This window comes from Cerasicoccus frondis (genome assembly GCA_031296915.1).
Lineage (GTDB): Bacteria > Verrucomicrobiota > Verrucomicrobiia > Opitutales > Cerasicoccaceae > Cerasicoccus > Cerasicoccus frondis.
The window spans coordinates 1-56832 of the sequence record JAVDPC010000016.1 but is presented as its reverse complement, the minus strand read 5'-3'; the positions used below and the strand labels follow the sequence as shown (position 1 = coordinate 56832).

Annotated in this window: 53 protein-coding genes and 1 tRNA gene (1 of these 54 only partly in view); 28 read left to right on the top strand and 26 right to left on the bottom strand. The window is 57.7% G+C overall.

Annotated features, from left to right (window positions below; genetic code table 11):
* Both atpD and atpC read left to right on the top strand, forming a co-directional pair.
* A protein-coding gene (atpD, locus tag RBB63_RS12920; RefSeq protein WP_309384870.1) for a F0F1 ATP synthase subunit beta crosses the window boundary here: on the top strand, positions 1-262 show its final stretch. Its footprint begins 1157 nt before the window's first position; only the last 262 of its 1419 coding nucleotides appear in the window; the start codon falls outside the window, past its left edge; it ends in the stop codon at positions 260-262.
* 6 nt (positions 263-268) lie between these two features.
* Positions 269-676: an ATP synthase F1 subunit epsilon gene (gene atpC, locus RBB63_RS12915; RefSeq protein WP_309384868.1), complete on the top strand. Its 408-nt coding sequence runs from the start codon at positions 269-271 to the stop codon at positions 674-676.
* Positions 677-746: 70 nt separating this feature from the next.
* Here atpC and RBB63_RS12910 read toward each other — a convergent pair whose 3' ends face one another.
* Positions 747-1445, bottom strand: coding sequence for a hypothetical protein (locus RBB63_RS12910; RefSeq protein WP_309384866.1), 699 nt, complete (start codon positions 1443-1445; stop codon positions 747-749).
* Between the two features lie 221 nt (positions 1446-1666).
* On the opposite strand from RBB63_RS12910, the gene RBB63_RS12905 reads away from it, so the two are divergent.
* Together RBB63_RS12905 and RBB63_RS12900 are read left to right on the top strand one after the other, a co-directional pair.
* Positions 1667-2527 (top strand): PstS family phosphate ABC transporter substrate-binding protein, encoded by an 861-nt coding sequence (locus RBB63_RS12905; RefSeq protein ID WP_309384864.1) that lies wholly within the window; start codon positions 1667-1669, stop codon positions 2525-2527.
* 28 nt (positions 2528-2555) lie between these two features.
* Positions 2556-2631: transfer RNA gene (locus tag RBB63_RS12900), tRNA-Gly, on the top strand.
* Positions 2632-3038: 407 nt separating this feature from the next.
* Here the strand turns inward: RBB63_RS12900 and gcvPB are convergent.
* Complete coding sequence (gene gcvPB / locus RBB63_RS12895; RefSeq protein WP_309384862.1) at positions 3039-5984, bottom strand: aminomethyl-transferring glycine dehydrogenase subunit GcvPB; 2946 nt, start codon at positions 5982-5984, stop codon at positions 3039-3041.
* A gap of 188 nt (positions 5985-6172) precedes the next feature.
* Here gcvPB and RBB63_RS12890 point away from each other — a divergent pair, with 188 nt between their 5' ends.
* Genes RBB63_RS12890 through RBB63_RS12880 form a run of 3 tightly spaced genes read left to right on the top strand, consistent with a single transcriptional unit; the run spans position 6173 to position 9387 of the window.
* Positions 6173-6850, top strand: coding sequence for a GntR family transcriptional regulator (locus RBB63_RS12890; protein ID WP_309384860.1), 678 nt, complete (start codon positions 6173-6175; stop codon positions 6848-6850).
* Positions 6851-6891: 41 nt separating this feature from the next.
* On the top strand, positions 6892-8184 hold the full coding sequence (locus RBB63_RS12885; protein ID WP_309384858.1) for a mechanosensitive ion channel domain-containing protein: 1293 nt from the start codon (positions 6892-6894) through the stop codon (positions 8182-8184).
* 3 nt (positions 8185-8187) lie between these two features.
* Positions 8188-9387, top strand: a complete 1200-nt coding sequence (locus RBB63_RS12880) for a helix-turn-helix domain-containing protein (protein ID WP_309384856.1) — start codon at positions 8188-8190, stop codon at positions 9385-9387.
* Here the strand turns inward: RBB63_RS12880 and RBB63_RS12875 are convergent, their stop codons facing one another.
* On the bottom strand, positions 9388-10473 hold the full coding sequence (locus RBB63_RS12875) for a transporter substrate-binding domain-containing protein (protein WP_309384854.1): 1086 nt from the start codon (positions 10471-10473) through the stop codon (positions 9388-9390).
* 102 nt (positions 10474-10575) lie between these two features.
* On the opposite strand from RBB63_RS12875, the gene RBB63_RS12870 reads away from it, so the two are divergent.
* A complete protein-coding gene (locus RBB63_RS12870; RefSeq protein WP_309384852.1) occupies positions 10576-11265 on the top strand; it encodes a VIT1/CCC1 transporter family protein in 690 nt (229 codons plus the stop codon).
* Here the strand turns inward: RBB63_RS12870 and RBB63_RS12865 are convergent.
* Positions 11255-13006, bottom strand: coding sequence for an ABC transporter ATP-binding protein (locus RBB63_RS12865; RefSeq protein WP_309384850.1), 1752 nt, complete (start codon positions 13004-13006; stop codon positions 11255-11257). The two genes, RBB63_RS12870 and RBB63_RS12865, sit on opposite strands and share 11 nt — an antisense overlap.
* A 185-nt stretch (positions 13007-13191) precedes the next feature.
* Between RBB63_RS12865 and abc-f the strand changes: the two genes are divergently transcribed.
* Positions 13192-15171: a ribosomal protection-like ABC-F family protein gene (gene abc-f, locus RBB63_RS12860; protein ID WP_309384848.1), complete on the top strand. Its 1980-nt coding sequence runs from the start codon at positions 13192-13194 to the stop codon at positions 15169-15171.
* Positions 15172-15441: 270 nt separating this feature from the next.
* On the opposite strand, the gene RBB63_RS12855 is transcribed toward abc-f, so the two are convergent.
* The 3 genes from RBB63_RS12855 to RBB63_RS12845 all read right to left on the bottom strand — a co-directional run bounded on the left by RBB63_RS12855 (position 15442) and on the right by RBB63_RS12845 (position 16750).
* Positions 15442-15882 carry a hypothetical protein gene (locus tag RBB63_RS12855; RefSeq protein WP_309384846.1) on the bottom strand — a complete coding sequence of 147 codons (441 nt, stop codon included), beginning with the start codon at positions 15880-15882 and terminating at the stop codon, positions 15442-15444.
* A 3-nt stretch (positions 15883-15885) separates the two neighbouring features.
* Positions 15886-16338 (bottom strand): hypothetical protein, encoded by a 453-nt coding sequence (locus RBB63_RS12850; protein WP_309384844.1) that lies wholly within the window; start codon positions 16336-16338, stop codon positions 15886-15888.
* Positions 16339-16462: 124 nt separating this feature from the next.
* Positions 16463-16750, bottom strand: a complete 288-nt coding sequence (locus RBB63_RS12845; protein WP_309384842.1) for a hypothetical protein — start codon at positions 16748-16750, stop codon at positions 16463-16465.
* Between the two features lie 198 nt (positions 16751-16948).
* Here RBB63_RS12845 and RBB63_RS12840 point away from each other — a divergent pair, with 198 nt between their 5' ends.
* Entirely contained in the window at positions 16949-17419 is a 471-nt protein-coding gene (locus tag RBB63_RS12840; protein ID WP_309384840.1) for a DUF2262 domain-containing protein, read from the top strand.
* 146 nt (positions 17420-17565) lie between these two features.
* Here RBB63_RS12840 and RBB63_RS12835 read toward each other — a convergent pair whose 3' ends face one another.
* Positions 17566-17790: a hypothetical protein gene (locus RBB63_RS12835; RefSeq protein ID WP_309384839.1), complete on the bottom strand. Its 225-nt coding sequence runs from the start codon at positions 17788-17790 to the stop codon at positions 17566-17568.
* A gap of 102 nt (positions 17791-17892) precedes the next feature.
* Here RBB63_RS12835 and RBB63_RS12830 point away from each other — a divergent pair, with 102 nt between their 5' ends.
* The 6 genes from RBB63_RS12830 to RBB63_RS12805 all read left to right on the top strand — a co-directional run bounded on the left by RBB63_RS12830 (position 17893) and on the right by RBB63_RS12805 (position 22293).
* Positions 17893-18687 (top strand): thiazole synthase, encoded by a 795-nt coding sequence (locus RBB63_RS12830; protein ID WP_309384837.1) that lies wholly within the window; start codon positions 17893-17895, stop codon positions 18685-18687.
* Between the two features lie 333 nt (positions 18688-19020).
* Positions 19021-20241 (top strand): 2-iminoacetate synthase ThiH, encoded by a 1221-nt coding sequence (thiH, locus tag RBB63_RS12825; protein ID WP_309384835.1) that lies wholly within the window; start codon positions 19021-19023, stop codon positions 20239-20241.
* On the top strand, positions 20238-20762 hold the full coding sequence (locus RBB63_RS12820) for a hypothetical protein (protein WP_309384833.1): 525 nt from the start codon (positions 20238-20240) through the stop codon (positions 20760-20762). Before thiH ends, RBB63_RS12820 begins: the two co-directional genes overlap by 4 nt.
* An 18-nt stretch (positions 20763-20780) precedes the next feature.
* A complete protein-coding gene (gene thiS / locus RBB63_RS12815; protein ID WP_309384831.1) occupies positions 20781-21002 on the top strand; it encodes a sulfur carrier protein ThiS in 222 nt (73 codons plus the stop codon).
* Between the two features lie 4 nt (positions 21003-21006).
* The gene (locus RBB63_RS12810; RefSeq protein ID WP_309384829.1) at positions 21007-21705 is read left to right on the top strand and encodes a phospholipase D-like domain-containing protein; all 699 of its coding nucleotides are present in this window, start codon (positions 21007-21009) and stop codon (positions 21703-21705) included.
* Positions 21706-21708: 3 nt separating this feature from the next.
* Complete coding sequence (locus tag RBB63_RS12805; protein ID WP_309384827.1) at positions 21709-22293, top strand: alpha-ketoglutarate-dependent dioxygenase AlkB; 585 nt, start codon at positions 21709-21711, stop codon at positions 22291-22293.
* Positions 22294-22305: 12 nt separating this feature from the next.
* Here the strand turns inward: RBB63_RS12805 and RBB63_RS12800 are convergent, their stop codons facing one another.
* Both RBB63_RS12800 and RBB63_RS12795 read right to left on the bottom strand, forming a co-directional pair.
* The gene (locus RBB63_RS12800) at positions 22306-23235 is read right to left on the bottom strand and encodes a tetratricopeptide repeat protein (protein ID WP_309384825.1); all 930 of its coding nucleotides are present in this window, start codon (positions 23233-23235) and stop codon (positions 22306-22308) included.
* 58 nt (positions 23236-23293) lie between these two features.
* A complete protein-coding gene (locus RBB63_RS12795) occupies positions 23294-23494 on the bottom strand; it encodes an FmdB family zinc ribbon protein (RefSeq protein ID WP_309384823.1) in 201 nt (66 codons plus the stop codon).
* Between the two features lie 155 nt (positions 23495-23649).
* On the opposite strand from RBB63_RS12795, the gene RBB63_RS12790 reads away from it, so the two are divergent.
* The gene (locus RBB63_RS12790) at positions 23650-24093 is read left to right on the top strand and encodes a hypothetical protein (protein ID WP_309384821.1); all 444 of its coding nucleotides are present in this window, start codon (positions 23650-23652) and stop codon (positions 24091-24093) included.
* A gap of 291 nt (positions 24094-24384) precedes the next feature.
* Here the strand turns inward: RBB63_RS12790 and RBB63_RS12785 are convergent, their stop codons facing one another.
* The 6 genes from RBB63_RS12785 to RBB63_RS12760 form a co-directional block, all read right to left on the bottom strand.
* Positions 24385-25782, bottom strand: coding sequence for a sugar transferase (locus RBB63_RS12785; protein WP_309384818.1), 1398 nt, complete (start codon positions 25780-25782; stop codon positions 24385-24387).
* A gap of 75 nt (positions 25783-25857) precedes the next feature.
* Complete coding sequence (locus RBB63_RS12780) at positions 25858-26235, bottom strand: HesB/IscA family protein (RefSeq protein WP_309384816.1); 378 nt, start codon at positions 26233-26235, stop codon at positions 25858-25860.
* Positions 26236-26284: 49 nt separating this feature from the next.
* Entirely contained in the window at positions 26285-27040 is a 756-nt protein-coding gene (locus RBB63_RS12775) for a hypothetical protein (RefSeq protein WP_309384813.1), read from the bottom strand.
* A complete protein-coding gene (locus RBB63_RS12770; RefSeq protein WP_309384811.1) occupies positions 27016-29922 on the bottom strand; it encodes a pilus assembly PilX family protein in 2907 nt (968 codons plus the stop codon). The genes RBB63_RS12775 and RBB63_RS12770 overlap by 25 nt, the downstream gene beginning before the upstream one ends.
* Positions 29923-30065: 143 nt before the next feature.
* The gene (locus RBB63_RS12765) at positions 30066-32627 is read right to left on the bottom strand and encodes a M16 family metallopeptidase (protein WP_309384808.1); all 2562 of its coding nucleotides are present in this window, start codon (positions 32625-32627) and stop codon (positions 30066-30068) included.
* Between the two features lie 54 nt (positions 32628-32681).
* Positions 32682-33119 (bottom strand): S24/S26 family peptidase, encoded by a 438-nt coding sequence (locus tag RBB63_RS12760; protein WP_309384806.1) that lies wholly within the window; start codon positions 33117-33119, stop codon positions 32682-32684.
* A 308-nt stretch (positions 33120-33427) separates the two neighbouring features.
* Here RBB63_RS12760 and RBB63_RS12755 point away from each other — a divergent pair, with 308 nt between their 5' ends.
* Positions 33428-33871, top strand: a complete 444-nt coding sequence (locus tag RBB63_RS12755; protein WP_309384804.1) for a S24/S26 family peptidase — start codon at positions 33428-33430, stop codon at positions 33869-33871.
* Between the two features lie 76 nt (positions 33872-33947).
* Here the strand turns inward: RBB63_RS12755 and RBB63_RS12750 are convergent, their stop codons facing one another.
* Entirely contained in the window at positions 33948-34592 is a 645-nt protein-coding gene (locus RBB63_RS12750) for a response regulator (protein ID WP_309384802.1), read from the bottom strand.
* Between the two features lie 1093 nt (positions 34593-35685).
* On the opposite strand from RBB63_RS12750, the gene RBB63_RS12745 reads away from it, so the two are divergent.
* The 8 genes from RBB63_RS12745 (at position 35686) to RBB63_RS12710 (ending at position 45490) form a co-directional block, all read left to right on the top strand.
* Positions 35686-36183: an HIT family protein gene (locus RBB63_RS12745; RefSeq protein WP_309384800.1), complete on the top strand. Its 498-nt coding sequence runs from the start codon at positions 35686-35688 to the stop codon at positions 36181-36183.
* 8 nt (positions 36184-36191) lie between these two features.
* Positions 36192-37160: a PhoH family protein gene (locus RBB63_RS12740; RefSeq protein ID WP_309384798.1), complete on the top strand. Its 969-nt coding sequence runs from the start codon at positions 36192-36194 to the stop codon at positions 37158-37160.
* Between the two features lie 30 nt (positions 37161-37190).
* Positions 37191-39632, top strand: coding sequence for an HD family phosphohydrolase (locus tag RBB63_RS12735; protein WP_309384796.1), 2442 nt, complete (start codon positions 37191-37193; stop codon positions 39630-39632).
* Positions 39595-40059 (top strand): rRNA maturation RNase YbeY, encoded by a 465-nt coding sequence (gene ybeY / locus RBB63_RS12730; protein WP_309384794.1) that lies wholly within the window; start codon positions 39595-39597, stop codon positions 40057-40059. Before RBB63_RS12735 ends, ybeY begins: the two co-directional genes overlap by 38 nt.
* Before the next feature lie 79 nt (positions 40060-40138).
* Positions 40139-41434, top strand: coding sequence for a response regulator (locus RBB63_RS12725; RefSeq protein ID WP_309384792.1), 1296 nt, complete (start codon positions 40139-40141; stop codon positions 41432-41434).
* Positions 41435-41458: 24 nt separating this feature from the next.
* A complete protein-coding gene (locus RBB63_RS12720) occupies positions 41459-42115 on the top strand; it encodes a hypothetical protein (RefSeq protein ID WP_309384790.1) in 657 nt (218 codons plus the stop codon).
* A gap of 126 nt (positions 42116-42241) precedes the next feature.
* Positions 42242-43579 (top strand): response regulator, encoded by a 1338-nt coding sequence (locus RBB63_RS12715; RefSeq protein ID WP_309384788.1) that lies wholly within the window; start codon positions 42242-42244, stop codon positions 43577-43579.
* Between the two features lie 21 nt (positions 43580-43600).
* Entirely contained in the window at positions 43601-45490 is a 1890-nt protein-coding gene (locus RBB63_RS12710; RefSeq protein WP_309384786.1) for a GspE/PulE family protein, read from the top strand.
* A gap of 411 nt (positions 45491-45901) precedes the next feature.
* On the opposite strand, the gene RBB63_RS12705 is transcribed toward RBB63_RS12710, so the two are convergent.
* From RBB63_RS12705 to RBB63_RS12665, 9 genes are all read right to left on the bottom strand, one after another.
* On the bottom strand, positions 45902-47290 hold the full coding sequence (locus RBB63_RS12705; protein WP_309384784.1) for a glutamate--tRNA ligase: 1389 nt from the start codon (positions 47288-47290) through the stop codon (positions 45902-45904).
* Between the two features lie 45 nt (positions 47291-47335).
* Positions 47336-47902: a DUF4136 domain-containing protein gene (locus tag RBB63_RS12700; RefSeq protein ID WP_309384782.1), complete on the bottom strand. Its 567-nt coding sequence runs from the start codon at positions 47900-47902 to the stop codon at positions 47336-47338.
* A 37-nt stretch (positions 47903-47939) separates the two neighbouring features.
* Positions 47940-48623 carry a DUF6901 family protein gene (locus RBB63_RS12695; RefSeq protein WP_309384780.1) on the bottom strand — a complete coding sequence of 228 codons (684 nt, stop codon included), beginning with the start codon at positions 48621-48623 and terminating at the stop codon, positions 47940-47942.
* A 43-nt stretch (positions 48624-48666) separates the two neighbouring features.
* On the bottom strand, positions 48667-49185 hold the full coding sequence (locus RBB63_RS12690; protein WP_309384778.1) for a hypothetical protein: 519 nt from the start codon (positions 49183-49185) through the stop codon (positions 48667-48669).
* An 88-nt stretch (positions 49186-49273) separates the two neighbouring features.
* The gene (locus RBB63_RS12685; RefSeq protein ID WP_309384777.1) at positions 49274-50068 is read right to left on the bottom strand and encodes an RluA family pseudouridine synthase; all 795 of its coding nucleotides are present in this window, start codon (positions 50066-50068) and stop codon (positions 49274-49276) included.
* Between the two features lie 9 nt (positions 50069-50077).
* Positions 50078-50449, bottom strand: coding sequence for a hypothetical protein (locus RBB63_RS12680; RefSeq protein WP_309384775.1), 372 nt, complete (start codon positions 50447-50449; stop codon positions 50078-50080).
* 84 nt (positions 50450-50533) lie between these two features.
* Positions 50534-53125: a DNA mismatch repair protein MutS gene (mutS, locus tag RBB63_RS12675; protein ID WP_309384773.1), complete on the bottom strand. Its 2592-nt coding sequence runs from the start codon at positions 53123-53125 to the stop codon at positions 50534-50536.
* A gap of 86 nt (positions 53126-53211) precedes the next feature.
* Positions 53212-53712, bottom strand: a complete 501-nt coding sequence (locus RBB63_RS12670; protein WP_309384771.1) for a hypothetical protein — start codon at positions 53710-53712, stop codon at positions 53212-53214.
* Between the two features lie 44 nt (positions 53713-53756).
* A complete protein-coding gene (locus RBB63_RS12665; RefSeq protein WP_309384769.1) occupies positions 53757-54344 on the bottom strand; it encodes a hypothetical protein in 588 nt (195 codons plus the stop codon).
* A 179-nt stretch (positions 54345-54523) separates the two neighbouring features.
* On the opposite strand from RBB63_RS12665, the gene RBB63_RS12660 reads away from it, so the two are divergent.
* A complete protein-coding gene (locus RBB63_RS12660) occupies positions 54524-55702 on the top strand; it encodes an APC family permease (RefSeq protein ID WP_309384767.1) in 1179 nt (392 codons plus the stop codon).
* 112 nt (positions 55703-55814) lie between these two features.
* Positions 55815-56747, top strand: a complete 933-nt coding sequence (locus tag RBB63_RS12655; protein WP_309384766.1) for a hypothetical protein — start codon at positions 55815-55817, stop codon at positions 56745-56747.
* Positions 56748-56832: the final 85 nt, after the last annotated feature.

Sequence of the window (56832 nt, the reverse complement as noted above, 5' to 3'; positions counted from 1 at the left end):
CATCATCGCGATTCTCGGTCTCGACGAACTTTCCGAAGAGGACAAGCAAGTCGTTTTCCGTGCTCGTAAGATCCAGAAGTTCCTGTCCCAGCCGTTCCACGTGGCGGAAATTTTCACCGGCTTCCCTGGCGTTTACGTTCCGGTTGCCGAGACTATCAAGGGCTTCAAGATGATCCTCGATGGCGAACTCGACCACGTGAACGAAAACGACTTCTACATGAAGGCCGGCATCGACTCCGTTCTCGAAAAGGCGAAGGCGTAAGCTCTCATGGCTCTCAAACTTGAAATCGTCACCCCTGAAAAAATCGTCTACAGCCAGACGGTTGAGGAAGTGGTGCTACCCACCAAGCAGGGAGAAATTGATATTCTGCCTGGCCACCAGCCGCTGCTGACGATTGTTGAAGGCGGCGAAGTGACGGCCAAAGGCAGCAAGACTGAGCACTTGGCCATCGACCAAGGATTCGCCCGCGTGCAAAATGACACGATCTCCATTCTGACCGAAGCTGCGATCGATATCGAAAAGATCGACGTTGGCTTAGTTGAGGAGGCGCAAAAGCGCGCTGAAGCAGCCCTGCAGAAGGCAATTGACGAGAATGTCGACCCAGCGCAAATCGAAGAGCTGGAACGTGTGGTGCGTTTCGCGGTCATCCAAAAGTTGGCCAAGAAAAAGCACTAAATCAGCGCCGAACCAATTTTCGAAAAGCGATCCCAGTCGGGGTCGCTTTTTTTTGGGGGCGGGGGGGCGCCTATGGTTGATACAGCTTGCTGCTGGAGTCTCGTTGTCGGCGCTCCATGTCGAGCAGGCGTCCGGCTTCGCCCAGCATCGGCTCAAGTCCGTCAAGCAGCTCATTCACTACGCCCTCTTGTTGCTTAGTCATGACAGTGCTGCCGTTAAGCGCTTCCACGAGCTTGCGGGCGCCGCCGAGTGGATCGGTGCTGCTGAATTCCTCGATGGCTTGGTGGATGGGCTTAGGGCGCTTGGAGCCAAAGGTGTCGGCGAGAATGGAGGCTGTGCTGATTGAGACGATATCGCGGAGGTCCACCTGATTTAATCCGACGGTATTCGTCTGTAGAGCCAGTTGCTCAATGAAGTCCAGTGACTGGGTGACATCGCCATTGGTCAGCACTGTTTTCAGCGTTTCGATGCCGTCTGCAGTCAGATCGCTGCGATCCGTTTGTCGCTCCATTGACGTCATGGCGCTTTGTAGTTTGTGAGCGGCTTTGGCGCCGAGTTGGAGGGTGATCGTGCGCTCAAAACGGGACATGCTGCTGTAGACTTCATCATCGTATGCTGGCGCAATGACGAGCGTGGTCTTGGCGGCGTCTTTATTGATGTCAGCTTGGGCGTTTTCGGCGGAGGGAGATTTGCCTTCTCCACAGGCGCACAGCAGTAGGCTGACTACGGCGGCTATGGCTGCATTTGAGAGCGGAGCAGTGTGTCGCATGGAGATTGGACGTGTTAAATTTGGGTGTCACAAGGTGGTGCAAAAGTCACTGAAGCTCAAGCGAGTCGGCTATTTTAGCCAAACTGAAGCTTTTGGTTGCTCCATGGAGGGCTTCAACCGCTTGCTTGGGGAACATTTCCACTCGGATATGGTCCAGCTGTTTGAATTAGACGTTGAATGGCAGGCCTCATCTCCTTTGACTGCTGGTCAAACTACAGATTATGCGACACTTTATCCCATTGCTTTCGCTCTTAGCTCCCCTGTATTCCTTCGGACAATGGACGGTCGTGGGTTCGGACCTCTTGGCCCCTGCGGTCAAGCCAGTGGTGGAGGGCTACGCGGAACACAATGATGTGAACATCCAGATGGAGTTCATTGGCAGTGTTCCGGGAAAGGAAGACCTGAAGGCGGGGAAGGCGGATTTGGCAATATTGGCGGCGCCTAACGACTCCCATCTGCCAAGTGGCAATTTCAAGGTGCTGCCCGTTGCTTATGAGGTGGCCTACATCGTCGTCGAAAAACTCAACCCGCTTACCGAAATTTCCGTGGAGCAGTTGGGGGGCATCTTTGGCAACTCATCGGTCCAGAAGTTTGACCGCTGGGGCGAACTGAATTTGCAGGGACCGATGGCGCAGCGCTCCATTCTTCCTCTTGCCCTTTACAATGACGGGACGGTTGTGCTGGAGCTTTTCAAATACGAGGTGCTCGATAGCGGTTCGTTGAAGCCCAATGTTAATCGCGTTAACAGTAATTTACAGTTGATGGAGATGATCGCCAGCGACAGTGGGGCGATTGGAATCTCCAATCAAGTATTGCTGAAGGAGAAAGTGCGCCCTCTGGCGGTATCCGGAGATGATGAGTTTGCCTTCGGCCCGACTCCGGAAAATGTGCACTACGGAGAGTATCCGTTGCGACTTTCGTATTACATTGTGTTCCCCCGGGAAAAACAAACGGAACTTAAGCCATTAATCCGTGCTCTTTTGGGCGAAGATATGGCGGAACGCCTTGAACATGAGGGGTTTGTGCCGCTTCCAGAAAATGTTCGAAAAAGAATGTTGGTAGAGCTTGACAAAGGCGCCTAATGCTCCACTATCTTGCACTTTCTCAAATGCGAGCGTAGCTCAGTTGGTAGAGCACCACCTTGCCAAGGTGGATGTCGAGAGTTCGAACCTCTTCGCTCGCTCCAATTTCTAAAGCCTCCGGTGGACAATTCCCCGGAGGCTTATTTTTGGCCTGGGAGAAGGTGTTGTCCATTCAGGGTGGATTAGAGCACTTTTCATCTAGATTGGCCTAGTCAGGTGGGGTAGAGATTGGATGCAGCGCAAGGCGGCTTTGATTGAGCGGGCTGGAAGCCCGTGATTGAAATGCCAACGCCGCGAACTTCCAATCTGTCCCCAAGCCCAAAACCGAGTGCTTTTCCGCGCCAGCGTTGTTGGCTTTTCGCTCACAGGCGGAAGCCTGCGACGCTCAAGCCGCCTTGCTGGACACGAAAAATCACTGCGGCCTGATCGGCCAATCTAGATGAAAAGTGCTCTAGAAAAAAGTCCCACCGTGTAGGTGAGACTTTTAGGAAAGCTATGGTTTATGAGTGATCTACACTGTAGCGCAGCAGCCGGTGACGCGCTCGAAAATCTCGTCCACTGGCATCTCGGCGATGGCGCGCGGGGAGAGGCGGTTTTCGTGGATTTCGGGCAGGCCGGTCAGCGGCGCGGAGAGCGTGAGCTGGCGGTTGGCCGACACTTCGTCCACGCGGTCCACGGGTGTAAAGCGCGGGGCGGCGTTGAGCGCGTCCGGGAATTGCTCGATGACGTCCTTGATGCGGATCACGGCGTCGGCAAAGCGGTCGAGCTCGTCCTTGGTGTAGCTTTCGGTCGGCTCGATCATCAGGCCAAACTGCTCCGGCCAGGCAACGGTCGGCGCGTGGAACCCGAAGTCGAGGAAGAGCTTGCCCACGCGGGTGATCGCCAACGCGCGCGGCACGCCGGCGGCTTCGATGGCCTTGAAATCGTCTTCGCTGAGCGTGAGGATAAACTCGTGCATGCGGGGCGCGTCCGGGGCGCCGGCGGGCAGCGTCGGGTAGCGCTCGCCGAGGCGGCTGAGCAGGTAACGCGCGGCCAGCACGGACATGGCAGACATGCGGCGCACGCCGTCTTTGCCGAGGCGGAGCAGGTAAGTGTAGGCGCGGATCTTGTGCGCGAAGTTGCCCCAGTGGCGGTGGAATGAACCAATGCTGTGCTTGGGCTTCACGGGGACGAATTCTTCGCCCTGCTTTTCGATCTGGTAGCCGGGCAGGAAGTCGATCAGGCGCTCGGACACAGCAACCATCGCGTCGCCGGGGCCACCACCGCCGTGCGGGATGGTCCAGGTCTTGTGGAGGTTGTTGTGGACTGCGTCAACGCCGAGCGCATTGAGGTCGAGCCAGCCGGCGATGGCGTTCATGTTCGCGCCATCCATGTAAACGAGGCCGCCCGCAGCGTGGACCTTGTCGGCGATGAGCTTGAAGTCGGTTTCGAAGAGGCCGCAAGTGTTTGGGTTGGTGATCATCACTCCGCAGAGGCGGTCGCCAAACTCGGCCAGTTTCTTTTCAAAGACTTCCATGTCGATGCGGCCGTCTTCGCCGTCTTCGAGCAGGACGATGCCGCGCACCTTGCCGTCGATCTTGCCCGTGGCGAGGCCCGCCATCGAGGCGGTGGCGAAATTCGTGCCGTGGGCGCTGCGGGGGATGAAGATCACGTCGCGGTGCGCCTCGCCGTTGTGGCGGTGGTAGGCTTGGAAAAGCTTGAGGCCCACGAGCTCACCTTGCGCGCCAGCCAGCGGCTGCGTGGTGACGGCGGGCAGGCCGGTGATGGCCTTGAACCACTCCTGCACATCGTAGAGCACCTCGAGGCAGCCCTGCACGTCGGCAAACGGCGCTTGCGGGTGCGTGTCGGTGAAGCCGGGCAGGCCCGCGGCCCATTCGTTGAGCGCGGGGTTGTATTTCATGGTGCAGGAGCCGAGCGGGTAGCAGGCGTCGTCCGGGGAGACGTTCAGCTCGCCGAGCTTGTTGTAGTAAGCCTGCAATTCTTCCTGTGAGAACGCCGGGATGCCGGGCGCTTCAACGCGCAAATACTCAGCCGGAACTGCGCGCAGGGCGTCGCCCGCGGTTCCGCCGACGATGGCGGCGAGCTTGGCAACGTCGTCCTCGGTCTGGCGGTCGGTGAAGGCGATCTTGACCAACTGGCGGTCGCCTTCGATGCGCTCGCTGACGTCCACCCCGGCCCAGAGGCCTTGTTCGCGACCGGCTTCCAGGAACTTGCTCGCGTCTTCCACGACTATGGTTACTTCGTTGAAGCAAGCGGCGGTCGGGTAGGCGAGCTGCACGCCGCAGGAGGCGACAAACTTTTCGGCCAACGCGCGGCCCTTGGCGATCATCGAGCCGAGACCGGCGTCACCGCGCGCAATCATCGCCGCGCCGGCGATGGTCGAAATAAACGCCTGGTTTGAGCAAATGTTGGACGTGGCCTTGTCCTTGCGGATGTGTTGCTCGCGGGTGGACATGACCATCACGCAGCACTCGCGGCCAGCGTTGTCCACGGCCTTGCCGACGAAGCGGCCCGGCGTCGCGCGGACGTTGTTCTTCGCCTTTTCATTGTGGCGCACGCCAAAGAGGCCGAGGCCCGGCCCGCCGAAGTTCGGCCCGATGGCTAGGTGCTGCGCTTCGCCAACGAGGATGTCCGCGCCGGTTTCGCCATATTGGCTCGGCGGCTTGAGTCCGCCTTGGGCCAGTAAAATGGGATCGACGACCGCAATGGCGAGCGTACCAGCGGCGTGCACGGCGTCGGTCAGCGCATCAACTTCTTCCAGGAGGCCGAGGTTGTTGACCTGCGGGAAGGCGACGGCGGCCAGGGATTTGCCCAGCGACTCCGCCTTGGCCTGAACGGCGGCTGGGTTGAGGCGGCCCGTGGCGGCGTCCGGCTGGATGTATTCCACCTTGATGTCGGTCTCGGCAATCAGGGTTTCGAGGACTTCGAGGTCGCCGGGGTAAAGGTTGCCCGCGACGAGGGCGGTGTCGGCCTTTTTGCCGAGGCGGATCGAGCAGCAAATGGCTTCGAAGAGCGCGGTGGCGCGGTCGTAAAGGGAGGAGTTGATCGCCTCAAAGCCGGTCAGCTGCGTCATGGCGCATTGGTAGATCCAGTGCGTAATGAGCGTGCCCTGCGAGCGCTCGGGCTGGTAGGGGGTGTAGGCCGTGGCGAGGTTGCGAATCGTGCAAACGTAGGGCGCAATCGGGTCGACCGAGTAGTCTGGCAAGCCGTCGCCAATGAAATTCGTGCGGACGTTGTTCTTGTCGGCAAAGGCCTGCATTTTGTCCATCGTCTCGGTGTAGCCGAGCTCTTCGGGCAGCTTGAGCTCACCGGCATGGAAGGCGGCCTCGGGAATGTGGTTGTAGAGGTCGCGGAGCGTGCTGAGGCCGAGCTTGTCCAGCATGGCGCTGGTGTCGGCGTCCCCGGCGGGGATGTAGTGGCGGGCGGATTCGCGCGGATTTTCGCTCAAAAAAGACATGATTTAGCTTGTTCGGAAGATTGTCGGATCGTCAGACAATCTTACAATATTGACTATTCCCTCTTTTCAAGAGGAAATGCGTTCGTAAGGTTCAAAAGTTCGTATGTGCGTAGAGTTTGGTCGGCATTTTCCGAAGCTACGTTCAAGCCAACTTTCGAACTTACTGACTTTCGAACATACGAACTTTTATGTCCTTCAAGCCCGCAGCATTGTCCGATCAGCTCTACGCCGAGCTCAAGCGCCGCATTCTCCATTGTGAGTTGCCGCCGGGCGCGCGTTTAATCGAGAAAACGCTTTGCGAGGAGCTGGAGGTGTCGCGGACTTCATTGCGCGAAGCGCTCAATCGCTTGTCGGGTGAGCGTTTGGTGATGTTGAAAACGAATTGCGGGTTCAGCGTGGCGCCATTGACCGAGGAGTCCTTCCGCAACATTTGCGAGTTGCGTCGCGTGTTGGAGAGCCAGGCTGCGGCTCTGGCCGCCGAGCGCGCTTCGGCCCAGGATGTCGATGATATGCGTCGCGCGGCAACTGTGCCTGCTGAGTTGGACGATCCCGACGGCCACCGTATTTATTGTGAGGCCAATCGCGCCTTTCACGCATCGGTCGCGGCGAGCATTGACAATCTCCTGCTCGAGGAGGCGATTCTTTCCGCGCTCGATAAAGACCAGCAGCCGATTTATTACGGAATCGATCTGGGGGTTTGCACGAGTCCGGCGGAAGTGTCGGCCGAGCACTTGGCGATCGTCGAGGCGATTGCCGACCGCAACGTGGCGCAGGCGCGCCAGCTTATGTGGAATCACATCGGGTTGAAGGAAGACCGCATTTTGGAAGCGCTGCGCAGTGGACGTCGCGAAGTGCTAACTGTGTAAGCGGCTTGACGGCGCGGGCGATCCTGATTCAGTGGTGATCGATGACGTATCGTCGCATCATACTACTTGGCTGGCTAATATTTTGTGTGACTTTCAGTGGCCCAATCTTTGCGGCTGGTAAAGACACGAGCGGCGGCAGTGAGTCCAACAATTCACTGGTGTTAAAGGCGGTTCGTGATAAAGCCAGCAGCGGTGATGAGCAAGAGCCCGCTGCGGATTCGGTCAAGGCAACGAGCGATGTTGATGCGACGCCAAGTAGCGATTCAGCCACCCCCACCTCAGACGCAGCATCCCCTGCCGCAGGTGACTCAAGTGCTCCGGCCAGTGACGTAGCCAAGCAGGGGGATACCCCATCGGCAACTTCCAGCGCCACGGATTCCGCTGCGAATGCTGCTAGCAGCAGCGCGAGCAAATCGACTGCCGCCAAGCCAGCGACTACTGCCGATAAACCAGATGCGATAGATAATGTCGCCAGTGACGCCGCAAAGGTTGTCACGGGTCAGGAAAGCGTCGCGCACGAGGCGAACAAATACGAGACGCTGACCAAGCAGGCATTTGAAAAGTATGGACCGGGCTCGATCGAGGCGCTCGTTATTTTCATCTGCGGTTATCTGGTGGCGAAGTTGCTGCGTTCCTTGTTCGTGCGTTTCGGCTCCGCGCAAAAATGGGATGAAGCCATAACGGAATATTTGGGGCTCGTTATTTTTATCAGCGTGCTCGTGATGTTCACGATCTCGGCGCTGAAGGCGTTGGGCTTTCCGGTGAACTCCATGCTGGCCTCTTTTGGCATCACGGGCGTCATCATTGGCTTGGGCGTGCGCGCGCAGCTTAACAACTATTTTGCCGGTGTGGCGATGCTGGCGGCGCGGCCATTTCACAAGGGCGACTTGATCGAGTTTGGGCCGCCGTTTCAGATCGGCGTGGTGCAGAATGTTTACATGTCGAGCACCGTGCTCGATACTTTGGACAACGTGCGCATCGTAGTGCCCAACGGCGTGTTGTGGCGCAACATGATCAAGAACTACTCCAGCAACCAGGAGCGCACGATCCGCTTCGACCTGACGATCAATCCTGCATTGGAGCTGGCTTACGTGCGTGATCTGGCCTCGCAGGTGTTGCTCTCGAACGAACACATTTTAAAGAATCCTGCGCCGGAGCTCGACGTGGCGGAGGTCACGCCGGATGGGGTGCGCGCCGTGCTCAAGGCGAAATGCCGCGCGAATGCGGTGCAGGTTTTTACGCAGCTCGTGGAAGACTTGCGCAGCGCATTTGAAGAGGCGGGCATGCAGGTGAAGCTGCCGGCCAAGGGCGTTAAACTGAAGGTGGAGGAGTAGACGATGTCGCAAGCCAATTTAGATGATCCGCAAGCCTTCACCACCGCTGAAGCAGCCCAGCGATTGGGGATCAGCATTGCGGCGCTCTACCGGTTTATCACCGATGGCAAAATAACGCCCCAGGTGAAGCGTGACGAGGTGCTCATCAGCGCCGAGCAGATAGATGGCCTCTTCGATGAACTTGCACGTAACCATACGACCTACGTCGGCGCGTTAGAAGCTTTGCGGGACAAAGTATGCGTCGGCCTCCATTCGGTGAGTCACACAGATGACGCCGTCGTCGAAGTCAGTTCGTTGGTGAACGACTTCTTCCGGCGTATGGCCAAGGACCAATGGGATAGCCTTACTTTACGCATTGATCTGGAGCTTGGGAACGCAGAGCTGAATTACCGAACCGACGGAAGCACAAATCTCCTGGCGACCCTGGAGCTAAAATTGGCGCGAGAGATAGCCGCCAGTCTATGCGCCACAGCCCAACTCGACGCGAGCATGCCAGCTGCGCGCTCCGCCTTTACCTACGCAGCAGATGACGAGCAGACGCGTTTCCATGCGGCGCATGCCGTGGCGGTTGATAGCGAGCATGTGCACGTTATCCGCTTCGAGCAGGATCATCCCGACTTTGAGCGCATCTGGAAATTAACGGATGCGCAGCGCCCTTTGTTGGAGTCTGCTTTGGAGCAGCCAGGCGGGCTTTATTTGCTGTCGAGTCCACGGGATTTGCCAGGCGCTTTTCACCTGCTCTCGATCGCGCGTCGCCTATGTCCGGAGCAGCGAACCGGCGTATTGCTCTCGCGCCGGGAAACACTGCGTCGCGAAGGATTTCTCACCGAAATAGTTTACGGCGAGGATGAGGCGCAGCCATCTTTGGGCGATGCGTTAAAGACAGTCTTTGCGCTGGACGCCGCAGTGGCGGTCTTTGCCGAAATTACCAATATCGAACAGGCCCGGGGGGCGCTGGAGTTGTCGGCGGCGGGTGTGCCAACGGTAGCGTTTCTCTCGGGGTCCAGTCTGGCGGAGTCTTTTGGCGAATGGCGTGCGTGGGGCATCGGCGCTGCAGCGATGGCGCGTGAGGTGCGTATCGGCGTGGAGCGTCGCGGCTCATCACGCTCGGTTACGTACCGCTTACTTTGCGATGCAAAGCAACTGCGCACAGCCCTCGCTGCGGAGAATCCGGTCGATGCGTTGGAGAGCCTGATGCAGTAGTTACTGCGCTGCGCGGTATTTTTGCAAAAGGGCGTCCCAGGCCGGGGTCTGGATGTATTCCAACATGGCGATGTCGATGGCGCGCTGATGCTCGCTATCGAGTGGCATGGCCAAGGCGAGATAGCTGGGCTCGAAGGTGTCGCGGAGCACATCGATATCACCAGCGAAGTCTTTGCCTGCCCAGTAGCCGATGATTGCGTGGTCGTTGACAAAGGCGTCGAGTGAGTGGTCGGACACCGCCTGGAGGCCTTCCTGCACTGAGTTGTAATAAGTGGGGTGAATGCCGACCGACTCCAAATAGCTGTCCGCCACGGAGCCCTGAATCGTGCCCACGTGCACCCGATGCAAGTCTTGAGGGCCTTTGACGCGGGGAGTCAGCGAGCCAACGGTTAAGGCGGTGGCGATGGCGCCAGTCATTCCGGAAATAATGATGATCGAAGTGAACATCCAAATGAGACCGATGATGCGACCGCCGGCGGTGGTCGGCGCTTTATCGCCGTAGCCAACCGTAGTCATGGTGACGGCGGACCACCAGAAAGCGGCGCCGAGGCCATGCAGTGGCTTGCCGCCAAAATGGTCTTTATTGTGATTCCGTTCAAACACCCAAACCAGTGCGCCAGCAATCAGCAGGACAATGGTCAGCGTTAGCACGGCTTGCAGGAAGGTCCACGTAAACACACGGCTAAATAACTGCGACCAGATACCCTGCTGCTTATACGAAGTGGCGATGCCTAGAGTGGAGCCGTAGTACGTGTGGGTAAAGTTCATGACCTTCGCGCGGTCAGCCGTGACAGAAATCGCGGCGGCGGCGATGTCGGCCTCTCCTTTTTCGATGGAGTGCAACATGCCTTCCAGGCTGTTTTCGGCATAGGTGTATTCGTAGCCCAATTTATCCGCCACGGCCTCCCACATTTCGATGGTGATGCCGGCCCACTTGCCTTGTTCGTCTTTGAAGGAGAACGGGGGCGCATCTTTGGTGGCGACGATGAGCTTCGTCGTTTCCGTATCAGTCGTCTCATTGGTGGTTTGCGCCGGGAGCCCCACCCATGCGAAGAGGCAGAACAAAAGTAAAGGTAGCTGCTTCATAAGGGGCACTGTTGAGTGGCATTTGCGTGGGTTCAATGATAATACCCCATGGCATGGTAAACTTTGCTTGCAGCTCCGGGCCTCCGTATTTCAGATCGGGTAATGCCGCCGCCGGAAATGCATCGCTCGGAACGTATTGGTTGGCTGAGGGCCGCGGTCCTCGGCGCAAATGATGGTATCGTGTCAACGGCGAGCATCGTTGTTGGCGTGGCTTCAGCGAACAGTCCTCGCGACGCAGTCCTCATCGCCGGACTCGCTGCAATGGTCGCCGGGGCAATGTCGATGGCTGCGGGTGAGTACGTTTCAGTTTATTCCCAAGCCGATACGGAGGAGGCCGATCTTGAGCTTGAGCGCCAGGAGCTGGCGATCCACCCGGCGGACGAAATGACCGAGCTGGCCGAGATCTATGAAGAGCGCGGTTTAGACAAAGATCTGGCCATGAAGGTTGCCCGCCAACTCATGGCCAAGGATGCTCTGGGAGCGCATGCGCGTGATGAGCTGGGCATTACAGAGATTGCCACGGCGCGCCCTTTGCAGGCGGCGTTTTCTTCAGCGGGCGCTTTTGCGGTCGGCGCGCTGGCGCCGCTGGCCACGGCCTTCTTCGCTGAGGGCAGTGTTTTGGTCTGGCTCGTGTCAATCGTGTCGCTGATCAGCTTGGCGGTCCTGGGCGGTATTGCGGCCAAGGCCGGTGGCGCGCCCGTCATCCGTGCGTCAGTGCGCGTTACGTTTTGGGGCGCCTTGGCGATGATGGTGACCGGTTTGGTCGGCCACTTCTTTGGCGTCAGTGGTTAGCGCTTTGCAAGGAAAGCAGGTCGGCAAAGGCGCCGCCGGGCTTTTCCGCCAGTTCGCTGTAGGCGCCCATTTCGATGACGCGTCCGTGCTTGAGCACGACGATGCGGTCGGCTTTGCGCACGGTGCTCAGGCGGTGGGCGATGGTAATCGTCGTTCGGTTGCGGGCGACGCGCTCCAGCGCCTCCTGCACAATGTGCTCGCTTTCGTTGTCCAGCGCGCTGGTGGCCTCGTCGAGGATGAGCAATACCGGGTCACGCAACACGGCGCGCGCAATGGCGATGCGTTGACGCTGTCCGCCGGAGAGGGCGACGCCGCGTTCGCCGACTTTGGTTTCCAGACCATGGGGCATGTCCTGAATGAAATCCCAGGCATTGGCGACCTTGGCTGCGTGGATCACTTCTTCGTGCGTGGCGTTGGGCTTGGCGAAGCGCAGATTGTCGGCGATGGAGCCGGAAATGAGCAGATTGTCCTGCATCACGATGGCGCAGTGGCGCCGGAACCAGCGGATCGCCAACTCGCCTTGAGGCACGCCGTCGATGCTGATCTCGCCCTCCGTCGGCGGATACAGGCCGAGGATCAGGTTGACCATGGTGCTCTTGCCGGAGCCGCTGGCGCCAACGAAGGCGACGTGCTGGCCTGGCTTGATGCACAGGTTCATCCCTTGAATGGCGTATTTTTCCGACCGGTCGTAGCGGAACGAAACGTTGCGGATGTCGATCTTCGCATTGAGCGGTTCGGGTTTGGCTTGGCCTTTCCACTGCTCGACGTAGCCGGAGTCCACCAGCTCTTTGATTGATCGGTAAGCTTCCTGCCCCTGCATGTACTGCAGGTTAAACTGCGCCAATATTTGCGCCGGGGCGAGGATGACGGGCAGCGAGCCGACCATCGCCACGAGGGCGCCGAGGGTCAGTTGGTCGTGGAGCACGAGGATCGAGCCGCAGGCGACGGCCAGGATCTCGATGCATGCGAACATCGAAAAGACGACCCAGCCAAACGTCTGATTGAGCTCCATTTGTATGCGGCGGTGCTCAGAATAGTTGCCGCTAATCGAGCCCATGTTTTCCTCGACTGGCTTTTCCTGACCAAACCCGCGGACCAGGCGTATGGCCGAAATAAATTCGTTGGCGTGGCCCGTGAGCTTTTCGCGGGCGCGTCGAACGTGCTCGTTGGACTGTTCGAGGCGACGCATGAATATCCAGCGGATGACAAATACCGGTGGCAATGCAATGGAGATGAACAGCAGCAGCCAAGGGTTCAGGAAGCCAAGCGCGCAGATGAGCAGGGCGGAGCGAAACAGCTCGGGAATGACCGTGGACACCATGGGCACCATCGCCATTTCCACGTTCTGTGTGTCAAAGGCGTACTTGGAGAGCAGGCGTCCAGTTTGCGTGCTGTCCAGGAACCCAAAGTGCATCCACTGCAGCTTGGCGAAGATGCGGCCGCGCATGGAATTGGTCAGCGCCTGGGAGTTGGCCGCCAACTGGCGCACCGCCTTGATCATCGAAAAGATGTGCAGGCAGAGCAGGCTGAGCGACACGCTGGCAAGCTGCAGGCACAGCTTGAGATCTTCACCGCCGAGACCTTTGTCAATGACTTGCTGAGTGATTAGTGGAAACGGAACCACCGAGACCACACTCATAATGCGCCAGAAGAGATAGTTATTAAAGATCCCTTTGCTCTTCCACATTAGCTCACGTAAATCGCGGGCTTCGAACGGGTTATTTAGATCGAATTTGCTCATGTAAGTTGGCGACTCCGACGGCGGAACGCACACGGCGGTTGTACCGTAATTCCTAAAATGCCTCCTTTCAAAGAATAATGGCAAGACCCTTTGTCCCTTTTTTCACGAAATTAGTTGCTCGCAAAATGAGTATTTAAGCTAGTCATCAGGCGGCACACTCTGTTGAACTGCGGGCTTTCATTTCCATGATCACCTTGCGAGACATTCAACTGCGATTCGGGACACGCGCTATTTTTGGCGGCGTTACGGGGACGATCACCGCGCGCGATCGCATTGGCTTGGTGGGCTCCAATGGCATGGGCAAGTCGACGCTCATCCGTGTGCTCATGAACGAGCAGGAGCTTGATGGCGGCGCCGTGGAAAAAGCCAGTTACGTCACCCTTGGTCACTTGCCGCAAGATGGGTTGGCCGTCAAGGGCCGTCCGTTGCGCGAAGAGGCGATGACCGCTTTTGAGGACGTGCTCGGCATTCAGCGAAAGGTCGATGACGCCAGCGCACGCTTGCAGGAGCTCGACCCAACGAGTTCCGAATACGCCGAGACGCTGGAAGTCATTGGCGCCTTGGAGCATCACTTGCAGGATGCCGAGGCGCACAAGCTGCCGTCCCGCGTGGAGCGTGTGCTGCTGGGTCTGGGCTTTGAAATGAGCGATCTTGAGCGCGACTGCGGCGAATTTTCCGGTGGTTGGCAAATGCGCATCGCGATGGCCAAGCTGCTCCTGCGTGAGCCCTCGTTGCTTCTCCTTGACGAACCGACGAACCACCTGGACCTCGATTCGCTGACTTGGCTTGAACAATATTTGCGCGGCTACGAAGGCGCGCTGATGATCGTTTCGCATGATCGTGCATTCCTCGATGGCCTGACTTCGCGCACATGGGCGCTCAGCAAGGGGCGATTGGAAAATTACAATGGCAACTACAGCTTCTTTGAAAAGGAAAGCGTGCTGCGCCGTGATGCGTTGAAACGTTCAGCCGAAAACCAGCAGCGCCAAATTGCCGAGACGGAACGCTTCATTGAGCGTTTCCGCGCCAAGAACACCAAGGCGGCGCAGGTTCAAAGTCGCATCAAGGCGTTGGACAAGATTGAGCGCATCGAGATTGAGGAAGAGGAGTCCACCGTCGCCTTCAGCCTGCCGCCTGCGCCGCATTGCGGGCAAGTGGTGCTCGAGCTGAAGCAAGTCGAAAAGCGCTATGGCGACCTCGAGATTTACCGCAACCTCGACCTCAAAATCGAGCGCGGGGACCGCATTGCCATCGTTGGCCGTAACGGCGCGGGTAAGTCAACTTTGGCGCGCATCCTGGCTGGCGTGGAGCCGATTCAGGCTGGTGACCGCGAAGTCGGCTACCAAGTGCAGGTCGCGTATTTCGCGCAGCATCAGGCCGAGGAACTCGACCCGACTTCGGATGCATTGTCCATCGCTGAGGCCGCCGCGCCACAGGGGCAGGGCCGCCGCGCGCGGACTTTGCTTGGCGCGTTTCTCTTTAGCGGCGACGATGTTTTTAAGAAGGTTAAGGTGCTCAGCGGCGGCGAAAAGAACCGGCTGGCGCTCGCCAAAATGCTCCTTCAGCCCTTCAACTGCCTCATCCTTGACGAGCCGACGAACCACCTCGACATGCGTTCGAAGGAGGTGCTCCAGCAAGCATTGCGTGAGTTCAACGGCACGTTGATCATCGTTTCGCACGACCGCTCATTCCTCGATCCGCTGGCCGAGAAGACGCTCGAGATCAGCCGCGATGGCGCCCGGATGTTCGCGGGCAACATCAGCTACTACCTGGAGAAAATTGCCGCTGAACGCGAGGCAGCGCAATCCGCCGGGCAAAACAAATTTGCCGCAAGCGCCTCTTCCGCGACACCTGCCCAACCTTCAAACTCACGCACTGCCGAACCTTCGAACCTCTCTCCCAAGGAGCGCCGCCAACTCGTCGCCGAGCGCAACCGCCTGCTGGCGCCTCTGAAGAAAAAGTGCGAAAAGCTCGAAGCCGATATTGCGACCATGGAGGCCGAATACAATGAGCTGGAGGCGGCCATGATGGACCCCGCGTTCTTCAAGCAAGGCGCCGAGACCAAGGAAAAAATGGACCGCTACGATTCCCTCAAGCGCAACATCGAGCGCGCCTACGCCGACTGGGAATCCGCCCAGGAAAAGATCGCCGGACTGGAGAGCTAGGACGGTGTCTGGAAATTCAAGATCGTGATGGCGGGGGCAACAGCGTTGCGCATCGCGGCTTAAAGCCGCTCCCACAGATCAAGCTGTCTATGTGGGAGCGGCTTTACGCCGCGATTTCATCCGGATCGCTTTTGATTCATGTGTATCTGACTGAGGCAACCGTTAGGGCGGTCGTGACAGAACCCAAGTATAGTCGCGTCGCAACCAACGTAAGGGTTGGGGCGCCACCTTTTCGAACAGAACCTAGGGGCAGATCGCTGGGCTGGAGAGCTAGGCTTCACTCGGGAGCGGTGGAGGCGCATCGGCTTTAATCGACGTCGGCTTGTAGATCGCGTAAATGTAAATGATGTTGAAAATGGCTAAGGGCAGTCCGTAGCCCGTAACGATGTAGGGAATGTTGAAGATCCACCACAGCCCTTTGTTGCGGAAGTCCAGCAGCTTATATGCGCTGAGGATGCCGATGATCACGCAGAGCGTGGGGATGGCTGCCGCGTGAGCTAGCCCGCCAGGCAGGAATTGGTAGTAAAAGCAGGTGTTGCCCAGACCAATCGCCGGAATCGCAATGATGCTTCCCTTGAGGAAGAAGGCGCCGTAGCGAAAGCCTTCGTTTGCGGGACGCCTTGCGGCGATGATGGCAAAGATGAGGCTGGCGATTAAGCCGGGCAGGAGGATCGCTGTGCCAATGTAGAGTAATGTGTTGTTGTCCTGCATCGCTTAGTTGGCAACGAGGTTGCTGGAGCTGGGCGTGGGCGAGTCTGTACTGTTTCCCGGTTTATACACCTTGTAGTAGTAGACGATGTTCCAGATCGCAAATGGGATGGTGTAGATCAGAAGAATGTAGGGGATGTTTGTGATCCACCACAGCGCTTTGCCGCGAAACTTCAGCGCCTTGTAGGCAATGAGCTCAGCGATGACCACCACGGCCACCACGATGGTGTTTAGGTGCGCGATGTCCGGGGAAAGAAACTCATAAAACAAGCAAACCATGGCCAGCCCGCCAAGAGGGGCGGCTACCATGTTCCCCGCGTGAAAAAAGACGCCATATTTGAAGCCTTTGCTTTGCGGCAAGTTGCCGCCGATGATGCCCGCGATGAGAGCAAGCAGCAGGCCGCCATACATTAGGCCGCTTCCCAAATACATCAGCGTCATATCTTCAGTCTCTTGCATGATGCGTGTAATGCTGTTGCGGATGTGTGGGCGGTCAAGCGGTGAGTTTGTATTGGTTTCTGTTAGTCATGCAGCCCAACTCAATATCGCACGGTGGAGATCGCCGCATCAGCTTTGAGGGCGTCTAAAATGCCTGATCGAGATGGCGGGAACTATGCGAGAGGCAATATTCCACTTCTTTACCTCCGGAAGTGAACACCGAGTGACGATTCAATTCTCCAAAACCACCAGTGTTTTCCAGCAAAACCCACTGGTGTTTTTTAACAAAATCCTCCGGGGCAAACTGACAAAACCCACTGGTGTTTTCCGACGAAATGCCCCAGTGTTTTGCGACACAACCAACCAGTGTTTTCCGACGCAAAACACCTAAGGGTTCCGACACAACCCACCAGAGGATTGCGGCAAAAAACACTGGTGGGTTTTCACCGAAAGCACCAGTGGGTTTGAGGGGGCGCCTGAAGGCATGTGATTGGTGCGCCCAGGTAGTATCAGGTTTTATTGATCACAGGTAATCTTCCCTTGTCACTTGGGCGATCGGTAGCAATTATACAAGTGTGACGTGCTATTGGTGCATGAAACTTTTCAAGTATAATTATGGTTCTGCAAAAAAATGGAAAATCCACATCCAGTCCTAGGCACACTAACAAGACCAAAGAATAATGCTGAAGGATTTGAAACAATAATCCTGTTCAATGGATCTAAGATTGAGGTGCAAATAGAGCCTGACGACCAGTCTGACTCCGATGCCATCGAATTCACAGCTCAAGTGGTAAGTGAACTTGCTCGAATTGAAAGCGAATGCAGAAAGATTTTGGTCCGCGACCTTCTCCCCACTTATAATGGAGGATGGAATGAATATGATGAGGTGCAAGAGGATGGTACCTGCAAGACTGTTAAAAATCCGAAACTGAATCAAAGTGAGTTCGATCAGAAGTTTACACTTAAAAGTCTTAGCACGACAGGCATTGAGTGTATCGATGTTTGGTTTGATGATTCAAATTTATTTTGGGGACACGGCGTGTTTGTATCTTGCCTTGATGGACTTGACCTATCTGAAGCAGATGCTCAGCTTTTTGGCTAGATGAGATCACAGAACAAGACGAGGTAGGTGACGATTCACATCTCACCTACTCTTGGCGTTGCCGCCTTCTAGCGATATCGTCGGCTGTAATTCCGGACAGCCGACAGCTCCGGGATGTTGATTCTGCCGTTGCTAGGGGAGCGTGTTCAAAAACCACTGGCCGGGTCGCCGTCGAGGTTGAGCGCGTTGACGATGCCGAGGTGTTCGTACACGGCGTTGGATTGTAAAATTTCTGCCATGCCGAGGCCTTGCCTGGGAATCTCGCCTTGGTAGATGAGCCAAGGGCCGGATTGCCGGAGCTGGGTGATCGCATCGAAGTCCTGGAAGTAGTTGCGGTGGAAAGGGGACGGCTCGCCCTCTTGGACCCGCACGACATCCTTGATCCAGGTGTGGCGCTTTCAAATTCGCCGATACGCTCGCCCAAACTCATCATTGACGTTTTGCGGGATCTGGAGACGATGTTTCCCTTGGTTATGTCTCAACCTCTTTCCAACGAACCTTTGGTCATTGCCGGGCGGGAATTCCCGAGCCGGTTGCTGGTCGGCACGGGTAAATTTGCGTCCAACGAGCAGATGCGCGACGCATTGCGCGCCTGCGGCACGGGGCTGGTCACCGTGGCGCTTAAGCGCGCGAACCTCTCCGGCAAGGCCGATCCATTTGCCGACATCCTCGACTTTTTGGAGCCCGACCGCTACCTCGTGCTGCCCAATACCGCTGGCGCCATGAACGCCGAGGAAGCCGTTCGCCTGGCGCGCCTGGCATTGGCGGCTGGCTTGCCGCAATGGGTGAAGCTCGAGATCCACCCGGACCCGAATTACCTGCTGCCCGACCCGATTGAGACGTTCAAAGCCGCGGAAATCCTCGTCAAGGAAGGCTGGACCGTCATGCCTTACATCAACGCGGATCCCGTGCTTGCCGCGCGTTTACAGGATGTCGGCTGCGCCACGGTTATGCCGCTGGGTTCGCCCATTGGCAGCAACAAGGGCATCGAAACCCGGGCGCAAATCGAAATCATCATCGAGCAAGCCCGGGTGCCCGTGGTGGTCGACGCCGGCATCGGCGCGCCGTCCCATGCCGCCGCCGCGATGGAAATGGGCGCTGACGCAGTTTTGGTCAACACCGCCATCGCCGTAGCGAGCGATCCAGCAAAAATGGGCCAGGCCTTCTCTGCCGCCGTCGACGCCGGCCGCGCCGCCTACGAAATGGGCCTCGGCCCCACCTCCCAAACCGCCACCGCCACCAGCCCGCTCACGGCGTTTTTGGGGTAGCCGTAAATGCGGTGCGGATACTAAATCAAGAGTGTGGTAATGGCAGTGACTCTTGGGATTATTCTAAAATTTCTGGTGTTGGTCGTGTTTTTCGGACCATTGTTACTTGGGATCTATCGAATATATAAAAATGATGACTTGGAAGGACATGAAAAGGTAGGCTGGATTCTTTTTTGTGTTTCAGCTAATTATGTTGGCCTTCTATTTTACTATTATGCACGCGGCTCCTTGGGGCGGTTCTCGAGGAAAGCGGGTTTCGAAAAGAGACTTGATCGAGAAGAATAGTAGTTCTTCCGGTTTGAAAACAGTTCAGATCCTGCAAGAGTAGCAGCGATGTCCACACCACGCAAATACCACGAATGCCATGAAGCGGAGCCCGGAATGTTTTCCGAGGCTTTTGCGCGGCTGCCGCTGGAGCGACTGGCTGAGCAATCCCGCGAGGCCGACCTAGTGCGGGTGGACGCGGTGTTGCGGCGGGGGCGGGCGACGTCGCTGGAAGACTTTGCCGCGCTGATCTCCCCTGCGGCGGGGGCGCGGATTGAGCAGCTGGCGGGGCATTCGCAGCGGATTACGCAGCGGTTTTTCGGTAAGGCGGTGCGGCTCTTTGCGCCGATGTATCTCTCCAACGAGTGCGTGAATGTCTGCAAATACTGCGGTTTTTCGCGGCACAACGATATTCCGCGGATTACGATACCGGTGAGTAAGGTCGTGGAGCAGGCAGAGCGCTTGGCGCGGCAGGGATTTCGTTCGCTGCTGCTGGTGGCGGGGGAGCATCCGAAATGGGTGTCGAACGGCTACGTGGCGGAGTGCATTAAGCGGACGCTGCCGATCATGCCGGCGGTCAGCATTGAGCTTGGGCCGATGCACACGGAGGAATACGGACACCTCGTCGAGGCGGGCGCTGAGGCGCTGCTTGTTTACCAGGAAACGTATTACCAGCCGACTTACGAGGAGCTCCACACGGCGGGGCCGAAGAAATATTTTGCCTGGCGGATGGACACGCCGGAGCGTGGTTACGAGGCCGGTTTTCGGCGTCTGGGCATTGGCGCGCTGCTCGGTTTGCACGATTGGCGTTATGAGGCGCTGGCGGTGGCCGCGCATGCGCAGCATTTGCTCAAGAAATGCTGGAAGGCGCAGGTTTCGGTCAGTTTGCCGCGGATGCGTCCGGCGGCGGGGGGCTGGCAGCCCAATGCGGACTATTTGATGAGCGACCGCGAGCTCGTGCAGACAATCTGCGCGCTGCGCATGCTGCTGCCCCATGCGGGCATTACGATTTCCACGCGGGAGCCCCCGAGCTTGCGCAATGGCATCGTTCCACTTGGCGTTACGCTGATGAGCGCGGGCGCCTCGACCGAGCCCGGAGGTTATGATCACTTTGACGAAAACCAGTGGCAGCCAACCAAGGAGCAGCCAGGCGAGCAATTTCACATTGCGGACGAACGTTCTCCGGCGGCCATTGCGGCGATGATCCGCAGCCACGGCTACGAAGCGGTGTGGAAGGACTTTGACCAAGCGCTGGTGCAAGAGACGCCTGCTGAGTTGGCCCCCGTATGAGTCAGCGCGGGTTCAGCCTGAAGCGTCTGGCGTTGTTGCTGGCGGTGTTCATGGTGCTGCCGATTGCGGTATTGGCCGGGGTGTTTTGGTCGGAGCTGCAATACGGGTTGAAATTCCCCGGTCGCGTCGGCACGTCTGCGGACCAGTATTTTTTCGACGGCAGCAAAACAGAGGATTTTCGTTACCTCACCTTTACGCTCGGCAATGGCGGCCAATGGAAGGTTGTGGAAGCCGATACGGAAAACGCCGAGTCGATTCCCTCCTGGCTCATACTCATGGTCCAAGGGCCGGCACGGCAAACCTACATCCTCGAGGAGCGCTACGCTGTGGATCGCGCCGAAGACTTGATGATCTGCTTTTTCACCCTCGCGCTGACCGATGAGCACCTTGTGGTGGCGCGGCAGACTGCGGGCGAAACCATTGACCCGGGTTCAGCCTATCTGGACCTGATCAACGCCCATGACGACGAAGCGCTCACGGCGGCTCTGCTCGAGCTGGGATTCCGCCGCACCTCGTTTTAATTCGCGTTCAGGCGCGAGATGCTTAGTTCAGTATTTATGATCGAAATCACCGCCAACGGAGAAACGTTTTCCATTGATGCCGGCACCTCACTGCCGGACTTCCTGGCCGGACGCGGACAGGCGCCAGAGCGCGTTGTGGTCGAACGCAACGGCGAAGCCCTGACGCAATCTGAGGCCAAGGCTGCAACTCTCGAAAACGGCGACGTGCTGGAAATTGTCCGCATCGTCGCGGGCGGGTAAGGACATGGCTGAGCTACCCCAAATAGAAGACGCCCTGCGCCAAACGCTGGCCGATGGCGCGATTTCCCGGAGTGAATTACAGGCGGTGCGAGCGCTGTTGCGTGATGCGGAGCTGGATGCCCGCGAGTTGGCGATCCTGCGCGCGAAGATCTTTGATCTTGCCCGGGAGCAGCTCAATGCGGGCAATGCGCAAGAGCTGATTGACTGGCTGGAAGACGCGAGCAAGACCGTGCTCGAAATCCAGCGCAAGCCGCCACAGCAGATTAAGAGCAGCGCCTATTTCAGCCCGGGCAGCGATTGTTTAAATGCGATATTGGGCAGTCTACGCAGCGCCCGCCGCACGTTGGACATCTGCGTGTTTACGATTACGGACGACCGCATTGTTGAGGCGATTTTGGAGGCGCGCGAGCGCCGGGTGGCCATCCGTATCATCACCGACAACGACAAGGCGCACGATGCAGGCTCCGATGTGCGTCGGCTTGACCGTTTTGGCGTGGCGGTGAGGGTGGATCTCACGCCCGACCACATGCACCACAAGTTTGCGATTGTCGACGACGAGCGCCTCCTAACGGGCAGCTATAACTGGACGCGCAGCGCCGCATCGCACAATCAGGAAAACCTGCTCATCACCAACGATGGCGATGCGGTTGAGGCGTATGAGGCGGAGTTCGCCAAACTTTGGGTCGAGATGGCGGAGTATTGAACAATGCAGGCCCTTGAGCGCATCGCCCTGGACGCGGATAACGCATTGTTGACCGCTTCGCTGCCTGTGGAGCTCCTGCCGAACGACGCGACGTTTGAGACCTTTTGGAGCATGCATCCGGAGCATTATCACGAGGTGCGGATTCATGGCCGGGTGCTGCCCACGCCCAGGTGGCAGCAGGCTTATGGGCGATCGTACATCTATTCTGGATTTCAAAATAACGCGTTGCCCATGCCTGGATGTTGGCAGCCGTATGCAAGTTGGTGCCAGGAGCAGATCGACGCGCGGCTCAACGGATTATTGGTCAATTGGTATGACGCCGCGCACGGGCACTACATCGGAAAGCACCGTGATAGTCCCAACGGTTTGATCGCCGATGCGCCGATCGTGACGATCTCTCTTGGCGCGACGCGGACTTTCCGCCTGCGTCCGTGGCAAGGGAGTGGTTACCTCGATTTCACTGCGCGCCATGGCTCGGTGTTTGTGTTGCCTGCGGCAACCAACCGAGCCTGGACTCATGAAGTGACGAAAAAGAAATCTGACCAGGGGCGCCGCATATCCCTGACGTTTCGGGCCTTTGCTGATTAGATGAAAAGTGCTCTAGCTGGCGGCTTGGGCCAGCAGTTGCGTCTTGGCTTCGTCGAGGCCGGGGGTGGTGATCTGACCAAGTATTTGGCGGGCTTCGGCATAATGCCCCATTTGGATCAACACGCGGGCTTCCTGCATGCGAATCCAGTCGATCTCGGCTGGGTCGCTGGAGCTGATCTCGAGCTTGCGCCAGAGGGTGCGGGCCGTGGCCCAGTCTGGGTTATCGACGTCGAAATAGGCCTCGGCGTAGCGCTGGTTGAGCTGGCGGTTGCCGGGGGCCAGCTCGTGGGCTGTGGCGAAGGCATTGAGCATTTGCTCGTCGAGTAATGTGGCTTCGAGCGCCTGATCGGCAATGAGCTCATCGCGGTAGGTGTGGAGGACTTCGCCGATCTGGTAGGCGTAGATGGCCTCGTTGGGTTCAAGCTCGGCGGCGGCCATGTAGTAGGCCAGGGCGAGGCTGGGCTCGCCTTCTTCGGCGAGGTAGTTGCCGATCTGTTGTTTGACGACGGCAATGTTCTCGTCGATGCGGTTAGCGCGGAGAAAGGCATGGTTGGCTTTGTCGCGCTGGCCGATGTCGCGGAGCATCTTGCCGTAAAGGATCACACCGTAAACGCTGTCAGGGTAGTCGAGGATGTAGGACTGGTATTGCGTCAGGACCTCGGTGATCAGGCGGTCGTACTCGGGATCGCGGAGTTGACCGCCTTCGTTGGCCAAGCGCTGATAAAGCTGCTGCTGACGGTCGTAAATATCGCGCAGGCGGCGGTCAGCCATGGTGACGCCCCGGGGCGCTTCAATGTCAGGCGTGGCGTTTTGAATGGCCGTTACACGCTGAGCGCGCGCATCCTTTTCGGCATCGTCCTCGTCGCTGCTGAGGCCGAGCCAAGTGCAGCCTTGCAGACAAAGAGCAACGATCAGGGCGGCGATGGGAAGTCGGTTATCCATAAAGCAAGGTAAGCGGCGCATTTCGCGCAACTTATGTCAATGCCGCATCTGGAGGTGGTTAGTGCGAGCAACCGCAACCACCGCCTTGGCAGCAGCTGCTGTTGTCGCTTTGGGGGGCGCCGTTTGCCGCGAAGGTGGAGAATTGCTTATGCAGATGTTCGCCGCCGCATTTTGGGCACTTGGGCTGTTCACTGGAATTGCGGACGAGCAGCTCGTGGTCGCTGTCGCAATCCGGGCAATGGTATTCATAAATTGGCATGATGGTTGAGTGTGGCGGATTGGCTCGAAAATGCAATCCTGCCGTTGGCTTTTGGCCACGGGGTTTACAGCGGGAAAAATAAATGCAACGGCATTGTTTATTGGCGTTGATTTTTTTGCAAAAAAGACGAAATAACCATTATCATAGTAAAGCCCATGAAAACATTTTTTGCCATTGCCCTTCTGCTGGTTTCCTCCGTCGCTCAAGCCGCCCAAAAATCCGAGGCGAAGCTCGATTATGACGCCGCTTACAGCTACCTGATCACCGTCACCGATGAGACCGGCGGTGAGTATTTTTCCATCGCGCTGATGAACAACGGCGCCTTGAGTTACGAATACTGGAGTGATTCCGAGCAAATGGACAACCAGGAGATCACCCTTTCGGCTGACCAAGCCAAGGCCTTCAGCACAAAGTTTGCGGATGCATTTACCGCCGTGTCCAAGGCCAGCGACAAGGGGAGCGGCCCGAGTGTTTCGTTGGAAAAGATCGACGCCCGCAAATCGACCACTTACACCGCCGTGGGCTCTATCCCCGCAGTCAAGGCGCTGCTCGACATGGCCCAGCCCAAAATCAGCGGCAAGTACCCGGTTGCGTATTAGAGCACTTTTCATCTAGATTTGCCGATTCAGGTGGGGTAGAGATTGGATGCAGCGCAAGGCGGCTTTGATTGAGCGGGCTGTAAGCCCGTGATTGAAATGCCAACGCCGCGAACTTCCAATCTGGCCCCAAGCCCTAAACCGAGTGCTTTTCCGCGCCAGCGTTGTTGGCTTTTCGCTCACAGGCTTCCAGCCTGCGACGCTTAAGCCGCCTTGCTGGACACGAAAAATCACTGCGGCCTGATCGGCCAATCTAGATGAAAAGTGCTCTAGCTTTGGGCGAAACTTTGCGGCTCAATGCGCGCCCTGGCCGCTGAGGACGGTGGGCAGTGTTTTGCACAGAATGCGCACATCGAGCCAGAAGCTCCAGCGGTCGATGTATTCGAGGTCCAGGCGAACCCATTCGGCAAAGTCCTTGATGTCGGAACGTCCGGATACCTGCCAGAGCCCCGTTAAGCCTGGCAACACGCTGAGGCGCCTGCGGTCGCGGAAGGCGGAGAAATTCTCCGTCTCCTTGAGGGGCAGGGGGCGGGGCCCGACGAGGCTCATATCGCCGCGTAAAATGTTCCACAGCTGTGGCAGTTCATCGAGGCTGTAGCGCCGCAGCCAGCGGCCAAACGGCGTGATGCGCGGGTCTTGAGCGAGCTTGAAGGCCGGGCCCTGTATTTCGTTGGCGGCGTTTAGCGCATCGCGTTGCGCCTCGGCATCGGCAATCATCGTGCGGAATTTCCACATGAAAAATGGTCGTCCCCGCCAGCCGGTGCGCTGCTGCTTGAAGATTATTGGGCCGCGTGAGCTGAGCTTGACCAGCAGCCCGATCACAGCGAGGAGCGGGCTCAGGAGCAGCAGTAGGCCAAGTGCGGCGATGACGTCGAATGCGCGCTTGTAGAAGAACTTGCCCTCGTAGTGCGGCACCGTCGAAAAGATCACGATGGGGGCGCCGCCAAACTCATCGAACTCGGGTCGTGCGAGGAGCGGAGAAAGGAAGTCTGCGCGATACCAGACCTCGACGCCCTGCTCCTCGGCAACCTCAATTGCGCGTTGGGCGTCCGGGTGATTCCCCAGCAGCACCAGATCATAGCCGCCGGTTGAAAGCGTGTCAGCCAGGCCCGCAACGCTGGTCATGGTGTGCGTTAGTTGCACGGAAGCGTGGTCGCGTTGAGCAAAGCGGTTTTGCAGCGCCGAGCGTTCGGCTTCCGGACAAAGAAGCAGCGCGCGGAGGGGGCGTTTTTGAAATCGCCGCTGAATGACGAAGTGGCGGAACAGGAGCTCTTTCGTCACCAGGTAAGCGCCGAACAGTGCATAAAATCCGAACAGCAATGAGCGGTTCACGTTGATGATCGAAAAGAAATAAAAGAACACCGTGACGAGCCCCAACCCAACGAGAGTGGATTTGGCCGCGGCAAAGACAATTTTACGCCGACCAGCAAAGTAATCGATCGAGTAAAAGCGGTTCGACCACAGTGACAGGAACAGGCACAGGAGGATGACGGTAAACAGCCAGCCCTGTTCGGTGAGGTGGGTGACGCCCTGAAAGTTAAACGGGTAGCCGGTAATTTCCGTCAGCCAGCGCTGCCACAAGGGGGAGGCGTAAAGCAGCGCAAGGTAGACTATTTCCAGGCACGCGATAGCCGCCACGGCATCCAGGAGGAAGCTGCAAGTGCGGTAGTAGCGTTTCTGGCGTCCCAGCATTAGGACGTATAGCCTAGTGAAAATACCTGGGTTTTCAAGCCGATAGCAAGGCGGCGTTTACTCACGCCATAGGGCTTACACTGAGAAGCTTTCGCCGCAGGAACAGCTGCTCTTGGCGTTGGGGTTGGTGAACTTGAAACCGCCGCCAACCATCTTGTCCGAGTAGTCCATGATCGTGCCCTTCAAGTAGAGCGCGCTTTTCATGTCGACTACAACGTGGATGCCGCTGGTGGGGACGAGGATGTCGCTCTTTTTCGGCGCAGGGACAAACTTCATCTTATAAGACAGGCCATTGCAGCCACCGCCGTTGATCGCTACGCGGAGGTATTCCCCCTTTTGTTCACGTTCGATGAGGGCCGTCGCCTTCTTCCCCGCCGACTCGGTGAGGCGAATCAGGCGTTCGTCGCCGATGCGAACATCGACAGGCGGATTAAGCGTGGCTGGATCTGACATAACCCCTAATCAAACCCGCTCAGCGTAAAAAATCAAGCTTAGGTCCAGCTTAGGCGCCGGTTGACGCCATGCTGTCAGTGCGGAGCAGATCAGGTATCGAGTAGACCTGTAGGCGAATGGAGCCTTCGCGGCGGGGTGGCGCCAGCACTAAAATGATGCGGTAGTTTTCGGTAAACTCCATGTTCTTCTCGAAAAGGATTTTTGGGCCATCCGCAGTTTCGAGGGCGAAACCAACAGGAAATTGGTCTTTGATAAACTGCTTGTAAGAAATTGCTGAATTAGCGCCTTCATTGATGCTGACTCCCTCCTTGCCCAATCGGCCAATAAGTTTGAAATTCGTGGAATTGACGGTGACCAAGCTGTCCTCGGGAAAGGCTTTTAAGCTAAAATCCATTCCATAGACTTCATAGAGCCAAGGCTCAGTGGAGGTGGGTTGTTTCTCCCGAAAAAACAACAAGCCTTCCTTAACAGTCGTGGGCGCGAGATATTGGGCGAGTGGCTCGCGTCGAACGGCGTTGGGGTCATCCAGCGTGGGGGCGGGGATCTCTCGAAAGAAGATAATCGGGTTTGGGCCACTGTAATCGATGGGCTCCGAAATGCGGGTGCGACTTAGGCTTAGCTCCGTGACTTCGCCGGGTTGGGTTTCTACCTTAATGCCTTCAAATGACCCATTGCCAATCTTCAGGAAGCTCAGTTGCAGGCTAACGAAACCTGACTCGGCTGTTTCCTGTGCTTTGACGATCATTGTCTGGGCAATCAGCATTACCCAGACGGCGATGATTAAATTTCTGTTTCGTCCAGCCATCTAAAGCTTATGATTTTAAATTGCCTGTCGTTGGAGGCTCCCACGTGTGGGATGCGCTGAACTTCAGCTTCACACCATGCGGTGGCCTCTTCCTCGCCAGTAATTTTATTTTCTGCGTTGCCATAGGCGCGGATGAGAAACGTGTCTGAACGTGTCTGAGCATATGGCGCAAGTATGTTGATGAGGTCTGCTTGAGTTACGAAACTAGGGCAGTAGCGAGGCAGCTTCTTTAGATCGTTGCTTTCATTTTTATAGACGCTACTGCTCACTGTATTGATTCTGGTGTCGTCAATTGCCTCCTGTAAAATGCCGTCATTGAGCATTTCCTCAATCGAGTCGAAGGGCTTACCGTGCGCCTTAATTTTATCGACGATCGCTTCGGCTAAATCTTTCACGTCGTCTATGTTGTCACCGTTGTCGCCATCGCGCAGTTGGCGCGCGCCTACGGTGAATGCCGCCGCCCAGTCCGGCTGCCAATGTTTGCGATACCAGTTTTCACGCTGACTCTGAGTTGCTTCAGGATAAGAGCGGATTCTGGCGCTGCCATTTGAGTACGGGTGGGTATAAGAGCGATCGGCCATGTGTGGGAAGCGGAAGATGGCGTTCTTCACGTGGCTCAAGGTTTGCGAAGACGTGTCTTCGTTGATCCGAAATTGCCAGTCATAAAGGTGGATCGCTCCCAAGGCGGCTTCCCACGCTTTGACTGAAGTGGAGTTCAGGTTAAATGCGCCATCAACCATAAATGCGGCAGCGGCTTCATCGGCATTGGTTGCGTCTGCCCCTGCATCCGTGTATTGGCTCAGGTGGTGGTTGGGTAATTGCAGCCCGTAGCCATGATCGTCGGTCATGGATGAGAAAAAGTAGCGGTCGAAGGCCTCGTTTAAATCCCCCCCCCAAGGGTTGCCGATGGAAAATGGGCGGGTGTCCCTGAACTGCAGGTGTTGGAGATGCCCAATGGAAATTGGCTCAGTCCCAGTATAGTCAAAAAATCGATGGTAGTTGTTGTCGACGAAGAATTCAGGGCGTCCACTGAAGATGCTTTCATCGTTAACCGCGAATGCAGGGTCTGAACTAATCTCGAACATATCGAGGATATCACTATCGCCGAAATCCTGGATGATTGCTCTCACATCAAACTCGCTCATCCACTTTTCCAAGTCGTTATTTGGACTCAGCACTTCGTCGTGGAATTTGAAGTGATACGCTGCCTGATAGTCCGAATAACCCACGTTGGAGTCATAGCGCAATTCATCAGATACGATGAACGAACCGAAAGGAATGTCTTTAAACTCCTGAATCAGGTCGCCGCTTTTGGTTTTGATCCGCAGTGTCAGCGTGCTGCCGGTGGATTGTTGGATGGTGATGGCGTCGCGGTTGCTCCCAGCATCCTCAATGACGCCTATCGTGATTAGGCCGGATAGTTTTTCGCTAATTTTTCGGACCTCACCCACCGCCATCTTATCATAGATGTCGAATGGCACTTCGTTAAGCGTGAATGTTTCACCGTTTCGTTTGAAGTCGATATTGTTTGGATTGAAGATGATGGCTCCATCGTCTTCCTCGTCTTTGCCTACTTCGGTGACCCATGTGAGGTTTAAAGTTGGCATTTCAAAGTCGAAAATCAGGTCATCGATGCCTGATGGAGTGAAGCCCATTTGGGTTGCGTAGGGGTTCCAGATATCGGCTCCAATTGTTATGTGGAACTCCAAATTTTCACTCGTTTGACTTGCTCTGAATACGCCAAAATACAGGGCAAACTCAACGATCACCGGGCCGACTGGATTGATTGGATCACCTGGATCGATGCTAATTGAGTTAGCGGCGCCTGTGTTCACTCCCCGGAATTCCGCGCGGTCGTTGTTGTCGGGTCTGGCGTTTAAGAAGGACCAGAATTCAGAATTAAATTCGAAAGGGGCGTCTGGGTCGGTGATGGTTTCGTTACTCAGGTCTTTCTTCAGACCACCCTCTCTGGTGTTGGCCAGAATTCCCTTAGAGTTTAGAGTTAAGTCCGCATGATTGTATTGAAGCTCGGTGACAGCCGATCCTTGATCGGGCGTCTGTTGATTGAGGCTTGTCAGGTTACCGAGTTGGGAAAATGAAGCAACGTTGCTGATCGTGTATTGGGTAGTGCTTTCCCAGATATCTTCTTCGTAGCCTGACTCATCAGCAATCTTCTCAACTGCGGTAAACATGCGCTCAAAATAAGGGCGATCACCGGAGATTTGGCGTAAGCGCTTCAATTCCAATTCACTTATGTCGAATGATTCTGGTGTGAGCAGCGGGTAATTGAAGTTATCCAGGTAGCGCTCGAGGTCGCTGTTTTTGGCAATGCTCGCTTTAATGCCTTCATCGGAAACCCAGTAAGCATAGTAGCCAAGAGTTGCATCGTTTTCATCACGCACAGGCTCACGTTCGACTCTAACGTAGCGATTCGCCAGGTTTCCAAAGAATGCGCTGCCTGCTAAGAGCGCAGTGTCGTTTGATTGGGTGGTCACATTTGGGGCGCCAGATACGAGCCACGTCGGGGCGGCGTTCATGTTGGTGGTGTTCCAAACGCCGGTCCAATATTGATTGGCGACATCGTAATTGGTGTCACCCAGAATATCTGCGCGGGCGGTGACGCGTTGGTCAGGTCCGGCAGCTTTCTGGAGCTGTCCCAATGCGACAAGCAGGCCCAGGCGCGCGTTTTCGCGGGCAAGTTGTTGGCTGCGGTCGTGGCTGGCGGTGGCCAGTTCGACCTGGGTGAGCGCCGACATGCTGAAGATCAGCAGGACGATGAAAGTCATCAACGCGAGTGCGATCACCAAAGCGAAGCCGGATCGCGGCCGATGATTGAGCGAGCAGTAGCTTGCAGGAATGGTTTTATTTGCGTGGCGATTCATGCCTGACCTTGGCTGAGCAAATTGCGTGCGAGCGTCGCTCAAACCAGCAAAAATCGCCAGAAAACTCAAGGTGATGCGCTTTCCGTCGGCGAAGTTTAACCTCCGCGTCACAGAGCTTCGGGCTCTGTTTACTGTGCTGTCGATCAGGCTTTGCCGGGCAAGGTCTTCAGGATCAGACGCTTATCCTCGGTGAAGCGTTCGGTGGCGAACGCCGTCAGCTGATCGAGGCTTAATTTGCGCACTTGGTCAGGATAATCACGCCAGGCGTTCACCGATTGACCATAAAGCGCGCTCAGGCAGGCGTGCATCGCCCTGGAGCCGGGGGATTGTTGGCCCTGGGCGCGGCGCACGGTCAGCCGGGTTTTGCAGGCCGACCATTCCTGCCCGGTAAAGCCGCCAGCGCGGGCGCGCTCGACTTCGGCCAGGATTTCGCGCTCCACCTCGTCCGCCTGCTGTTTGCTGGTGCCAGCGTAGAAGGAGAACATGCCGCAGTTGAGCCCCAGCATCCGTTGGGAGCCGACAAAGTAAGCCATGCCTTTCTCTTCGCGGACTTTTTGGAAGAGCTGGCTGGACATGCCGCTGAAGAGCTCATCGAGCGCCTCGCCCGCCAAGTAGTTTTCGAAATTTGCGACGCCGCTGTCCGGATAGGCGACGAGGACGATGGCTTGCTCGCGGTCGCGCTGGAGGGTTATGGACCCAGTTTCCGCCGGAGCGTTGTGGGCGGGGCACGGGGCGTTGGCGAACTCCGCTGGCAGCGCTTCGAGGATGGGCCCAAGGGTGTTGACGACGGCATTGCGGTCGAATTGACCCGTGACGGCGAGCAGGGCGTTGGGGCCGGCGAGAAGTTGGCCTGCGAGCGCGCGCATGTGGTCGGGCGTCAGCGTCTTGAGGTCGCTTTCGAGCCCGAGGTAATCGACGGCGTAAGGATGAGCGCCGAAGTATTTGGTGCGCAGTTGGCGGCGGCTCCATTCGAGGACCTCGTCGTCATCTTCCTGAAGCGAAGCGATCTGCGCGTCGCGCTCGATCTCGAAAGTGGCCGGGAGGTAGGCCGCGTGGTGAAGGGCGTCGCTGAGGAGTTCGGCGGCGAGGGGGAAGTCTCCGCTGAGGGTTTCCAGGGAGAGGCCAAAGGTGTTGTTGCCGACGTGTTCGTCAAACGAGCCGCCCACGGATTCGATGACGGTGGCGACTTCGGCGGCGGTGCGCTTGGTGGTGTCGCGGGCGAGGAGGGTGGCGAAGACGCCGGTCGCGCCGCGTTGGCCAGCGGGGTCCCAGAGCGGGCCGCCACGGGAGACGAAGCGGACGTGGGTCTTGGGCACGCTGCCGCCGTTTTGCAGGAACAGGCGGGCGCCATTTTTGAAGGTGACTTCCTCAAAGTCGGGCAGGCCAGCGCCGGTGTTGATCGAAGGCGCGCTGACGGCGACGGGCGTCGGTTCAATCGAGGCTGCGGTTTCGCGGGTTTCGATCAGGTAGCGGCTGGCGGCGTGGATGATTTGGTCTGGCGTGAGCTGAGCGAGGCGGCGCAGGTGTTGCTGCGGGAACCCGAGGTCGCCAGCGACGACTTCCGCTGAGCCCAGGCGCGCTGCCTGGCCGCTGACGGTTTTGCGAGAATTGACTTCGCCCACGAGGGATTGGCGGACGATTTTGGCGAGCTCCTCGGGCTGGGGCGGGCGGGTCTGGGCAATGGCCAGCTCACTGCGGATGGCGGTTTCGACGGCCTCGCGTTTGCCGGGGTCGCACAGGTAGCTGATCCAGAACAGGCCGTGTTCGCCGGGGTTCCAGCAGCCGGCGGAAATGTTGTGCACGAGGCGTTGTTTTTCGCGGAGGCTTTGCCAGAGCCAGGAGCTGGCGCCGTTGCCTAGCAGGCGAGCGAGGACGTCGAGCGCCGGGGCGTCTGTCGCGGCGAGGCCGGGGACTTTAAAGCCGATGAAGCCGCGGACGATGTTGAAATCGCCCGTAGCGCGGTTTTCGCGGGGGGCGAGTTGCGCGGGCTCGCTGGGCACGTAGGCGGGGGCGAGCTGCCGCATGGGCTTCTGCCCAAAATGCTTGTCCGCCAACTCGCGGCATTCGGCTTCCGAGACGGCGCCGACAACGACGAGCACGAGGTTGTTCGGCGCATAGCGGCCGTGGTAATAGCTGCGCAGGTCATTGGGCGTCACGCCTTCAAAGAGCGGGCGGTGGCCGATGACGGGGTGGCGGTAAGGGTGCTCGCGGAAGGCGGTATGCGCGAAGGTGTGGAACAGGCGGCGGTCGGGGTCGTCGAGGCCCATGTCGATCTCGCGCAGGATGACGTCGCGCTCGCGGATGATTTCCTCTTCGGGCAGTGAGGCGTTGAGCGACATGTCGGCGAGGACGTCGAAGATCGTGCCTGCGGCGTTGGACGGACCGTCGATGTAGTAGACCGTGCGGTCGAAAGTGGTGTAGGCGTTGATGTAGCCGCCGCAGCCGTTGATCTCGCGGCTGATGTCGAGCGGGCCGCGCTTTTCGGTGCCTTTAAAGAGCAGGTGCTCCAGGTAATGGGAGAGGCCGGCGCCGAGCATGGCGCCCTCGTGGATGCTGCCGGTTTTGACCCACGTTTGCACGGAAATGAGCTCGGCGGAGCGGTCTTCCTTGTGGACGACGGTCAGGCCGTTGGCGAGTTGGTAGCGGTGAATGGTTTCCTGGGCGAGCGCGTCGATGAGGTCGGCGTTGGCGGAGTGATCGGGCATGCGGGGGAGGAAAAAGCTTTGTGCCCGAAAATGAAAGCACAAAGCGAAGCCAGCTTAGCGGTCGGCGACGAAAGAGCCATAGACGACGCCGATCAGGTTATGCGGCGTCACGTAGTCGGCGTCTTCGAATTCGTTATTAATGCCCTGGGCTGTCCAGTAGCCGTCTTCCATCTCGACGAGCCGATGAACCACGCGTCGGCCTGACAGGTTCCGATAGGCAATGAGCATGCCGGGTTGCAGCTCACTGTATGCGATTGGCGTGATGACCAGGTAGGTGTTGTTCGCATACAGGGGCTGCATGGAGGCGCCTTCGGCTGGAGCGCTGACGCGGCCCTCCTGTTGCCGCTCGACTATGCGCGCCGCATGACTGGAACTGCGAAAGGAAAGCGGAGACTCCGGAATGGGGGGAGGGGCTGTTTCTTCCGTCGCACAACCAGTGCAGATGATGAGGTAAATCAGCGTGGCGACAACCGTTATCCAGGCGTGGTGCATGGTTCATTATATCGCAGTTTAGTGGCAGTGTCTAACCGCAGAATGAAGTAGTTGGCTCAATTGATCTTTAGTTGGCGCCATAGGGCCATTTGGCTCTTGCGTGCTTGATGGATTTTAACGCGCGGACTCCATTGTATATAATATTTTTTCGAGACATTTCCCGGCGTTATTTACATAAATTTCATCTTAAAAATACAACGCAGTGTGAATTACCAAGCGCTGGTGTCTGTGCTATTTGTTATGGTATGAAAAAGCCATTCCTGCATTCATCACTTATCCTGCTTTTGCTGTGGTTTAGCCCGCAAGCAATGTCCGCTCAACTAACCGAGGTTAACTTGACCACCAATGTCCCGCTTAGCCGGGTGATTGACGACGCGCTATCGGTTGCCAGGCAGAATCCCTCGTGGGTCGTCATGCTGGGCAGTGGGCAGTCGATGCTGCCTTACTTTGGAGAAGGCTCGGTGCTGCTCGTGGAGAGGGCGCGCTACGACGAGCTGGAACCGGGGATGATGGCTGTATACCTCGATAAATCCGGCGACTTGGTCAGCCACCAACTCATCCGCAAAGTCGGCTCAAGCTGGGTAACACAAGGGGTGAACAATGCGGTGGTGGACAAGGAATACGTCGGCGCTCACAACTATCTGGGCGTGGTGTTTGGCGTGCTCAACTCTTCCGGGGCTGATCCAGTTGGGCTGGCTTATGCCAAGTCGCAGGGCGTCCAATTGGTGGTTGGGAAATCGCCCACTGATTAACAGGCAAAAGAAGAGCACAAAGCCAAATGGCTTTGTGCTCAGCAGCTATACAGGCAGGATAAAATTCTGCTCGGATCTAGTCTCCAAACACGCTGACCAAGCCGTTGGCGATCGCGAAGCGGGTCAGGCCTGGAGCGTCATGGATGTTGAGCTTGGAGATGATGCGGTTGCGATGCGTTTCTGCGGTTTTAATGCTGATGCAAAGCTTGGAGGCGATTTCCTTGTTGCTGAAGCTTTCGGCGATGAGCTTGAGGATTTCGACTTCGCGGTTGGTCAGGTCTTCCAGTGTCGATGTGCGGTTTGGGTTGAGCATGAGCTCGCGCATGATTTCCGCAATGTTCGGGCTGAAGTAGGTCTGGCCTTCGGCAACCTTTTTGATCGCTGTTTCGAGGATTTCCAGGCTCTCGGTCTTTTGTACGAGACCGTTGGCGCCTGCCTCGATCATCTGCCTCACCAGGCTCTTGTTGTGGAAGGATGAGAAGCCCAGGACATAAATGTCGGGCTGCTCTTTTTTTAGGCGTTTCATCACGCTGACCCCATTCAGGCCAGGCAAGACAACGTCCAGGATTAACAGGTCAGGCTTTAATCGTTCCACCAGATTATAGCCTTCAATGCCGTCACCAGTTTCACCAACCAGTTCCAGCATGGGGGAGTTCTCAACGAGCGCTCGCGTAAATTCCCTCAGGATCGTCTGATCTTCAATAATAACTACGCGTTTCATGAATTATTAAGTTAGCTGACTGTTGTTAATTAATCAATAAAATGCAGTAGCGCCCTTACAATTTAAACACTACTAAATGATGGGTTTTGCCAGCTCATCAATCCTATTACTAATGTATTGTGGGTCTTTGGTCCTGCATTGATGTGCGTATATATATTGAGATTTATCTTATCGCAAACTGTAGCTTTGTGAGGAAGCGTTTGTGCCCCTGTGATGAACGCTATAGCGAAGTTTGTTATTAGCTAATTAATTTTAGGGGCTGAAAGCCTTTATTGGTAACGAAATAGCGAATTTTGCCTCTAGTTTGATTCTGTGGAAGCAAGCTCGCATGGAGTTTGGAGCGGGGGAGGGGGGGGCTCTCAAGTGGGAAAAACTGTCAATGAACGCATAGGGCATTCTGGCAAACGCCGATAGAGGCGTTTGCGGTCGTCGCTGCGACGAGCCTGCCGAACGGAGTTGCCGCACACCTGTGGCATCAATGGCCCGGCGACGCTTCAGCCTGATTGGCGAATTTACAGTCCGGGGGCGTCGCAGAATGGATTTTATCCGCGAATGGGCGCCCCGTTGCGAGTGACTACGGCGCTGGGATATTGCAGGTGGGCGGGGTGGGACGTCGTGTATGACGTCCCAGGGCGTTAGTTCGGATGCGGTTTCTTCATGGGAGGATGGCGGTTCATGGATTATAGGATAAGTGAACGCACAGATACTAGCGATGCGGGCGGCGAACACAATACTTTTATGTGAACTTGTGAATATTAATAGTGAGTGGCTCTTACTATTAATTGAAGCTGATGATCAACGACTTAGGTCGTAGTCTTCCTGGTTTTTATGCTAGAGATGGCATGCGGTTTTCCTGGTCCGAGAGAAATGCGCCCAGAGCGTCGTTTGGTTTCTGGCGCCGCATTGGTTGCTTTGGGCCGACGTTTTTCCGGGTGGCGTTGAACGCTTTTGTCGTGAGTGTCGTCCAATTTTGGCAATCAACTAGCTACAATTCCTTATGAAAACCGTCAACTTTGCCACCTATGGTTTGAGCTAGCCAGATGCCCGATTGTTCTATTACATCCTCCGAAAATTTTGTATTAGCTCTTTAGTGATGGAATCTCTGCACGCCTATTGGCGCATGGCCTACATCGAAGCCCCCAAACCGGAAAATGAGGGCGGGAACCCGTTTACCCGCATTCCGGCCAGTGATGATGACCGCGCGAACCACCTGGTCTGGCGCGGCGAGCATTCATTTCTGGTCATGAACAAGTTTCCGTACAACGCCGGGCACCTGCTGGCCGCGCCTTATCGCGAAATTCCCCAACTGGCTGAACTGACCGCCGCTGAGCGCGCGGACCTCATGGAAACCATTGTGTTGGGGCAGCAGATTTTGACCGACGCCCTGCGCCCGGACGGGTTCAATGTGGGCTTCAACTTCGGCGGCGCCGCTGGCGCTGGCATCCCACAACATTTGCATTGCCACATCGTTCCGCGCTGGAACGGCGACACCAATTTCATGCCCGTGCTGGGGGATACCCGCGTCTTGCCCGAAAGCATGGACGGCATGTGGGAGCGCCTGCGCGAGTTCACTCCGGCTCACGCCGTCTAATTTCATAAATGGCTACTGAAAAGCTTCAATTTACCAGCCCCCGGCATTTGAGTTCGCTCTATTGCAGCAAGGAGGAGAACCTGAACCGGGCGGAGAAAGCATTCGACGTCAGCATCGTCACCCGCGAAGACTGGCTGGAACTGGAGGGGGACGAGGGCAATGTGGCCGCCGCTACGGACTTTTTCAAGACCCTTGACACCGCGCGCAGTCAGGGCATCAACCTGACCAACAACGACTTCTCGCACATTTTGGAGACCTTTGAGCGTGGCGACGGCGAGGAGGTCATGGAGGTCTTCAACAACCCGTTGGTCCTCAATTTGCGCAAGGCGAGCATCGTCCCGAAGACGATCAACCAGAAGCGCTACCTGCAATTTATCCAGAAGAACGACGTCGTTTTCGGCATCGGCCCCGCGGGCACGGGCAAGACTTACCTGGCCATGGCCGCCGCGCTCTACGCGCTGCAAGAGGGCGACGTGAAGCGCATCATCATCACTCGGCCAGCTGTCGAGGCTGGTGAGGCGCTGGGCTTCCTGCCGGGCGAACTCGAGCAAAAGCTCGACCCCTACCTGCGCCCGATTTACGACGCGATGTTCGACATGATGGGCAAGGAGGACGCCGCCAAAATGCGCGAAAAGAGCCTCATCGAAATTGCCCCGCTGGCCTACATGCGCGGCCGCACGCTTTCCCATGCCTACGTAATCCTCGACGAGGCGCAGAACACGACCCACGAACAAATGATGATGTTCCTGACGCGCCTGGGCGAGGGATCGAAAATGATCATCACGGGGGACATTACGCAGGTGGACCTTCCCCGCTCCAAGATGTCGGGCCTCAAGCAGGCCGTGCAAATCCTCGCCAACATCAAGGGCATCAAGCTCTTTTACTTCGACGCGATGGACGTCGTCCGTCACCCGCTCGTCAGCCGGATCATCCAGGCCTACGAAAAAAGCAACCTTGAGAAACAGACCAGCCGGTAGTAGATTGGCTGGAGCTGCAGAAAGGAATTCATGACCATTCTGCCCAAGAAAAAGTCGAAAAAACAGCAAGCCGCCGATGCGCGCCGGAAACGGCGCGATGCGGAGCCGCAGAAAGCGGCGGCGTTCTTCGAGACGAGCCAGATCGTCTCGGCCGGTATTTTTGTGCTGATCGCCGTGTCGATCATCACCATCTGTTTCCTCGGACAATCTCCCGCTGGGCCGCCGATTGCGGTGAACCAGACGGCCAATGTGCGCATTGCGGCGGACTTCCCCTTCAGCTACGTCAGCGATCTGGCCACCCAGGACAAGCGCGAGCAACTGCGCCAGCGCGTCCTGCCCCGCTACAAGCTGGACCCGGAGCCCTACAAGAACTTCAACAAGACCATCGAGCAGCTCAACACCGCAATCGAAACCGAGCTGATGCCTAAGCTGGCGGACCTGCCGCCCAACGAGTGGGCGCCGATCATTGACCAGTTTACGGCGACGTTTGGCGCGGAAACCGGCCTCATGGTCAATGCCGAGGATTTGACGACTTTGCTGGAAAAGACCACGCCGGTGGAGCGTCAATCCACCCTGCGTGAGGGCGCCCTGGCGCTGCGCGACGTGATGCGCGACGGGGTGTTTGAGCAGCCGCCCAACGCACAGAGCAACCTTGAAGGTTCGGCGATTGTGCCGCTGGTCGTGGTGGGCCGCCGGGGCGACAACATCCAGTCCATGGAGGAAGCCGCGCGGCTTCTGAACATCAATCTGGCGGGGATCGGGAGTGATCTGGCGCTTTCGCGGGCGCTTTACCGGATTTTTCAGGAGGGCCTGAAGCCGAACCTCGAATACGACGCGGACACGACGGAGGCCATCAAGGCGCAGGCGGCGTCCGGCGTCGAGCCCGTCAAGGTGTTTTACGAGCAGGGGCAGGTGATCGTGGAGCCTGGCAACATCGTTTCCGACGAGCAGGTGGAGGCGGTCGCCGCCTACCGCGACCAACTCAACCAAAGCGCAGAGATTGTCTGGGGCTTCAACGCCACGCTGGTGCAACGCTCAGTGATGACGATCGTGCTCATGATCTGCGGCATCCTGTTCATGCAGACGGTGTTCTCGGTCCATGGTCGGTCGAATCGTCGTTTGGGGCTGATCGCCACTGTGCTGATCCTCAATTTGATCTTCCTGCGCCTCATCCAGCAACTGGGGGAGACGCCGCTCTTTGGCGGTAATTCCAACCTGATGGCCTTGCTGCCGTTTGCAGCGCCGGTTGCGCTGGGGGCCATCATCATGGCGATCATGGTGGGCCCGCGTCCAGCCGCGCTAATGTCTCTGTCGGTCAGCACGTTGCATTCGTTGATGTGGGGCGGGTCGATTGACAGTTTCCTGGTCAGCCTGATTGGCGGCATGGCGGCGATTTACTTTGCGCGGGACGTGCGTTTGCGCGGCAAGCTGATGAAGGCCAGCTTGATCTCGGGCCTCGTGGTGGCGCTGATTTCGGCGTTCTCGGGCTTCATGAACCAGATGGACCCGATCACCGTGGGCGAAATGGTGCTGACCTCGATTGGCGCCGGTGTGATCACGGGGATCATTGTCATTGGCTTGTTGCCGATCCTGGAGCATCTCTTTAAATACACCACCGACATCACCCTGCTGGAGCTGACGGACTTTAACCACCCGCTCCTGCGCAAGCTGCAAATGGAGGCGCCGGGCACCTACCACCATTCGTTGATGGTCGCCAACCTAGCCGAACGCGCCGCCAACGAAATCGGCGCGAACCCGCTGCTTTGCCGCGCGACGAGCCTGTTCCACGACATTGGCAAGATGGTCAAGCCGGAGTATTTTACGGAAAACCAGCACGAGGGCTACAACCCGCACGACGAGCTGACTCCGGCCATGAGCGCCCTGATCATCAAGAGCCACGTCAAAGAAGGCGTGGACATGGCCAAGCAGCACAAGCTGCCCGAGGTGTTCATCAACATCATCCGCCAGCATCACGGCACGACGCTGATCAAGTATTTCTACAGCAAGGCGTGCAACCGGCAGCAGCAAACCGTGCTGCCGCTCCAGTCGGGCATGTCGAACCCGCCGTTTGACAGCCGCGACGATGTCGACGAAAGCACGTTCCGCTACGAGGGGCCCAAGCCACAGACGCTCGAAAGCGCCGTTATTTTCTTTGCCGACGCCGTGGAAGCGGCCTCGCGCAGCTTGAAGAAAGTCACGCCGCAAAGCGTGGAGGAGCTCGTGGACAGCATTTTTGGCGCGCGTCTGGATGACGGCCAACTGGACGAAGCGCCGATGACGGTGGCGCAAATCCGCAAAGTCCGAGACAGCTTCTGCTTCACCTTGTTGAACATGCTGCACAGCCGCGTCCAGTATCCCAAGGATGAGACCGGTAAAAAAAAGCGGGGACACTCAGCCGCCCCGGTCCCAATGAATGAACCTGCGACCGAAGCCCATGCCCCGAATCCTTCAAATAAACGCACAGCAGTATAGCCGACTGACGGTGGATGAGGGCAGCCTGGAGCGCTGCTTCGCCCTGCTTGATGGTTGGGATGCGTTCACTGCGCCGGATGGGGAGCTTTCCCTGGTTTTCCTCTCCGATGACGAACTGGCGCAGATCCACGCCGATTTCCTGGATGATCCGTCGCCGACAGACGTGATTACCTTTCCTGGCGACACGGAAATGGATTTTGCCGGAGAAATCTGTGTGAGTGTGGATCGAGCGCGCGACGAGGCGCCCAAGCATGACTGGAGCTTTGGCGATGAGCTGACGCTCTACCTTGTCCACGGCTGGCTACATTTGGCGGGCTATGACGACTTGGATGACGCCGCGCGCGCGGCGATGCGCGATGCGGAAAAACTTTGCCTGAATCGTTTGAAATCTGAGGGAGCGATGCCTATTTTTTCGCTCAATGGCTGATTTTCGATTCGCGTAAGGCAGGCATTACGATTGACTTCCACGACAGCATTCCAGCTTAATGACCCCCTAACTACGCTACATGGGACGGAAAATCCTCATAGTCGACGACGACTCCGATTTTAACCAACTCCTCACTGATATTTTCAGTCAGGCTAACTACGAGGTTAGCTCTTGTGAGGAGCCGGAGCGCGCGGTGACGGTTTTTTCCGAGGGCGACTTCGACCTCGTGGTCACCGACCAAAAGATGCCGGGCATGTCGGGCGAAGAGCTGATCCGCACATTGAAGCGGATCAAGCCGGACGTGCCGATCATCATGGTTTCGGGGTATCTGGACAACGACACGATCCGCAGCCTGATTCGTGAAGGGGTGGGGGGCGTATTCCTCAAGCCGCTCAATGTATTTTCCCTGCTCAAGCGCACGGCGACGTTGATCGAAGAGCGCGAGGCGGGCCTGCGCCGCGAGTCCGGCGCCGACGATGACGACGAGGAGGAAAATTTCCACCATAGCCTGCCGTTTCGTTTTGAAATGTTTCCGGCGAAGGACCGGCGTTCGCGTGATTTCGCGCAGAAGCTCTACAACCTGCGCGATTTTAAAAACAACCTGGTCATGGTCACGCCGCGTGGCACGGACCTGGAGGCGATCACAACGGATTTCACTGGATTTGATTCCGATGTGAAGGATCTTTACATCCTGCTGGATCGCTCGCGCATCGACCGCGAGTCGCTGATGAAAACGATCGTCGAGTCGACGCAAAAGGGCTGGGAGCGCCTTACGTTTATTGTGGCGGCGGCGGAGACAGTGACCCGGGAGCAGTATTCGCTGATCATGCGCATCGGCCGGAAAAAGGACCCTTTCGACAGCATCCCGATCCCGATGCGGTTCATCTTTTGCGTCAGCCGCGACCTGGACTTGCTCTATGATGAGCGGGTGGTCGACGACGCGGTTTACATGTTTATGGGGACGACTGAGATCGCCGTGCCGACCTTGTCCGACATTGCGGATGACATTGGCGAGCTCGCTCTGCGTTACCTGGACCTGGAAGCCAAGGCGCATGGCCTGTCGAAGTCGCCCAAGCTGGAAGTCAGCGCCAAGACTTATCTGCGTGAGCAGCCCTGGAGCGGCAATGCCGGAGAGTTGCACCGTTTCGTGCGTATGGCGATCTACCTGGATAAGCCAACGCTGAGCATGGAGGATCTGGAGCGGGTCGAGCAGAAGCTGGCGTCCGCCGTGGGCGGGGCCCGCAGCCTGCATCAGGGCTTACAACTTTACCGGGACGAGTATGTGAAGGCCGTGGCGATCATGCTGGGAGACCAGGCTGCGGCCAGCTCGGTTCTGGGAATCGACCCCAAAGTGGTGGAAAGAATTCTTAAATAACCGGGAAAAATCCCGTTTACGCCTATGATGGAGAAACACGCGCTGGAACCTATTTTGCATATTCGATTTACGAACGACTTCACGGTCGTCCAAGTCGAAGGCGACATCGAGGACTCCAGCAGCTTCAGCGTGACGTTGATGACGGCGATCCGCTCCCTGGGCAGTGGCTCCGATGCCCTTGGTTTAGGCGCGGTGACGGCGCTTCGCGGCCTGAATTGCGGCGAGGGCTTCCAGTTGATCCTGGATGAGTCCGGCCATAATTTAAAGAAGTACAGCGGCGTGACGGCGTGGGGGGATTTTTGTGCGAGCCCGATGGTGGCCAATTTTTTCCCCGTCATTCCTGCACGGGAAGACTTGGCCGGCTGGATTGATAACCTGTCTGGCGTCCGTTGGCGCGGCCTGCGCACCCAGGCGGATGATCAATGGGGCCACTACCATCGCGATCAGGACGACGAAGCGGCGCTTTCGCAATTTTCCCTCGCGGTGCTGCAACTGGATTTGCTGGTGCGCTCACTGGAGCTGCCTCGCCGCCAATTGAAGATTTCCTTTACCGGCTGGACGCTTTGGGTCGCCGTAAACGAAGACAGTGATTTCCTCTTGGTTTTGACGGATGCGTCGCTCAGCCCGAGCGCCGAGGCTACCTTGGAGCGCTGCCTGAGTTTTTTCTGTTGGCCTTTGTAAGTGAAACTGCGGCGGGCCCTAGGGTGGATGGCCGGTAAGGCGTCAAAGCGTGCTTGAAAGCTCGTCCGTGGCGCCTCATAAACAACCTGAATTCAGCCACATAAGTGGCCGACACACACGATCGACATGGCACAGCGAATCCTCGTTCTCGACGATGAAGAAAACTACGCCGACATGCTCCGGGCATTGTTGGAGCAACACTCATTCATTGTTGATTCGGTGACCGATCCCATGCGCGCCATCGAAAGCCTGCATGGCACGGGCTACGATCTGGTGATTTCCGACTACAAAATGCCCGGCATGGATGGCGCGGACTTCCTGAGCAAGGCCCGTGAGATGAACCCGGATCTGCCGGTCATCCTGGTGTCCGGCCTCATGAATACGCCCGATCTCGTCAAAGTCGCCAACATGGGCGTGACGCTGGTGCTGGAAAAACCAATCGATATTCAGCAATTCATCGGGCAGGTGAAGCGGTTCGTCCAGCCGGCGACCAAGGAGGAATTTCGCCAGCACCGCAAGGGCAAGGGAGGCGAAGAGGAGGCAGCCCTCAATTTCAAGCAGACCTACCCTAAGCAGCTGGAGCACCTGTGTGACCGTTCGCATATCTTTCGGTTCTTCCTGGAGCACGTTTGGAATGCGGCCAACGAGCAGGATCACATCTTTATCTCGGCTCCAGCGGGTAGCGAGTGCGACCTTCTTTTGCGCGAAGTCTCAAGCTGGCGCAAGTTCAGCACCCGCAAGGTGCGCTGGCTCGACCTGCGCCACCCTAATCCGGCTGACATGACGGCGATGCTCAACTCCATCGCCGTGAAGGGCGCGGAGAGTGAGCTGGTCGGCGTGATTGGTTTTGAGGATTCCACGCTGACGGCACAGGCGCAAGTGGTGGACTGCATTCGCGAGTCGCCCGAGCACCTGGCGTTTATCTATTTCATTGAAAGCGGCTTGATCGACAGCGACTCCCGCCAAATCGACACCGAACTGCGCGAGCTGCTCGACCAGAGCCTCTGCGTCATGCCGCCGCTGAACGCCCGCCTGGCCGACCTCGCCGCCTACACGCAGCGTTACTTGCCGCAAATCGCCCAAAGCCTGGGCCGTCCTGATCGGGCCGAGCTCGACCCGAGCGCCATGCCCATGCTGCTGAATTACCCGTGGCCGGGTAATTTCCGCGAGCTGATCGATGTGCTGCGCACGGCGGCTGCAATCCAGGAAAGCGGCCCAATCATGGCTGATGACGTGACGGAAGCATTCCGGCGTGTTTCCAGCTACACTGGCAATTTACCGCAGCAATTCAAGACGCTCAATGACGCCGTGAAAGACCGACAGTTTGAAATCATCAGCACCGCGATGCGGTCCGGGCAAGATCTGGAAGGTGCGCTCAATGCGCTTGGCGTTGACCCTCAGGCGGTGAATCCAGAGTCGTCTCCGGACGAATTGCCGCTCCTCTACCCGGAACTGATTAAATAACGTAGACACCACCCATAACCCATGCCTCTCGCACGCATTCAAGCGGCCATTGTCCGCAACCTCCGAGACTACAACCGCCTGACGGATGAGCAGGCCGACACCATCATCAACACCGATGAAGAGTTGTCGGGCGAGGAGGTTGAGGCGCTGCTGGGGCAGGACTACGGGATTAGCGAGTTCCAACTGCTGGCCGCCAAGAGCAAAGCCTTCGGCATGGCCCCCTTTAACGCTTTTCATTATGAGCCCGATGACCGGACCTTCGAGAAGCTCGACAAGGAGTTTTGCGAGGAGCACAAAGTTTTGCCGGTTGGCTTCGTGGGCAACGTGTTTGTGGTCGCCGTGCACAACCCGTTTGACCTCACGGTGCTCAACCTCGTGCAGGAGCAGACCCGCCGCAAGGTGGCGCCGCTGCTCGGCATTAAGCGCGAAATCCAGGCCAAGCTCAAAATGGGTAACGATGAGCAGCCCGTGGTTGCCGAAGGCTTTGGCGACGTGGTCGATGCGCTCGATATGGAGTTCGACATCGACGAGGAAAAACTCGACGAAGAAGGCGACGCCGAGGATTCCGCCCCCATCATTCAGCTCGCGAATCGCATCATCGAAGACGCCTACTACTCCGGCGGGTCGGACATCCATGTTGAGCCCTTTGAGAAAGATTGCCGCGTTCGAGTGCGCATTGACGGCGTGCTCCAGGAAAAGCTTTCCGTGTCCAACAAGGTTGCTGGCGCGCTTCTGGCGCGTCTCAAAATTATGGCTAATCTGGACATCGCGGAAAAGCGTTTGCCGCAGGACGGTCGTATCGTTTTCAAGCAGTTTACCCGCAAGCCGATCAACATCGACTTACGCGTGTCCACCGCGCCGCTGAATCACGGCGAAGGCACGGTTATGCGTATTCTTGACAAGTCGAAGTCCACGCTGCCGCTGCCGGCCCTGGGCTTTGAGCCGGAAAATCTGGAACGCTACCGCGAGTGCATCAGCCGTCCCTACGGGATGATCCTCCACTGCGGTCCGACCGGCTCCGGTAAGTCGATGACGCTGTATTCCGCGCTCAACGAAATTAACGACCCCGGTATCTGCATCCGCACCGCCGAAGACCCGATCGAATATACCTTGCCCGGGCTCTGCCAAATGCAGATGCACCGCAAGATTGGGCTGACCTTTGCCGCCGCGCTGCGCGCTTTCCTCCGACAGGACCCGGACGTCATCCTGGTCGGGGAAATTCGTGACTCGGAAACGGCGGGCATCGCAGTGGAGGCCGCGCTCACCGGGCACATGCTGTTCTCCACCCTGCACACCAACGACGCGCCGGGCACCGTTGCGCGTTTGACGGAAATGGGCGTTGAGCCGTTCATGATTTCCGCTTCGCTGGTGGCGGTTTGCGCGCAGCGCCTCATGCGCCGCGTATGCAAGAGCTGCCGTCAGCCCTACGAAGCCGAAGGCCGCGAATTGGATATTCTCAAAAAGGCGATTCAGTTCGAAGGCGGGGGCATCTTCAAGGCGAACCGCACCGGCTGTCCCGCTTGCTCGGGTAAGGGTTACAAGGGCCGCGTGGGCATCCACGAAATGATGACTTCCAGTGAAGCGTTGATTGAGGCGATCAACAAGGAGGCGGAAACTGCCGAGCTGAAAAAGGTCGCGATGTTCAACGGGATGTTCACGCTGCACATGGACTCGATGAAGAAAGTCCGTTCCGGGCTAACCACGATGGAGGAAGCGGTATCCACCGTTCCGCCGGACATGGAAGACCTCGATGCGCTCGCCGAAGAATTCGAGTTGCAAGCGAAGCTGAAGTCCAAGAAGGACCTGGAGCGCAAAAAGGAAATCGAAGCGCTCCGCGCCGAAGCCTTGGCCCTCGAAGCCGAAGAAAAAGCCAAACTCGAAGCCGCCGCCGAAGAAGCGCCGGCAGGGTAGTTTGCTGCGGGTTCGCTTGCATCATGTAGATCATTTAGAGAGCGGCTTCCGCTGGTTTGTCCATCTTACTCAAAAACCTTATGCTGTGTCAGCACAACAACCGAGGCTATGTCAGGGAAACAACGCATGCTGTGTTGAGGCAACAACCGCTCGGTTGTTGGACCAACATAGCATAAGGCTTTTCGACAACATAGCGTAAGGCTTTTCCAAAACAACCGAGTAGGCTTTTTGAAAAAGAGGCATAAGGCTTTTTCGACTGAGGGCTTGTGGGCGCGGGGTATACGTAGAAGCGGCTTCCAGCCGCTTTGGCTAATCCATCTGAAACCAAAAGCGGCAGGATGCCGCTTCTACTCTGGGAACGCGCACGCGCTTCTAGACTGAAATAAAAGACAAGCGTTGGTCGGCCCGTCGTTAGCCGACGGGCTGCATTTCCACGAAGCGACGCATGCGGGTGAGAACGCGTTCCTTGCCGAGGGCGCGGAGCAGGGCGAGCAAGTCGGGGCCGCCGGCTTGACCACTCACCGCGAGGCGGGCGATTGGGAAGTAGTCGAACTTGCGCTGTCCCTTCTTTTCGGCGAGGTCGAGTATGGCTTGGTCAATGGTCTGCTCGCACCACGGATCGACTTGCTCCAGTGCGGGCAGCAGCTCGGCAAGGCGGGCCATCGGTTCGCCCTTTTTGAAGACGCGTTTTTGCGCTTCCTCGTCGACAGTGAAGTCCTCGTTGAAGAGCGGGCCGACGAGCTCGGGCAAGCCTTCGAAGTCGCGCGCCTTTTCCTGGCTGATCGCAAGGATGGCGTGCAGGTAATCCTCCCCGGTGCTTTCGTCAATCACCTTGGCTTCAGCGAGGACGGGGCTCGCCATCCAGCAGAAGGTTTCCACGGGCAATTTACGCAGGTATTCCGTGTTAATGAAGGCCATCTTCTTTTCGTCGAAACGCGCGGCTTCCTTCTGGATGCCGGGGAAGTCGAACTTTTCGATGATGTCGCCGATGGGCATGATCTCGGTGCCGTCCTTCGGGTTCCAGCCGAGCAGGCAGATGAAGTTGCGGACCGCTTCGGGGATGAACTTGCGCTGCACGTATTCCTCGATCAGTGAGCCCTGGTCGCGCTTGGACATCTTGCCCTTGCCATCGGTCTTGAGGATGAGCGGCAGGTGCGCGAACACGGGCGGCTGAGCGCCGAGCGCCTGATAGATTTCCACGTGGCGCGCGGTGTTGGAGAGGTGATCTTCGCCGCGAATGACGTGGGTGATCTGCATCGCGATGTCATCGACTACGTTCACAAAGTGGAAGCCGTAGTCGCCATTGGAGCGGCGGATCACGAAGTCGGTCTCGACGTTGCGGGTCACGTCGCCGCGGATGGCGTCGCTGACGGTAATCGGCTCGGTGCGGACCTTTTCGACTTCGGCGTTCTTGTATTTGTCGAACTCGACGTAGCGCTCGCCTTCGAGCTTAAAGAAAATGGCGTCGTCCTTTTCGTAGGCGCGACCGGCGTCGAGCAGCTTCTGAAGATACTCGGCGTAGATGTCCTGACGCTCGCTCTGGAAGTAGGGGCCGTAATCGCCGCCGACCTCGGGACCTTCATCCCAATCGAGGCCGAGCCAGCGCATGCCGTCGAGCAGGGCGGCGAGGGCCTCGGGTGTGTTGCGCGCGGAGTCGGTGTCTTCTACGCGCAAGATGAACTTGCCGCCGGTGTGGCGCGCATAGAGCCAGTTGAACAGCGCCGTGCGGGCGCTGCCAATGTGGAAGAACCCAGTCGGGCTGGGGGCGAATCGAACGCGGACTTCGCGAGTGTCAGTCATCCCGCAGTGTTGAATGACGGCGGGACAAAGGTCAATCGGAGAACGCTACTTCTTGTCGGGCGGGAAGTCGGCGAGGATCTCGTGAATGCCGGCCACGACGTTGTCCACGTTGATCTTGGCGCCGGGCGCGCGCTTTTGCGTGGTCCAGCCTACCCAATCCAATTGCGGCTGCCCGTCGACCGTTTGCGAAATCTCGATGGCCAGCGTGCCTTGCTCGTAATTGCGGACGATTTGCTGGGAGCCGTAAGGATAGGCGGCGACCCATGGGTCCGCATAGTATCCAACGGGAACGACGCCGGTGTCGATCACCTGGGTGCGCGGCAGGAGCTCGCCGTGGAGCTTGACGAGGATGTCGGCCTGCGCCTCGGGGACCATTTGATAGCCTTTGGCTTGCATGTCGGCAATGATCGCCGCCTTGGCCGGGCCGGCGATTTCCACCATGGCGCCGGGATCGGCGCCCGTGATCTGCGTGGGCATGGGCAACACCGCGAACGTTTTCACATCGGTGAAATTGGCCTGCGGGTTGGTTTGCGTTTGGACCTTGGGGACGGTCGTGCAGGCGGCCATCAGGGCGAGGCATGCGGTGGTCAGACTAAGGCGAATTGCGTGCATAATGCTATTTCAGATGTGGGTTGTGGTGGAGTAGGGTTTAGCGGAAAGTCATATCCTTGAAGAGGCGGAGGCTGTCGTCCCAGTGTTCTTCGAGGAGCTTGCTAATGCTGATGGCGCCGGTGAGGGCGTTGATGTTGGCGTCTTCGTGGCAATAGGCTTGAATGCGCTCCAGCAGGCCTTCCAGCGATACGCGGATCTCGCCCATGTATTGCTGGAAGCGGTTCCAGTTGACGGCATTGGGGTCGGGCTCGCCGGAGCTGAGCAAGTGGTGCTGGATCAGGAAGCTCGCGAAAAACCGGTAGAGCAACTGGTCGACGTCAATGCACAGAAAGAAGAAGCCCTTGTCCGCACTGGGATCGAAGAGATACGGGCATTTGGCGCGGGAAACGAACTCCACCAGCAGGGCAAAGACGACCATCTGCGCCGAGCCACGGACTGAGTATTGGCCGTTGGCCCGGATGATGACCAAGTCTACCTTTTGAAAGGACACGACTTCGGTGAAATTCTCGACGAGCTGGGCCACGGCGGCGGCGGCAGGGCAGCGCTCGATCCGCTTTTCGTCCAGTGGGCAATTGGGACATTGATGGTAGTCGAGACGCGTCCACTCGGGCAGGGTGTTTACTTTGGACCAAGCCTCAGGCAGCATGCGCTCCGGGCTGGTTAATTCGATTAACCGACCGTCATCGAGGCGCACCTCATAATGCGGAAAATTGTTGGACATAGCAGCGTCTGTAGGTTGAACGACGCTGTGCCGTGAATGAGCATCAGCGGAAAAGTTCGCCTACCATTGTGCCCGAAAGATCAGCGATACGCCAGCCAAAGGTTGTGCCAAATTGACAAAAGAGCGTTGGGGCTCTGGGCACATGATCGATCTTGAGTGAAACGGTGCTCGTCGGCGCGTCGCCACGTTTTACCCGGGCGCGCTTGCCAGAGTAGCCCGCCAGTGAAGTGCCGTCCTTGAGGACGAAGGGAAAACGCAGCTGCATTTGGAGCAGTTCGATAAAGTCGTCGCGCCCGAGGTCGTCCGCGCCCTGCCAGTAGCGCTTGTATTCAAAGAAGCCCATGGTCCGGCCTTGGCTGTCTTCGATGGTGAACTTGGCCCGCTTGTCGAATTCGCGCCATTCGGAGAGCACATCGCGGAACTTGCGAAAGGCGTCTTGCTGGTAGTCCACATGATCGGGCTCGACCAAGCGCAGGCGCACGTTCGGCTCTACCAACGCCTCATTGAGCGCCTCAACCGCGCCATCCAGGTCGAAAAGCGCCGGGCGGTTCGTGTCCGTCATCGTGGTCACAGGTAGTATTAATGTGCGCTTACTCCCGCCAAGGGTCAAGTCCGCTCGCGTAAATTAATTTGACTAATTATAAGCTGTTTTAAACGCATTGAGCTGGCAAATCAGCCAAGCCCATGCGTTCGCGGGCAAATTGCTGCATGTCCCAGGCCAGTGGCGCGCGGAAGGATAGGCCGTCACTAAACGTTAACTCCGTGCAATGCAACGCCTGTCGCCGCATGGGCAAATTAGCTTCCAGCCGCTCGGTCCAGCCGTTTTCGATAAAGTCCAGGAACAGCGTCGAGTCCGGCCCGTAAATCTTGTCGCCAACCACGCGGTGGCCCAGCCATTCCGCATGGGCGCGGATCTGGTGCTTGCGGCCGGTTTCCAGCTTCACTTCGGCTAGCGTGTACCCGTTTTGCGCGACGAGCGGCGTGAAGTGGGAAATCGCGCGCTGCGAGGAGTTGGAACGGCGCACCGTGACCTTCGCCGCGACGGGGGACTCCAGATCCTTGGCGAGACGCTGATCGACGGCGGCGGGCTCCGTCATCTCGCCTTCGAGGATGGCGTGGTAAGTCTTCTCCACGGCGCGGTCTTGAAACGCAATCTGCAGCTTGCGCGCGGCGGCCTTGTGCTTGGCCAGCAGGATCACGCCGCTGGTCTCGCGGTCGAGGCGCGCAATGAGGTGCAGCGTCTCCATGCCGGTCCACTCGCGGCACGCGCCAACGAGGCTCGACCACGGCCCGTTCTTCGATGGATGGCAGACGACCCACCCTGGCTTGTCAAAGGCGAGCAAGTCATCGTTGTTTTCGATGACCCAAGTGGGCAGCTCTTCCGGGTCGATCAAATCGGCGTCAGGGCCGAAGACCGGGTAGTTGGTGAAGTGACGGGTTTCCACGGTGAATAATTAGTTGGCGTAGGTGATGACGATCGTGCCTTGGTAGGATGTCCACTTATAGCCGAGCTGGCCGCAGATACGGTTGACGATTTCCATCGTGTTCTTCTGGGTGGCTTTCTGTGTGACTGAATCGGGGTCCGTGTTGCGGCGAATCTGGATTACCATTGGCGCAATGCCCTTGGTCGGCTCAGCTTTTACGGATGCTGCATTGAGCACGTTGAGCGCATTCTGAAGAGTCATGTTCTCCACGTCGTATTCCGCGATGACGCATTTCTGGCCGTTGGCAATGGCCTTATAATCCGCGTCAGTCAGAGGGGTGCGCTCAAAGAAATTTGTATAGATATCCTCTGTTTCTCCTGCGTAGCCGATGGTGCTGAGCATGAGGGAACATAGAGAAATAAGGGCAAGTTTCATAGCGCGATCAAACGCGGACAAGCTCCGGCAGTCGAGGAGATTTGCAGTGGCCTAAAACAGCGCCAGCTGGTCGTCGTCTGCGGGGGCGGGCTTGGGGGCGCGCTTTGGCTTGGGCTTGGGTTCGATCTTTGGGGCGTTGGGCTCGCGCAGGGTTTCGCGGAGGACGTTGCCTTCGCTTTCCAGCTCTTCGAGCACGGCCTTGGCGCGGGTGATGACCGTTGCCGGCAGCCCCGCGAGGCGCGCCACTTGGATTCCGTAACTGCGGTCCGCGGCGCCGGGAATGACGGTGTGCAGGAAGCGAATTTCGTCTGCCCACTCCTTCACCGAAACGCTGAAATTGCGCAGGCGGGCGAGGGTGTTTTCTAGCTGTGTGATCTCGTGGTAGTGGGTGGCGAACAAGGTGCGCGGGCCCTTCTCGCTGTCGCCATGGAGGTGCTCGACCACGGCCCAGGCGATGCTCAAGCCGTCGTAGGTCGAGGTGCCGCGGCCGATCTCGTCGAGGATGATTAGGCTGCGATCCGTGGCGTTGTTGAGGATGTTCGCGGTCTCGTTCATTTCGACCATGAAGGTCGAGTTGCCGCGGGCCAGCTCGTCACTGGCGCCAACGCGGGAGAAGATGCGGTCAACGAGGCCCACGTGGCAACGCTTGGCCGGGACCCAACTGCCGATCTGCGCGAGGAGCGTGATCAGCGCGACCTGCCGAATGTAAGTCGACTTACCGGCCATGTTCGGGCCGGTGAGCAGCGCGATCTGCTCTTCGCCGGCGGTGAGCAAGGTGTCGTTGGGCACGAAGCCATGGGCGCCGCGCAGACCCAGACGGTCGGCCTTGATCATTTGCTCGACGACGGGGTGGCGGCCCTGCTCGATGTCGAGCACGTCGTCTTCGGCAATCTCGGGGCGGCAGTAATCCCACTCGCGGGCAAGCTGCGCCCAGCCGATAAAGAGATCGCACTGCGCAAGGGCGGCGGCGGTTTCTTCGAGCGCCGAAGCGTCTTCCAAAATACGCGTCACGAGCTCTTGGAAGAGCTGGTCTTCGCGGGCGAGCGCCTTCTCTTCGGCGTGGAGAATTTCCTTTTCCTTAACGCGGAGTTCTTCGGTCACGAAGCGCTCGGCGTTCTTCATTGTCTGCTTGCGAATGTAGTCCTCGGGCGCTTGCGCGGCGTTGGCTTTGGTGACTTCGATGAAGTAGCCAAACGCGCCGTTGTATTTCACCTTAAGGCTTTTGATGCCGGTGCGTTCGCGCTCGGTCGCTTCGAAGTTGCTGAGCCACGTTTTGCTGTCGCGCGTGAGGCTGCGCAGGTAGTCGAGGTCTTCGTCGAATTGATCGCGGATCACGCCGCCGTCGGCAATGTTGCCGGGCAGTTCGTCGGCGAGCGCCAATGCGAGGTGTTCACGCAGGGCGTCAAACGAACTTACTTTGCCATGCAAAGCTTGCACTTCTTCGCCGGCGAATGCCGCAAGCTCTTCGCGGATTTCAGGCATCGCGTTGATCGTGTCGCGGATGCCGCCCAGCTCGCGCGGGTTGCGAATGCGGTTTTGCAGGCGACCCAAAATGCGGGTGATGTCGCGGATGCCCTTGAGCAAATCCGTGAGCGCGCCGCAGCGCGCGGGCTCGGCATGGAAGTCCGCCACGGCTTGTTGGCGGCGGTTGAGTTCTTTTAAATCAAGAAGCGGTTCGGCGAGCCATTGCTCAATCAAGCGGCCACCGGCGGCGGTGACGGTTTGGTCGATCGCGGCGATGAGCGAACCCGTGCGCCCGCCTTGCGAGCTTTGGAAAATCTCCAGGTTGCGCATCGTCGACGGGTCGAGCAGGAGCGTGCGCTGCGTGTGGTATTCCTTGATGTGGCGCAGGTTCTTGGGCGGCGCGCAAAGGGTGTCCGTCGCGTAGGCAATGAGCGAGCCAGCGCTGCCGAGCGCGGGGTGCGAGACATCGAGGCCGAAGCCGTTCAGATTGAGCACACCGAGGGCGTCGAGCACCGCGCGGGCGCCCGCATCGACTTCAAACTGGAAGTCGGGCAAAATCGTGACGGGGCGGTTCTGGCAGTAGTAGTCGAAATCTTCGTGCCAGGCGCGGAGCTCTTCCTTGTGCGCCCACTTGATCGACGTGTTTTCCGGTAGGAGAATTTCCTTGGGGTCGATCGCGTGAAAGACCGGCATCAGTTTGGCCGGATCGGTTTCCGAAGCGACTTGGAATTCGCCCGTGGAAAGGTCGAGCCACGCAGCGTGGAAGTTGCCTTTGCGGTCGCTGGTCAACGCGAGCAGGTAGTGGTTACGCCGTGCGTCGAGCTGGTGTTCTTCCAGCGTGGTGCCGGGGGTGAGGACGCGCGTTAAGTCGCGCTCGACGAGCTTGCCCGGCTTGGGCGTTTCGACCTGGTCAACGATGGCCACCTTGACCCCCTGCGTGAGGAGCTTGGGCAGGTAGGTGTCGCGCGCGTGGTAGGGGATGCCCGCCATCGGGTAGCCGCCGCGCTGGGTCAGCGTGATGCCGAGCAGGCGCGCACCTTCCTCGGCGTCGCCATGAAACATTTCGTAGAAGTCGCCCAAGCGAAAGAGCAGCAGCGCATCGGCGGGGACGCGGGGGTCCTCCTTACGATAACGCCAGTATTGCTGCATCATCGGGGTCTCTTTTTTGCCAGCGGCCATAGTCAGCAGGGATGTCTGGGAGAATGATACACATTGGCCACGGTCCCAGGTGGGGCCGCGGCCGGGTTGAAAAAGATTGTGAGTGCTTACTTACTTTGCAATGCAGAGCTTGCTTCCTTGAACGCGCTTTGCATGGAAGTCCAGGCCTTCTTCATCTCAGCTTCGACTGTGTCCCAGTCTTCGGCGGTAGCGTCCTGCATGTCGTCGAGGGCGTCGTTGAAGGCTTCCTTGGCGTCGTCCCAATGGTCTTCCGCTTGGTCCCACTGGTCTTCGGTTTCGCCGGAGAGGCCGTTTGCTTTGGCGGCGAGTGCGTCCCATTGCTTTTCGAGCGCGTCGCCGGATTCCTTGAACTTGGCGATGGCCTGCTTCTTCTGTTCCTCGGACCAGTCGGAAATGTTTTGGGAGATTTCCTTGGCCTTATCGCTGACGGAATCGCTGGCGTCCTGGATGCTTTTATTGAGGCTGCTCAAGGCTTCGGAGGTGTTCTCCTTGGCTTCTTCGGCGGCCTTCTCGGCATCGGACTTATCAGAACAACCGACGCCAACCAAAGTTGTGCCGATCAACAATGAAATGAGAAAATGCTTCATGCCGTCATTGGATGCCAAGGCCGGGGCTTTGGCCAGTTAAAATCTCACACTGTCGCGTATACCTCGATGGCGTCGGCGAGGTCGCTCATCGCCGCAGCGAGGGCGGCGGCGCGCAGGCGGTCTTCGTTTCGGCGGAGGTGGCCACGCTGCTCGTAGTGGAGTGTGGAGTCGTTGGGGCCGATCCAGGCGCCGTTGAGCGAGATGGAGCCGAAGCCACGGTAGTTTTCCTTGCACGCGAGGAGCCCTTGCTGGATTTCGGGCAACAGGGCGCCCCGCACGAAGTCCGGATCGTTGCACTTGACGATGAAGGCCTTGTCGAACGCGGCGTTGCCGGCTTGGATGTCCTGCATGCCCATGGCCTTGCCAATGGAGCCAAAGAAGCCTTCCGAGCTGAGTTTGAAAGTGAGATTCGTCGACCGGGCCAGGCTGATGCGAACCGCGTGGTAGGACGTACTGTTTTTACCGCTGCCGCGCGAAAAATTATAAATCTTCAGGTGGCGGCTGCGGTAGGGCCCCTCCACGTAATATGGTCGCTTGATCAAACTTAAGATTGGGATGCCGGGCATAAACGGGTCGCCGCCATGCAAGGGGACGCCAAGCTCGGCCGCGAGCTGCGGGTAGGGGCTGCTCATCCGTTTTTACCTCCCAGAAAGATGACGGCCACGACGATTCCAATGACAACTATTCCAGCAATGAGCACTAATGACATATCCGTAGGATAGCGGATCGGCGCAGAGGGCGCCATTACAAGTTGCGCGGAATTTTATAGGTCAGGCTTGTCTTTAACGGCGCTCGTGTGCCTGATGGGCGCATGGCGAATAAGTCAGCAGCGCTGAAGCGCACCGCAGACGTCAAAGGCGCGGTCTTTTTGGGGCTCGGCTCGATTTTGGGCACGGGTGTGTTTGTGATCCTCTCACTGGTGACATTTCAGGTGGGTGAGTGGGCGTTATTGGCGGTGGCCGTGGGCGCCATCGTGGCGACGGTAAATGGACTGAACAGCGCGCAACTGGCGGCGGCGTATCCGGTTTCCGGCGGCGCTTACGAATACGGCTACCGGCTGCTGCATCCCTACGCGGGTTTCACGGCAGGCATGATGTTTTTATTGGCCAAGAGCGCCAGCGCGGCAACGGCGGCCTTGGCGATTGGGACCTTTTTCCGGCCTGACTTCCATGTCGCCTGCGCGATTGTGGCGGTGTTGATTGTTACAGCGACCATCCTGTTTGGTCTGCGCCGCAGCATACAGGTGAATGCCGCGATCCTGACCATTACATTGGCTGGTCTGTTGAGCCTTATTTTCAGTAATCCGGCTGGGCCGCCCGAACCGATAGCCAATGAACTCCTTGGCTCAACAGAAGTGGGCATTCCCGCGATCCTCCAAGCCTGCGCCTTGGTCTTCGTGGCCTACACGGGTTACGGGCGCATCGCCACCATGGGCGAGGAGATCATTGACCCGAAGAAGAACATTCCCCGCGCCATGATCATCACGCTGGTCGTCTCGGCGGCGCTGTATGCGGGCGTGGCTTGGGCGTGGCTTCAGGGCGCAGCGCCGACGCAGCTGTTTCAGATCGCTGGCTACGTTGCGCTGATCGGCGTGTTGCTCAACCTGATCCTTGGCTTGTCGCGCGTGCTGCTGGCGATGGCCCGGCGTGGCGACGTGGCGCACTTTTTCAGCAAGCTCGATAAGAACGGCGAGCCCATGGCGGCCATTCTGGGCATGGCTGGGTTGATCATTGTTTTATGCCTGCTCAAGGACATCAAGATCGCCTGGTCCTTCAGCGCGTGCACGGTCCTCATTTATTACGGAATTATGAACGCGGCGGCGCTCAAATTACCTCCCGAACAAAGGATGTACCCTAAATGGCTGGCCTGGGTCGGTTTGGCTGTTTGCCTGTTTCTGGCCTTCTGGGTGCCCATGTTCATTTGGGGCATTTCGTTGGTGTGCATTGGCGCGGGGTTCATTTTGCGATGGACGGTTGTCAAGTTAAGCTGAGGTTACGGCGTAATCACATGGCCTTAACAATGTCTTAATGGCGTCACCAGCGTTGCGGTTATTTTACACTTCCGGTATTTCCAGTGGCGGCTGAATGTGTGTGCGTCGATGAATGCCAAAATCTCGTCGTCGCTCCTCCTGGTCCCGCAAAAGCAAACCGCAGCGGATGATTCTCGCTGGCGTCGCCAGCATCCTGCTCATCGTTGTTGTCGGCATCTTCGCGTTAATTCGATTCAAGCAGCAATCAATCTCCGCCATGGGCGCTGAGGGGGAGGTTCAGTCGGCTGAGCTTGTTGCGCAGGAAGAGCCGGAGCCTTTGGTGGTCAAAGAGAAGCCAGTGGCGTTGGAAAGCATCGAGTCAGCCGATCCGCTGGAGCAAGTGGTCCTACGGCATTTTGCCGCGACGAAGGTGGATCAAGTTACCACGCTGAAGCTCAATGCGCACCTGCAAATTGGTGAAACGCATGAAGCTCAGAATGACCACGAAATGATCTTCTATTTCCGACGGCCCAACTTTGCCCGCCGCGTGATGATGCAAGGCGATCTACGTTTTGACATGGGCTTCGACGGAAACGAAATTTGGGCCCAGCAAGCCAACGGGCAGGGCGACGCACGTGCGATGGATGAATTACCGGAAGGCATGGCCAGCAAGTTTAAAGAGGCTTCACGGCTGGGCAGCTACTTGTGGCGCTATGAGGAAACGCCTGAACGCTTTACACTGGAAAAGGACACAATGCTGGACGGCATTGCCTGCCATGTCATCCTCTACGAGGACGAGAAAGAGCGCGTCTACACCTACATTGACCAGGACTCCTATTGGGAGATCGCCACTGAGCAGCATCCCAAAGTCGGCGATTCGCGCAGCATTGCCTACATGCGCATGAGCGAGCACCAGAGCGCCAATGGCGTTGTCATGCCGATGAAAATCGTCACTTCTTCCAATGGCGCCGTTTATTCCATTGTCGAAATCAAGCAGTTGGAAATTAACCAGGGCGTGCCGAGTTACATTTTTGAAGATCCCAATGTCCGCTACTCGGCGAAGTAGGCGTGCGTAGCTAGAGCACTTTTCATCTAGATTGGCCGATCAGGCCGCAGTGATTTTTCGTGTCCAGCAAGGCGGCTTGAGCGTC

Bases quoted from the DNA above. Each gene is read 5' to 3' on its own strand.
- RBB63_RS12790 (WP_309384821.1), top strand. From the start codon at position 23,650: ATGAAAACATTTTTTGCCATTGCCCTTCTGCTGGTTTCCTCCGTCGCT.
- RBB63_RS12910 (WP_309384866.1), bottom strand. From the start codon at position 1,445: ATGCGACACACTGCTCCGCTCTCAAATGCAGCCATAGCCGCCGTAGTC.
- RBB63_RS12740 (WP_309384798.1), top strand. From the start codon at position 36,192: ATGGCTACTGAAAAGCTTCAATTTACCAGCCCCCGGCATTTGAGTTCG.
- RBB63_RS12670 (WP_309384771.1), bottom strand. From the start codon at position 53,712: ATGAAGCATTTTCTCATTTCATTGTTGATCGGCACAACTTTGGTTGGC.
- RBB63_RS12700 (WP_309384782.1), bottom strand. From the start codon at position 47,902: ATGCACGCAATTCGCCTTAGTCTGACCACCGCATGCCTCGCCCTGATG.
- thiH (WP_309384835.1), top strand. From the start codon at position 19,021: ATGTCCACACCACGCAAATACCACGAATGCCATGAAGCGGAGCCCGGA.
- RBB63_RS12705 (WP_309384784.1), bottom strand. From the start codon at position 47,290: ATGACTGACACTCGCGAAGTCCGCGTTCGATTCGCCCCCAGCCCGACT.
- RBB63_RS12765 (WP_309384808.1), bottom strand. From the start codon at position 32,627: ATGCCCGATCACTCCGCCAACGCCGACCTCATCGACGCGCTCGCCCAG.
- RBB63_RS12780 (WP_309384816.1), bottom strand. From the start codon at position 26,235: ATGTCAGATCCAGCCACGCTTAATCCGCCTGTCGATGTTCGCATCGGC.
- mutS (WP_309384773.1), bottom strand. From the start codon at position 53,125: ATGGCCGCTGGCAAAAAAGAGACCCCGATGATGCAGCAATACTGGCGT.
- RBB63_RS12820 (WP_309384833.1), top strand. From the start codon at position 20,238: ATGAGTCAGCGCGGGTTCAGCCTGAAGCGTCTGGCGTTGTTGCTGGCG.
- RBB63_RS12795 (WP_309384823.1), bottom strand. From the start codon at position 23,494: ATGCCAATTTATGAATACCATTGCCCGGATTGCGACAGCGACCACGAG.
- RBB63_RS12810 (WP_309384829.1), top strand. From the start codon at position 21,007: ATGGCTGAGCTACCCCAAATAGAAGACGCCCTGCGCCAAACGCTGGCC.
- RBB63_RS12725 (WP_309384792.1), top strand. From the start codon at position 40,139: ATGGGACGGAAAATCCTCATAGTCGACGACGACTCCGATTTTAACCAA.
- RBB63_RS12760 (WP_309384806.1), bottom strand. From the start codon at position 33,119: ATGCACCACGCCTGGATAACGGTTGTCGCCACGCTGATTTACCTCATC.
- RBB63_RS12880 (WP_309384856.1), top strand. From the start codon at position 8,188: ATGTCGCAAGCCAATTTAGATGATCCGCAAGCCTTCACCACCGCTGAA.
- RBB63_RS12875 (WP_309384854.1), bottom strand. From the start codon at position 10,473: ATGAAGCAGCTACCTTTACTTTTGTTCTGCCTCTTCGCATGGGTGGGG.
- RBB63_RS12715 (WP_309384788.1), top strand. From the start codon at position 42,242: ATGGCACAGCGAATCCTCGTTCTCGACGATGAAGAAAACTACGCCGAC.
- RBB63_RS12800 (WP_309384825.1), bottom strand. From the start codon at position 23,235: ATGGATAACCGACTTCCCATCGCCGCCCTGATCGTTGCTCTTTGTCTG.
- RBB63_RS12690 (WP_309384778.1), bottom strand. From the start codon at position 49,185: ATGACGGACACGAACCGCCCGGCGCTTTTCGACCTGGATGGCGCGGTT.
- RBB63_RS12855 (WP_309384846.1), bottom strand. From the start codon at position 15,882: ATGCAGGACAACAACACATTACTCTACATTGGCACAGCGATCCTCCTG.
- RBB63_RS12655 (WP_309384766.1), top strand. From the start codon at position 55,815: ATGCCAAAATCTCGTCGTCGCTCCTCCTGGTCCCGCAAAAGCAAACCG.
- abc-f (WP_309384848.1), top strand. From the start codon at position 13,192: ATGATCACCTTGCGAGACATTCAACTGCGATTCGGGACACGCGCTATT.
- RBB63_RS12865 (WP_309384850.1), bottom strand. From the start codon at position 13,006: ATGAGCAAATTCGATCTAAATAACCCGTTCGAAGCCCGCGATTTACGT.
- RBB63_RS12840 (WP_309384840.1), top strand. From the start codon at position 16,949: ATGGAAAATCCACATCCAGTCCTAGGCACACTAACAAGACCAAAGAAT.
- atpC (WP_309384868.1), top strand. From the start codon at position 269: ATGGCTCTCAAACTTGAAATCGTCACCCCTGAAAAAATCGTCTACAGC.
- RBB63_RS12805 (WP_309384827.1), top strand. From the start codon at position 21,709: ATGCAGGCCCTTGAGCGCATCGCCCTGGACGCGGATAACGCATTGTTG.
- RBB63_RS12905 (WP_309384864.1), top strand. From the start codon at position 1,667: ATGCGACACTTTATCCCATTGCTTTCGCTCTTAGCTCCCCTGTATTCC.
- RBB63_RS12695 (WP_309384780.1), bottom strand. From the start codon at position 48,623: ATGTCCAACAATTTTCCGCATTATGAGGTGCGCCTCGATGACGGTCGG.
- RBB63_RS12750 (WP_309384802.1), bottom strand. From the start codon at position 34,592: ATGAAACGCGTAGTTATTATTGAAGATCAGACGATCCTGAGGGAATTT.
- RBB63_RS12710 (WP_309384786.1), top strand. From the start codon at position 43,601: ATGCCTCTCGCACGCATTCAAGCGGCCATTGTCCGCAACCTCCGAGAC.
- RBB63_RS12660 (WP_309384767.1), top strand. From the start codon at position 54,524: ATGGCGAATAAGTCAGCAGCGCTGAAGCGCACCGCAGACGTCAAAGGC.
- RBB63_RS12735 (WP_309384796.1), top strand. From the start codon at position 37,191: ATGACCATTCTGCCCAAGAAAAAGTCGAAAAAACAGCAAGCCGCCGAT.
- RBB63_RS12890 (WP_309384860.1), top strand. From the start codon at position 6,173: ATGTCCTTCAAGCCCGCAGCATTGTCCGATCAGCTCTACGCCGAGCTC.
- RBB63_RS12665 (WP_309384769.1), bottom strand. From the start codon at position 54,344: ATGAGCAGCCCCTACCCGCAGCTCGCGGCCGAGCTTGGCGTCCCCTTG.
- gcvPB (WP_309384862.1), bottom strand. From the start codon at position 5,984: ATGTCTTTTTTGAGCGAAAATCCGCGCGAATCCGCCCGCCACTACATC.
- RBB63_RS12850 (WP_309384844.1), bottom strand. From the start codon at position 16,338: ATGCAAGAGACTGAAGATATGACGCTGATGTATTTGGGAAGCGGCCTA.
- RBB63_RS12785 (WP_309384818.1), bottom strand. From the start codon at position 25,782: ATGCTGGGACGCCAGAAACGCTACTACCGCACTTGCAGCTTCCTCCTG.
- RBB63_RS12775 (WP_309384813.1), bottom strand. From the start codon at position 27,040: ATGGCTGGACGAAACAGAAATTTAATCATCGCCGTCTGGGTAATGCTG.
- RBB63_RS12770 (WP_309384811.1), bottom strand. From the start codon at position 29,922: ATGAATCGCCACGCAAATAAAACCATTCCTGCAAGCTACTGCTCGCTC.
- RBB63_RS12720 (WP_309384790.1), top strand. From the start codon at position 41,459: ATGATGGAGAAACACGCGCTGGAACCTATTTTGCATATTCGATTTACG.
- RBB63_RS12755 (WP_309384804.1), top strand. From the start codon at position 33,428: ATGTCCGCTCAACTAACCGAGGTTAACTTGACCACCAATGTCCCGCTT.
- RBB63_RS12680 (WP_309384775.1), bottom strand. From the start codon at position 50,449: ATGCTCAGCACCATCGGCTACGCAGGAGAAACAGAGGATATCTATACA.
- thiS (WP_309384831.1), top strand. From the start codon at position 20,781: ATGCTTAGTTCAGTATTTATGATCGAAATCACCGCCAACGGAGAAACG.
- RBB63_RS12885 (WP_309384858.1), top strand. From the start codon at position 6,892: ATGACGTATCGTCGCATCATACTACTTGGCTGGCTAATATTTTGTGTG.
- RBB63_RS12830 (WP_309384837.1), top strand. From the start codon at position 17,893: ATGTCTCAACCTCTTTCCAACGAACCTTTGGTCATTGCCGGGCGGGAA.
- ybeY (WP_309384794.1), top strand. From the start codon at position 39,595: ATGCCCCGAATCCTTCAAATAAACGCACAGCAGTATAGCCGACTGACG.
- RBB63_RS12870 (WP_309384852.1), top strand. From the start codon at position 10,576: ATGCCGCCGCCGGAAATGCATCGCTCGGAACGTATTGGTTGGCTGAGG.
- RBB63_RS12745 (WP_309384800.1), top strand. From the start codon at position 35,686: ATGGAATCTCTGCACGCCTATTGGCGCATGGCCTACATCGAAGCCCCC.